This window comes from Sabulicella flocculans (assembly GCF_045449635.1).
Lineage (GTDB): Bacteria > Pseudomonadota > Alphaproteobacteria > Acetobacterales > Acetobacteraceae > Roseococcus.
This window is the reverse complement of record NZ_JBJJBR010000006.1, coordinates 1-55,810: the sequence shown is the minus strand read 5'-3', so window position 1 is coordinate 55,810 and position 55,810 is coordinate 1. Positions and strand designations below refer to the sequence as shown.

At 74.4% G+C, this 55,810-nt stretch carries 49 protein-coding genes and 1 riboswitch (1 of these 50 cut by a window edge); of the genes, 28 read left to right on the top strand and 21 right to left on the bottom strand.

Going from position 1 to position 55,810, the window contains the following annotated elements:
• From ACI6QG_RS08620 to ACI6QG_RS08605, 4 genes are all read left to right on the top strand, one after another.
• Positions 1-38 carry the end of an ABC1 kinase family protein gene (locus tag ACI6QG_RS08620; RefSeq protein ID WP_407024184.1) on the top strand. 1,312 nt of this gene lie to the left of the window's left edge, so only the last 38 of its 1,350 coding nucleotides appear in the window; the start codon falls outside the window, past its left edge; it ends in the stop codon at positions 36-38.
• Positions 39-109: 71 nt separating this feature from the next.
• Entirely contained in the window at positions 110-1,252 is a 1,143-nt protein-coding gene (locus tag ACI6QG_RS08615; RefSeq protein ID WP_407024183.1) for a Re/Si-specific NAD(P)(+) transhydrogenase subunit alpha, read from the top strand.
• 11 nt (positions 1,253-1,263) lie between these two features.
• Positions 1,264-1,662: a proton-translocating transhydrogenase family protein gene (locus ACI6QG_RS08610; protein WP_407024182.1), complete on the top strand. Its 399-nt coding sequence runs from the start codon at positions 1,264-1,266 to the stop codon at positions 1,660-1,662.
• Between the two features lie 5 nt (positions 1,663-1,667).
• Positions 1,668-3,071, top strand: a complete 1,404-nt coding sequence (locus ACI6QG_RS08605; protein ID WP_407024181.1) for an NAD(P)(+) transhydrogenase (Re/Si-specific) subunit beta — start codon at positions 1,668-1,670, stop codon at positions 3,069-3,071.
• A gap of 22 nt (positions 3,072-3,093) precedes the next feature.
• Here the strand turns inward: ACI6QG_RS08605 and ACI6QG_RS08600 are convergent, their stop codons facing one another.
• The 3 genes from ACI6QG_RS08600 to dnaG all read right to left on the bottom strand — a co-directional run bounded on the left by ACI6QG_RS08600 (position 3,094) and on the right by dnaG (position 7,425).
• A complete protein-coding gene (locus ACI6QG_RS08600; RefSeq protein ID WP_407024180.1) occupies positions 3,094-3,666 on the bottom strand; it encodes a GNAT family N-acetyltransferase in 573 nt (190 codons plus the stop codon).
• Positions 3,667-3,668: 2 nt separating this feature from the next.
• Complete coding sequence (gene rpoD, locus ACI6QG_RS08595) at positions 3,669-5,591, bottom strand: RNA polymerase sigma factor RpoD (protein WP_407024179.1); 1,923 nt, start codon at positions 5,589-5,591, stop codon at positions 3,669-3,671.
• A gap of 64 nt (positions 5,592-5,655) precedes the next feature.
• On the bottom strand, positions 5,656-7,425 hold the full coding sequence (dnaG, locus tag ACI6QG_RS08590; protein WP_407024178.1) for a DNA primase: 1,770 nt from the start codon (positions 7,423-7,425) through the stop codon (positions 5,656-5,658).
• 52 nt (positions 7,426-7,477) lie between these two features.
• On the opposite strand from dnaG, the gene ACI6QG_RS08585 reads away from it, so the two are divergent.
• Positions 7,478-7,687: a DUF3126 family protein gene (locus tag ACI6QG_RS08585; protein WP_407024177.1), complete on the top strand. Its 210-nt coding sequence runs from the start codon at positions 7,478-7,480 to the stop codon at positions 7,685-7,687.
• Between the two features lie 6 nt (positions 7,688-7,693).
• Here ACI6QG_RS08585 and ACI6QG_RS08580 read toward each other — a convergent pair whose 3' ends face one another.
• Positions 7,694-8,146, bottom strand: a complete 453-nt coding sequence (locus ACI6QG_RS08580) for a GatB/YqeY domain-containing protein (protein WP_407024176.1) — start codon at positions 8,144-8,146, stop codon at positions 7,694-7,696.
• A 79-nt stretch (positions 8,147-8,225) separates the two neighbouring features.
• Between ACI6QG_RS08580 and carA the strand changes: the two genes are divergently transcribed.
• From carA to ACI6QG_RS08540, 8 genes are all read left to right on the top strand, one after another.
• Complete coding sequence (gene carA / locus ACI6QG_RS08575) at positions 8,226-9,584, top strand: glutamine-hydrolyzing carbamoyl-phosphate synthase small subunit (RefSeq protein WP_407024175.1); 1,359 nt, start codon at positions 8,226-8,228, stop codon at positions 9,582-9,584.
• Positions 9,581-10,330, top strand: a complete 750-nt coding sequence (locus ACI6QG_RS08570) for an SDR family NAD(P)-dependent oxidoreductase (protein WP_407024174.1) — start codon at positions 9,581-9,583, stop codon at positions 10,328-10,330. The genes carA and ACI6QG_RS08570 overlap by 4 nt, the downstream gene beginning before the upstream one ends.
• Position 10,331: 1 nt before the next feature.
• Positions 10,332-10,967 carry a LysE family translocator gene (locus ACI6QG_RS08565; RefSeq protein ID WP_407024173.1) on the top strand — a complete coding sequence of 212 codons (636 nt, stop codon included), beginning with the start codon at positions 10,332-10,334 and terminating at the stop codon, positions 10,965-10,967.
• Positions 10,964-11,200 carry a hypothetical protein gene (locus tag ACI6QG_RS08560; protein ID WP_407024172.1) on the top strand — a complete coding sequence of 79 codons (237 nt, stop codon included), beginning with the start codon at positions 10,964-10,966 and terminating at the stop codon, positions 11,198-11,200. Before ACI6QG_RS08565 ends, ACI6QG_RS08560 begins: the two co-directional genes overlap by 4 nt.
• Positions 11,197-11,454, top strand: a complete 258-nt coding sequence (locus ACI6QG_RS08555) for a hypothetical protein (RefSeq protein WP_407024171.1) — start codon at positions 11,197-11,199, stop codon at positions 11,452-11,454. The genes ACI6QG_RS08560 and ACI6QG_RS08555 overlap by 4 nt, the downstream gene beginning before the upstream one ends.
• 6 nt (positions 11,455-11,460) lie before the next feature.
• On the top strand, positions 11,461-14,721 hold the full coding sequence (gene carB / locus ACI6QG_RS08550) for a carbamoyl-phosphate synthase large subunit (RefSeq protein ID WP_407024170.1): 3,261 nt from the start codon (positions 11,461-11,463) through the stop codon (positions 14,719-14,721).
• Between the two features lie 100 nt (positions 14,722-14,821).
• On the top strand, positions 14,822-15,295 hold the full coding sequence (greA, locus tag ACI6QG_RS08545; RefSeq protein WP_407024169.1) for a transcription elongation factor GreA: 474 nt from the start codon (positions 14,822-14,824) through the stop codon (positions 15,293-15,295).
• A 122-nt stretch (positions 15,296-15,417) separates the two neighbouring features.
• Positions 15,418-16,620, top strand: coding sequence for a threonine ammonia-lyase (locus ACI6QG_RS08540; RefSeq protein WP_407024168.1), 1,203 nt, complete (start codon positions 15,418-15,420; stop codon positions 16,618-16,620).
• Between the two features lie 271 nt (positions 16,621-16,891).
• Here ACI6QG_RS08540 and ACI6QG_RS08535 read toward each other — a convergent pair whose 3' ends face one another.
• On the bottom strand, positions 16,892-18,070 hold the full coding sequence (locus ACI6QG_RS08535; protein WP_407024167.1) for an MFS transporter: 1,179 nt from the start codon (positions 18,068-18,070) through the stop codon (positions 16,892-16,894).
• A complete protein-coding gene (locus tag ACI6QG_RS08530; protein WP_407024166.1) occupies positions 18,067-18,744 on the bottom strand; it encodes an alpha/beta fold hydrolase in 678 nt (225 codons plus the stop codon). The genes ACI6QG_RS08535 and ACI6QG_RS08530 overlap by 4 nt, the downstream gene beginning before the upstream one ends.
• Positions 18,745-18,949: 205 nt before the next feature.
• Here ACI6QG_RS08530 and ACI6QG_RS08525 point away from each other — a divergent pair, with 205 nt between their 5' ends.
• Genes ACI6QG_RS08525 through ACI6QG_RS08515 form a run of 3 tightly spaced genes read left to right on the top strand, consistent with a single transcriptional unit; the run spans position 18,950 to position 22,375 of the window.
• Positions 18,950-20,452: a winged helix-turn-helix domain-containing protein gene (locus ACI6QG_RS08525; RefSeq protein ID WP_407024165.1), complete on the top strand. Its 1,503-nt coding sequence runs from the start codon at positions 18,950-18,952 to the stop codon at positions 20,450-20,452.
• Positions 20,453-20,477: 25 nt separating this feature from the next.
• A complete protein-coding gene (locus tag ACI6QG_RS08520) occupies positions 20,478-21,326 on the top strand; it encodes a phosphatase PAP2 family protein (RefSeq protein ID WP_407024164.1) in 849 nt (282 codons plus the stop codon).
• On the top strand, positions 21,323-22,375 hold the full coding sequence (locus ACI6QG_RS08515; protein ID WP_407024163.1) for a hypothetical protein: 1,053 nt from the start codon (positions 21,323-21,325) through the stop codon (positions 22,373-22,375). The genes ACI6QG_RS08520 and ACI6QG_RS08515 overlap by 4 nt, the downstream gene beginning before the upstream one ends.
• Before the next feature lie 17 nt (positions 22,376-22,392).
• Here ACI6QG_RS08515 and ACI6QG_RS08510 read toward each other — a convergent pair whose 3' ends face one another.
• Positions 22,393-22,890, bottom strand: coding sequence for an Lrp/AsnC family transcriptional regulator (locus ACI6QG_RS08510; protein ID WP_407024162.1), 498 nt, complete (start codon positions 22,888-22,890; stop codon positions 22,393-22,395).
• 62 nt (positions 22,891-22,952) lie between these two features.
• Between ACI6QG_RS08510 and trxB the strand changes: the two genes are divergently transcribed.
• The 4 genes from trxB (at position 22,953) to ACI6QG_RS08490 (ending at position 29,050) form a co-directional block, all read left to right on the top strand.
• Complete coding sequence (gene trxB, locus ACI6QG_RS08505; RefSeq protein ID WP_491630723.1) at positions 22,953-24,002, top strand: thioredoxin-disulfide reductase; 1,050 nt, start codon at positions 22,953-22,955, stop codon at positions 24,000-24,002.
• A complete protein-coding gene (locus ACI6QG_RS08500; protein WP_407024278.1) occupies positions 24,002-24,895 on the top strand; it encodes a LysR family transcriptional regulator in 894 nt (297 codons plus the stop codon). Before trxB ends, ACI6QG_RS08500 begins: the two co-directional genes overlap by 1 nt.
• Positions 24,896-25,086: 191 nt before the next feature.
• Positions 25,087-25,289: riboswitch (cobalamin riboswitch) on the top strand.
• Between the two features lie 127 nt (positions 25,290-25,416).
• Complete coding sequence (locus tag ACI6QG_RS08495; RefSeq protein WP_407024160.1) at positions 25,417-27,354, top strand: TonB-dependent receptor plug domain-containing protein; 1,938 nt, start codon at positions 25,417-25,419, stop codon at positions 27,352-27,354.
• Between the two features lie 175 nt (positions 27,355-27,529).
• Positions 27,530-29,050 (top strand): ABC transporter substrate-binding protein, encoded by a 1,521-nt coding sequence (locus ACI6QG_RS08490; RefSeq protein WP_407024159.1) that lies wholly within the window; start codon positions 27,530-27,532, stop codon positions 29,048-29,050.
• 45 nt (positions 29,051-29,095) lie between these two features.
• Here ACI6QG_RS08490 and ACI6QG_RS08485 read toward each other — a convergent pair whose 3' ends face one another.
• The 3 genes from ACI6QG_RS08485 to ACI6QG_RS08475 are packed head-to-tail and all read right to left on the bottom strand — an operon-like array spanning position 29,096 to position 30,851.
• Positions 29,096-30,160, bottom strand: coding sequence for a linear amide C-N hydrolase (locus tag ACI6QG_RS08485; protein ID WP_407024158.1), 1,065 nt, complete (start codon positions 30,158-30,160; stop codon positions 29,096-29,098).
• A 38-nt stretch (positions 30,161-30,198) separates the two neighbouring features.
• Positions 30,199-30,477 (bottom strand): YMGG-like glycine zipper-containing protein, encoded by a 279-nt coding sequence (locus ACI6QG_RS08480; protein WP_407024157.1) that lies wholly within the window; start codon positions 30,475-30,477, stop codon positions 30,199-30,201.
• A 14-nt stretch (positions 30,478-30,491) separates the two neighbouring features.
• Positions 30,492-30,851 (bottom strand): Rap1a/Tai family immunity protein, encoded by a 360-nt coding sequence (locus tag ACI6QG_RS08475; protein WP_407024156.1) that lies wholly within the window; start codon positions 30,849-30,851, stop codon positions 30,492-30,494.
• A 127-nt stretch (positions 30,852-30,978) separates the two neighbouring features.
• On the opposite strand from ACI6QG_RS08475, the gene ACI6QG_RS08470 reads away from it, so the two are divergent.
• Positions 30,979-31,701 (top strand): Crp/Fnr family transcriptional regulator, encoded by a 723-nt coding sequence (locus ACI6QG_RS08470; protein ID WP_407024155.1) that lies wholly within the window; start codon positions 30,979-30,981, stop codon positions 31,699-31,701.
• 13 nt (positions 31,702-31,714) lie between these two features.
• Here ACI6QG_RS08470 and ACI6QG_RS08465 read toward each other — a convergent pair whose 3' ends face one another.
• A complete protein-coding gene (locus ACI6QG_RS08465) occupies positions 31,715-33,298 on the bottom strand; it encodes a 2-isopropylmalate synthase (protein ID WP_407024154.1) in 1,584 nt (527 codons plus the stop codon).
• A gap of 276 nt (positions 33,299-33,574) precedes the next feature.
• On the opposite strand from ACI6QG_RS08465, the gene ACI6QG_RS08460 reads away from it, so the two are divergent.
• Complete coding sequence (locus ACI6QG_RS08460) at positions 33,575-34,549, top strand: Bug family tripartite tricarboxylate transporter substrate binding protein (RefSeq protein WP_407024153.1); 975 nt, start codon at positions 33,575-33,577, stop codon at positions 34,547-34,549.
• Positions 34,546-35,532, top strand: coding sequence for a hydroxyacid dehydrogenase (locus ACI6QG_RS08455; RefSeq protein WP_407024152.1), 987 nt, complete (start codon positions 34,546-34,548; stop codon positions 35,530-35,532). Before ACI6QG_RS08460 ends, ACI6QG_RS08455 begins: the two co-directional genes overlap by 4 nt.
• Here ACI6QG_RS08455 and ACI6QG_RS08450 read toward each other — a convergent pair.
• From ACI6QG_RS08450 to gnd, 3 genes are all read right to left on the bottom strand, one after another.
• Positions 35,518-35,862, bottom strand: coding sequence for a hypothetical protein (locus tag ACI6QG_RS08450; RefSeq protein WP_407024151.1), 345 nt, complete (start codon positions 35,860-35,862; stop codon positions 35,518-35,520). The two genes, ACI6QG_RS08455 and ACI6QG_RS08450, sit on opposite strands and share 15 nt — an antisense overlap.
• Entirely contained in the window at positions 35,859-36,371 is a 513-nt protein-coding gene (locus tag ACI6QG_RS08445; protein ID WP_491630722.1) for a gluconokinase, read from the bottom strand. The genes ACI6QG_RS08450 and ACI6QG_RS08445 overlap by 4 nt, the downstream gene beginning before the upstream one ends.
• A gap of 167 nt (positions 36,372-36,538) precedes the next feature.
• Positions 36,539-37,498: a phosphogluconate dehydrogenase (NAD(+)-dependent, decarboxylating) gene (gene gnd, locus ACI6QG_RS08440; protein WP_407024149.1), complete on the bottom strand. Its 960-nt coding sequence runs from the start codon at positions 37,496-37,498 to the stop codon at positions 36,539-36,541.
• 63 nt (positions 37,499-37,561) lie between these two features.
• Between gnd and ACI6QG_RS08435 the strand changes: the two genes are divergently transcribed.
• From ACI6QG_RS08435 to mdoH, 3 genes are all read left to right on the top strand, one after another.
• Positions 37,562-38,779 (top strand): pyridoxal phosphate-dependent decarboxylase family protein, encoded by a 1,218-nt coding sequence (locus ACI6QG_RS08435; protein ID WP_407024148.1) that lies wholly within the window; start codon positions 37,562-37,564, stop codon positions 38,777-38,779.
• A gap of 79 nt (positions 38,780-38,858) precedes the next feature.
• On the top strand, positions 38,859-40,172 hold the full coding sequence (locus ACI6QG_RS08430) for a glucan biosynthesis protein (protein ID WP_407024147.1): 1,314 nt from the start codon (positions 38,859-38,861) through the stop codon (positions 40,170-40,172).
• Complete coding sequence (gene mdoH, locus ACI6QG_RS08425; RefSeq protein ID WP_407024146.1) at positions 40,169-41,962, top strand: glucans biosynthesis glucosyltransferase MdoH; 1,794 nt, start codon at positions 40,169-40,171, stop codon at positions 41,960-41,962. Before ACI6QG_RS08430 ends, mdoH begins: the two co-directional genes overlap by 4 nt.
• On the opposite strand, the gene ACI6QG_RS08420 is transcribed toward mdoH, so the two are convergent.
• The 6 genes from ACI6QG_RS08420 to ACI6QG_RS08395 form a co-directional block, all read right to left on the bottom strand.
• A complete protein-coding gene (locus ACI6QG_RS08420; RefSeq protein WP_407024145.1) occupies positions 41,943-42,866 on the bottom strand; it encodes an SMP-30/gluconolactonase/LRE family protein in 924 nt (307 codons plus the stop codon). The genes mdoH and ACI6QG_RS08420 overlap by 20 nt on opposite strands.
• 58 nt (positions 42,867-42,924) lie before the next feature.
• Complete coding sequence (locus tag ACI6QG_RS08415; protein ID WP_407024144.1) at positions 42,925-43,869, bottom strand: alginate O-acetyltransferase AlgX-related protein; 945 nt, start codon at positions 43,867-43,869, stop codon at positions 42,925-42,927.
• A gap of 19 nt (positions 43,870-43,888) precedes the next feature.
• Positions 43,889-44,386 carry a cellulose biosynthesis protein BcsD gene (gene bcsD / locus ACI6QG_RS08410; protein ID WP_407024143.1) on the bottom strand — a complete coding sequence of 166 codons (498 nt, stop codon included), beginning with the start codon at positions 44,384-44,386 and terminating at the stop codon, positions 43,889-43,891.
• Positions 44,387-44,390: 4 nt separating this feature from the next.
• A complete protein-coding gene (locus tag ACI6QG_RS08405; RefSeq protein WP_407024142.1) occupies positions 44,391-48,116 on the bottom strand; it encodes a cellulose synthase subunit BcsC-related outer membrane protein in 3,726 nt (1,241 codons plus the stop codon).
• Positions 48,117-48,526: 410 nt separating this feature from the next.
• Complete coding sequence (locus ACI6QG_RS08400) at positions 48,527-49,201, bottom strand: ABC transporter permease (protein WP_407024141.1); 675 nt, start codon at positions 49,199-49,201, stop codon at positions 48,527-48,529.
• A gap of 3 nt (positions 49,202-49,204) precedes the next feature.
• Positions 49,205-50,191 carry an alginate O-acetyltransferase AlgX-related protein gene (locus ACI6QG_RS08395; RefSeq protein ID WP_407024140.1) on the bottom strand — a complete coding sequence of 329 codons (987 nt, stop codon included), beginning with the start codon at positions 50,189-50,191 and terminating at the stop codon, positions 49,205-49,207.
• 127 nt (positions 50,192-50,318) lie between these two features.
• Between ACI6QG_RS08395 and ACI6QG_RS08390 the strand changes: the two genes are divergently transcribed.
• Together ACI6QG_RS08390 and ACI6QG_RS08385 are read left to right on the top strand one after the other, a co-directional pair.
• Positions 50,319-51,737 (top strand): MBOAT family O-acyltransferase, encoded by a 1,419-nt coding sequence (locus ACI6QG_RS08390; RefSeq protein ID WP_407024139.1) that lies wholly within the window; start codon positions 50,319-50,321, stop codon positions 51,735-51,737.
• A gap of 13 nt (positions 51,738-51,750) precedes the next feature.
• Positions 51,751-52,893, top strand: a complete 1,143-nt coding sequence (locus ACI6QG_RS08385) for an alginate O-acetyltransferase AlgX-related protein (protein WP_407024138.1) — start codon at positions 51,751-51,753, stop codon at positions 52,891-52,893.
• Positions 52,894-53,466: 573 nt separating this feature from the next.
• Here the strand turns inward: ACI6QG_RS08385 and bcsB are convergent.
• On the bottom strand, positions 53,467-55,810 hold a 2,344-nt coding region (bcsB, locus tag ACI6QG_RS08380; protein ID WP_407024137.1), incomplete at its 5' end, for a cellulose biosynthesis cyclic di-GMP-binding regulatory protein BcsB.

Here is a 55,810-nt window from a genome sequence, read left to right as displayed (position 1 = left end):
CAGCCGCCCTGGCCGCGGCGGGGGTCCCGCCGGGCTGAGGCCCAATCCCCCCATTGCGCCTTCCTCTGCCCCGTGCCTATGCAGGCGGGGTTGAGAAGAGGGTGCCCTCATGCGTCTTGCCGTCCTGAAGGAACGCCGCGCCGGGGAATCGCGCGTGGCCGCCACGCCGGAGACGGTGAAGAAGCTGAAATCCCTGGGCCTGGACGTGGCGGTCGAGGCCGGGGCCGGCCTCGCCTCCGGCTTCCCGGATGCCGACTACGCCGCCGCCGGGGCCGAGGTGACGGCGGACGCCGCCGGCGCACTCAACGGCGCGGGCATCGTCTTCAAGGTCCGCGCGCCGCTGGGCACCGGCGAGGGCGCGGTGGACGAGCTGTCCCTCATCCCGCGCGGGGCGCTGCTGCTGGCGACCATGGGCGCCGACGCCCATGCCGTGCAGACCCTGGCGAACCTGGGCATCGATGCCGCCGCCATGGAGCTGCTGCCGCGCATCACCCGCGCGCAGAGCATGGACGTGCTGTCCTCCCAGGCCAACCTCGCCGGCTACCGCGCCGTCATCGAGGGCGCGGCCGCCTTCGACCGCGGCTTCCCCATGCTGATGACCGCCGCCGGCACCGTGCCGGCCGCCAACGTCTTCGTGATGGGCGCGGGCGTGGCGGGCCTGCAGGCCATCGCCACCGGGCGCCGGCTGGGCGGGCGGGTTTCCGCCACCGACGTGCGGCCGGCGGCGAAGGAGGAGATCAAGTCGCTCGGCGCCGCCTTCGTCGGCTACGAGGATGAGGAAAGCAAGGCGGCGCAGACCAGCGGCGGCTACGCCAAGCAGCTCTCCGCCGAGTTCTACGCCAAGCAGGCGGAGGTGATCGCCGCGCACATCGCCAAGCAGGACGTGGTGGTGTGCACCGCGCTGGTGCAGGGCCGCAAGGCGCCCACGCTGGTGACCAAGGCGATGGTCGCCTCCATGAAGCCCGGCAGCGTGATCGTGGACATCGCCGCCGATGCCGGCGGCAATTGCGAGGAAACCCGCCCGGGCGAGCTGCACGTCACGGCGAACGGCGTGAAGGTGCTGGGCTGGACCAACTGGCCCGGCCGCATCCCCGCCGCCGCCTCGGCGCTCTATGCCCGCAACCTGCTGACCCTGCTCTCCACCTTCTGGGACAAGGACGCCCAGGCGCCGAAGCTGCCGGCGGAGGACGAGATCGTGCAGGGCGTCATGCTCACCCGCGGCGGCGCCGTGGTCCACAAGAACTTCGTCTGAGGGGCACCGAGATGAACCCGAACGTGATCGCGGTGGAGGCGCAGGCGCTGGCCGACCGCGCCGCCGCCCTGGCGCTCCAGGCCCGCAGCATGGCGGACACGGTGGCCCCCGTCGCCGCCGCCGCCGAGCCCTTCCTGCTGCTGCTGACCGTGTTCCTGCTGGCCTGCTTCGTCGGCTACTACGTGGTGTGGCAGGTCACGCCGGCGCTGCATTCGCCGCTGATGGGCGTCACCAACGCCATCTCCTCCGTCATCGTGGTGGGCGCCATCCTGGCCACCGGCACGGCGGAGAGCGGGCTGGCGCGCTTCTTCGGCTTCGTCGCCATCATCCTCGCCTCGGTGAACATCTTCGGCGGCTTCCTGGTCACGCGGCGGATGCTGGCGATGTTCCAGTCCAAGAAGAAGGGCTGAGCGCCATGCAGACCCTGACCACCCTGGCCTACCTCGTCGCCTCCGTCCTGTTCATCCTGGCGCTGCGCGGGCTGTCGCACCCCACCACCTCGCGCCAGGGCAACCTGTACGGCATGGTGGGCATGGGCATCGCCATCCTCGCCACCCTGTTCAAGCCGGGCATGGACATGGGGGGCATCGCCCTCATCGTCGCCGGGCTGGCCATCGGCGGCGCCATCGGCGCGTACCTGGCCAACAAGGTGCAGATGACGTCGCTGCCGCAGCTGGTGGCGGCCTTCCACAGCCTCGTCGGCATGGCCGCGGTGTTCGTGGCGGCGGCGGCCTTCTACAGCCCCGAAAGCTTCGGCATCGGCGTGCGCGGCAACATCAAGGCGGCCTCGCTGGTCGAGATGTCGCTGGGCTTGGCCATCGGCGCCATCACCTTCTCCGGCTCCGTCATCGCCTTCGCCAAGCTGGACGGGCGGATGTCGGGCGCGCCCATCATCTTCAAGGGCCAGCACATGCTCAACGCGGCGCTGGGCGCGCTGCTGCTGCTGCTGGTGCTGGTCTTCGTCTCCACCGGCTCGCCGCTGCTGTTCTGGGTGATCGCGCTGCTGGCCTTCGCGCTGGGCTTCCTGCTCATCATCCCCATCGGCGGGGCGGACATGCCGGTGGTGGTGTCCATGCTGAACAGCTACTCGGGCTGGGCGGCGGCGGGCATCGGCTTCACCATCGGCAACCTGCTGCTGATCGTCACCGGCGCGCTGGTCGGCGCCTCGGGCGCCATCCTCTCCTACATCATGTGCAAGGGGATGAACCGCTCGATCATCAACGTGCTGCTGGGCGGCTTCGGCTCCGACACCGGCGTCGCCGCCGCGGCGGGCGGCGGGGCGGACCGTGCCCCGGTGAAGGCCGGTTCGCCGGAGGACGCGGCCTTCATCATGAAGAACGCTTCCAAGATCATCGTCGTGCCCGGCTACGGCATGGCGGTGGCCCAGGCGCAGCAGGTGGTGCGCGAGATGGCCGACCTGCTGAAGAAGGAGGGCGCCGAGGTCTCCTACGCCATCCACCCCGTGGCGGGGCGCATGCCCGGCCACATGAACGTGCTGCTGGCCGAGGCCAACGTGCCCTATGACGAGGTGCACGAGCTGGAGGAGATCAACCCCGAATTCGCCGAGGCCGACGTGGCCTACGTGATCGGGGCCAACGACGTGACCAACCCGGCGGCCAAGACCGACAAGTCCAGCGCCATCTACGGCATGCCGATCCTGGATGTGGAGCGCGCCAAGACGGTGTTCTTCGTCAAGCGCGGCATGGCCTCGGGCTATGCCGGCGTGGAGAACGAGCTGTTCTTCCGTCCCAACACCATGATGCTGTTCGGCGACGCCAAGAAGGTGACGCAGGAGATCGTGCAGGCGCTCCAGCGCTGAGGGGCGCCGGGCCGGTTGCGCCCTACAGGCGCAGCCGGTCGGGGATGGGCAGGCCCAGCCGGTCGGGCACCGGCCATTCCTCGCGCACCGTGCGCAGGCGGCGGAAGCCGGCGCGCTCGTAGTTGGGCAGGGCGCGCGGGTGGTCGGCGGTGCAGGTGTTCACCGTCAGCGCCGCGCAGCCCTCCGCCCAGGCGGCGGCGATGGCGTGGTGCAGCAGCGCCATGCCCAGCCCCTGGCCGATGGCGCCGGGCAGCAACCCGAAATAGGCCAGGTTGGTGGCACCGCGGTTGCGCCGGTCCAGCTCGTAGAAGCCCAGAGCCTGCCCGGCCGCGTCGCGGGCGACGTGGACGCTGATGCGCGGGTCGGCCAGCACCTCGTCCAGCTGGGCGTCGCTCAGGGTGCGGCGCAGCCACCAGACGTAGTCCTGCCCCACCCCGTCATAAAGGCGGCGGTACTGCGCCACGCTGGCCCGCGGCCGCAGCCGCTCCACCGTCACGCCCGGCGGCAGCGGCGGCGGCGGCGCGGCGGGCCGGCGATCCATCCGCAGGAAGGTGACCTCCACCGCGATGCGCGTCACCGGCTCCACCGCGAACATCCTCAATGCTCCAGGAAGGACCGCAGCTTGCGCGAGCGCGAGGGGTGCTTGAGCTTGCGCAGCGCCTTCGCCTCGATCTGGCGGATGCGCTCGCGCGTCACGTTGAACTGCTGGCCGACCTCCTCCAGCGTGTGGTCGGTGTTCATGCCGATGCCGAAGCGCATGCGCAGCACGCGCTCCTCGCGCGGCGTCAGGCTGCCCAGCACCCGCGTGGTGGCCTCGCGCAGGTTGGCCTGGATGGCGGCGTCCAGCGGGATGACGGCGTTCTTGTCCTCGATGAAGTCGCCCAGGTGGCTGTCCTCCTCGTCGCCGATCGGCGTCTCCAGGGAGATCGGCTCCTTGGCGATCTTGAGGACCTTGCGCACCTTCTCCAGCGGCATGCCCAGCTTCTCGGCCAGCTCCTCCGGCTGCGGCTCGCGGCCGATCTCATGGAGCATCTGGCGCGAGGTGCGGACCAGCTTGTTGATCGTCTCGATCATGTGGACCGGGATGCGGATGGTCCGCGCCTGGTCGGCGATGGAGCGGGTGATGGCCTGGCGGATCCACCACGTCGCGTAGGTGGAGAACTTGTAGCCGCGGCGGTACTCGAACTTGTCCACCGCCTTCATCAGCCCGATGTTGCCCTCCTGGATCAGGTCCAGGAACTGCAGGCCGCGGTTGGTGTACTTCTTGGCGATGGAGATCACGAGGCGCAGGTTGGCCTCGATCATCTCCCGCTTGGCGCGGTTCATGTCGCGCTCGCCATCCGCCACCGTGCGGTAGACGCGGCGGAACTCGCCCACCGGCAGGCCGGAATCGGTGGCCACCTGCGCGATCTCGGCGCGGATCTCCTCCAGCGGCTCGCGCGAGCGCGCGGCGAAGGCCTGCCAGTACTTGCTCTTGATCTTGGCGGCGCGGTCCAGGAAGCCCGGGTCCAGCTCGCTGCCGATCCACATCGGCAGGAAGTCCTCGCGCTTGACCTTGTGCGCCATCGCCAGGCGCATCACCTGCCCGTCCAGCGACGTCAGCCGCTTGTTGAGGCCCTTGAGCTGCTCGACCAGCTCCTCGATGCGGTTGTTGTGCAGGTGCACCTTCTGCACCAGCGCCACCAGCTCGCCGCGCGCCTTCTCGTAGGTCTTCTCCGAGCGCCCGGCCAGCTCCCCGCCCGAGGTGTAGGCGTCCATGCGCTTGGCCGACAGCTTCTGCAGCTTGCCGTAGCCCTCGCGGATGGCGTCGAAGGCGGCCAGCGCCTCGGGCTTCAGCTTCTCCTCCAGGGCGGAGAGCGACAGGCCGACGCCCTCGCCTTCATCGCCCTCCTCGAACTCCTCCGGCTCGGCGGGGGCGCCGTCGGGGTTGTCGGCGTTGTTGGTGGCCTCCAGGTCGATCACGTCGCGCAGCAGCATGCGCGGCGGCTCGGCCTTCAGCGCGTCGTGCCAGGCCAGGATGGCCTTGAAGGTCAGCGGGCTCTCGCACAGCCCGCCGATCATCATGTCGCGCCCGGCCTCGATGCGCTTGGCGATGGCGATCTCGCCCTCGCGCGAGAGCAGCTCGACGCTGCCCATCTCGCGCAGGTACATGCGCACGGGGTCGTCGGTGCGGCCGAGGTTCTCCTCGTCCACGTTGCCGCCGGACTCCTCGTCGCCCTCCTTCTCCTCGCCCTCGCCCTCGGCCTTCGCGGGCTTGCCCTCGGCCTCGGCGTCCTCCTCGGCCTCGACGACGTTGATGCCGGCCTCGCTCAGCGCGGCCAGCGTGTCCTCCATGAACTCGGTGGTGGTCTGGCCCTCGGGCAGGGCCGCGTTCACCTCGTCGAAGGTGACGTAGCCGCGCTCCTTGCCGCGGGCGATCAGCTTCTTCACCGCCGCGGAGGTCACGTCCAGCAGGACGCCCTCCACCGCCTCCTCGCGGGCCTCGGCCGTGTCGGTGCCGTTCGCCGTCTTCGTCGCCATGCGCTGCCTGCTCCGTCTCAACCAACCGCGGGGGAAAAAGGCCCCCCATATATAGGGTGGCGATTCAACCCCCCTCGCCGTCCCCGTCCGCCTCGCCCCGGCGCAGCGCGTCCAGCGCCGCCGCCAGGCGGATCAGCCGGGTCTGCGCGCCGGCATCCGCCGTCTCGGTCAGCGCCGCCGCCGCCGATTGCAGGTCCGCCACCAGTTCCGCCTCCCCGCGCAGGAAGCCGAAGATCTGCCAGAACGCCTCCAGCGCCTCCGCCGGCGTCGCCTCGGCGCGGGCGCCGGGCGGCAGGTCGGGGCGACGCAGGAAGTCCGTGATGATCCCGGATTCCGCGAGGTGGGCGATGAGGTCCGCCGAGTCAAGGCGCGGCGCGGTGGGCAGCCATGCCAGCACCGCGTCCCGGGCCGCGCGCAGGGGGCCTTCGGGGTAGTCCAGCAGGGCCAGCGGCTCCTCCACCTCGGGTAGCAGGTGGGGGTGGGCGGCGCAGATGCCCAGCAGGATGGCGGCGCGCGCGTCCCGCGCCGCCCCGGCATCGGGCACCGGGCGGGCGTGGCGCGGCGCCGCCTTGCGGTCCGGCCGCTTGGAGGCGGCGAAGAAGCGGTCCAGCAGGGCGCGGCGGTACTCCGCGGCCAGCGCCTTGTCGGGGATGGCGTTGGCCGCCGCCACCAGCCGGTTGCGCAGCAGGGCCCGGCCCTCCGGCTTGTCCGGCAGGGTGCCGCCGGCCAGCAGGCCGAACAGCGCCTCGCTCATCGGCCGGGCGGCGTCCAGCACGGCCTGCATGGCGCGCGGCCCGCCGCGGCGGATCAGCGAATCCGGGTCCTCCTTCGCCGGCAGGGTGGCGAAGCGCAGCGACTTCTCCGGGCTCAGCAGCGGCAGCGCCACCTCCGCCGCGCGGCCCGCCGCCCGTGCGCCCGCCGTGTCGCCGTCGAAGCACAGCACCGGCTCGGCCGAGACGCGCCACAGCTCGGCCATCTGCTCGGCGGTCAGCGCGGTGCCCAGGGGGGCCACCGCCCCGCCGAAGCCGGCCTGGTGCAGGGCGATGACGTCCATGTAGCCCTCGGCCACCACCAGCGGCGCCCCGCGGAAGCAGGCCTCCCGCGCCAGATCCAGCGCGTAGAGGTTGCGCCGCTTGGAGAACACGGCGGTCTCCGGCCCGTTGACGTATTTGGGCTGCCCGTCGCCCAGGATGCGCCCGCCGAAGGACACCAGCCGCCCTCGCCGGTCGCGGATGGGGAACATGACGCGGTTGAAGAACAGGTCGGTCAGCCGGCCCTCGCGGTCCTGCATCAGCCCGGCCTCGACCAGCTGGCGGGGCTCGATGCCCTCCTCGCGCAGCTCGGCCAGCAGGGCGCCGCGGCCCTCGCCGCTCCAGCCCAGGCCGAAACGGGCGATGGTCTCCTCCCCCAGCCCGCGGCCCTTGAGGTAGGCCAGCGCCTCCGCCCCGGCGGCGGTGCGCAGGCGGCGGGCGTAGCTGGCCTGCGCGGCCTCCAGCACGCCGTGGATGTCCCTGGCGCGCTGCTCGCGCGCGCGGGCCTCCGGGGTGGGCTTGGGCACCTCCAGCCCGGCCTCGGCGGCCAGGCGCTCCACCGCCTCCATGAAGGAGGCGCCCTCGGCGCGCATCAGGAAGGCGAAGGCATCCCCGTGCGCGCCGCAGCCGAAGCAGTGGAAATGCTCGTCATAGACATAGAAGGAGGGGGACTTCTCGTTGTGGAAGGGGCAGCAGCCCTTCCACTGCCGCCCGGCCTTGGCCAGCCGCGTGCGCCGCCCGATCAGCCCCGGCAGGGGGGTGCGCAGGCGCAATTCGTCGAGGAAGGCAGGGGGAAGGGCCATGCGGAAGCGCGCGAGGGTAGAGCATGGAACGCCGCCGCGCTAAAGCGCCCCGATGAAGCCCAACGAGATCGCCGCCGTCCAGGCCCACCTCCGCAAGCTGCTCGGCAGCCAGCGCCTCCACATCCGCGCCGCGCAGACGCGCAACGGCCCGGTGGAGCTGCTGGTGGACGGCGAGACCATCGGCACCGTGGACCGCGACGAGGAGGAGGGCGAGGTGGCCTACCACGTCACCATCTCCGTCCTCGCCGAGGACCTGGGCTGAGGGGCGTCAGCCCCCCAGCGCCGCCTTCACCAGCGGGCCGGCCTTGGCCATGTCCAGGCTGGCCGCGTGCCTGGCGCGCAGGGCGGCCATCACCTTGCCCATCTCCTTCACGCCGGTCGCGCCCGTTTCCGCCACCGCCGCCTGCACGGCGGCCTGCATCGCCGCCTCGTCCATCTGCTGCGGCAGGAAGGATTCGATGACGGCGATCTCCGCCTCCTCCTTCTCGGCCAGTTCGGGGCGGTTGCCCTGGCGGTACAGCTCCACCGACTCCCGGCGGGACTTGGCCATGCCGCGCAGAAGGGCGACGATGGCGGCTTCGTCCAGCGGCGGGCCGGGGCGGGCGGCGATGTCGGCGTCCTTTAGCTTGGCCTGCACCATGCGCAGGGTCGCCACCTTGGGCGCCTGCTTGCCCAGCATCGCCGCCTTGAGTTCCGCCGTGAAGCGTTCGCGCAGTTCCATGCCTGTCTCCTGGGAAGAAAATTCCCAGCCTTCCTGATTCAACTCGACCTGGGAAATCGCTTCCCATATACAGGGTGCCATGCGCACCGTGGACGACATCCTCCAGCGCCTCGGCGGGGCCGAGGCCGCCGCCGCCGCCTGCGGCGTGGGCACCGAGGCCATCCGCAAGTGGCGCCAATCCGGCGCCGTCCCCGCCAAGCACTGGCCCGCCATCCTGGCGGCCACCGGCCTGTCCCTGGCAGACTTGGCCCCTTCCAAGCAAGACCCCGAGGAACCCGCCATGCCCGATGCCGCGCCCGAAGGCGCCACCGCCGCCCTGGTGCTGGACGACGGCACGGTGCTCTGGGGCCTGGGCTTCGGCGCCCATGGCACCGCCGTGGCGGAGATCTGCTTCAACACCGGCCTGACCGGCTACCAGGAGACGCTGACCGACCCGTCCTATGCCGGGCAGGTCATCTGCTTCACCTTCCCGCACATCGGCAATGTCGGCACCAACCCCGAGGACATGGAGGCCACCACCCCGGTCGCCCGCGGCCTGGTGGTGAAGCAGGACGTCACCGAGCCCTCCAGCTACCGCGCCACCCGCCACCTGCACGAATGGCTGCTGAGCCACGGCATCCCCGGCATCGGCGGGGTGGACACCCGAGCGCTGACCGCGCGCATCCGCGACGGCGGCGCGCCCAACGGCGTGCTGCACTTCCCCGCCGATGGCCGCTTCGACATCCCTTCCCTGCTGGCCCAGGCCAAGGCCTGGCCCGGGCTGCAAGGCATGGACCTGGCGAAGGAGGTCACCGCGCGGCAGGCCTATTCCTGGAACGAGACGCGCTGGGCCTGGGGCGCGGGCTTCGGCAGGCAGGAGGCGCCGACCAGGAAGGTCGTCGCGGTGGACTACGGCGCCAAGCGCAACATCCTGCGCTGCCTGGCCGATGCCGGCTGCGAGGTGACGGTGCTGCCCGCCACCGCCACGGCGGAGGACATCCTGCGCCACCAGCCCGACGGCGTCTTCCTGAGCAACGGCCCCGGCGACCCGGCGGCCACGGGGGCCTATGCCGTGCCCGCCATCCAGGGCGTGCTGGAGCAGAAGGTCCCGGTGTTCGGCATCTGCCTGGGCCACCAGCTGCTGGCCCTGGCGCTGGGCGCCAAGACCTACAAGCTGGAGCGCGGGCACCGCGGCGCCAACCAGCCGGTGCAGGACCTGCAGACCGGCAAGGTGGAGATCACCAGCCAGAACCACGGCTTCGCGGTGGACGAGGCCTCGCTGCCGCCGACGGTGAAGGTCACGCACCGCTCGCTGTTCGACGGCACCAACGAGGGCATCGCCGCGACCGACCGCCCGGCCTTCTCCGTGCAGTACCACCCGGAGGCCTCGCCGGGGCCGTCCGATTCCCACTACCTTTTCCATCGCTTCGTGAAGCTGATGGAGGACGCCAAGGGATGATGTGGGACCTGTCGGGGCGCGTGGCGCTGGTCACCGGGGGCAATGGCGGCATCGGGCTGGGCATGGCCCGGGCGCTGGCCGCCAACGGCGCCGCCGTGGCGGTGACGGGCCGCAGCGCCGCCAAGAACGCCCAGGCCGCCGCCACCCTGCCCGAGGCGCTGGTGATAGAGGCCGACCTGACCGGCCCCGGCGCCGCCGAGGCGGTGCTGGCCCAGGTGACGGCGCGCTTCGGCCGCCTGGACATCCTGGTCAACAACGCCGGCACCAACATCCGCAAGCGGCCGGAGGAGGTGTCGGACGAGGACTGGCACCGCGTGCTGGACATCAACCTGCATTCGCTGATGCGCCTGACCCGCGCCGCGCACCCGCTGCTGAAGGCGCAGGGCGTCGGGCGCGTCATCAACGTGGCGTCCATCATGGCGCTGTTCGGGCTGCCCTTCTCGCCGGCCTATGCGGCGTCGAAGGGCGCGGTGGTGCAGTACACCAAGGTGCTGGCCACCGCCTGGGCGCAGGATGGCATCACCGCCAACGCCGTGCTGCCCGGCTGGATCGAGACCGAGCTGACCGACCGCGCGCGCGAGCACCAGCCCGGGCTGTACGAGCGCCAGATCGCCCGCACCCCCCTCGGCCGCTGGGGCAAGCCGGAGGACCTGGGCGGCATCGCCGCCTTCCTGGCCAGCGACGCCGCCGCCTTCGTGACCGGCGCCGCCATCCCGGTGGATGGCGGCTTCGCGGCGATGGGGTGACATGCCCAGCACGGAGACATTGCTGGTCTTCGCCGCCCTCTCGCTCGGCCTCGCGGCCACGCCGGGGCCGAACATGCTCTACCTCGTCTCCCGCGCGCTGGCGCAGGGGACGCGGGCGGGCATGGTGTCGCTCGCCGGCTGCCAGGCGGGGTCGCTCGCCATCATGCTCTGCGCCGCGGGCGGGCTGACGGCGGCGCTGTTCGCCGTGCCCTTCGCCTGGGATGCGCTGCGCATCGGCGGCGCGCTCTACCTGCTGTGGATGGCGTGGCAATGCGTGCGCCCCGGCGGGCAGCCCTTGTTCGCGCCGCGGCCGATGCCGGCGGAATCCGATGCGCGGCTGTTTTCCGTGGGCTTCGCCACGGCGGCGCTGAACCCCAAGGTGGCGCTGTTCTACGTCGCGGTCTTCCCGCCCTTCCTCGACCCCGCGCGGGGCGACGTGTTCTCCCAGGCGGTGGTGCTGGGCTGCGTGCAGATCGCCGTCTGCACCCTGTTCGACGGCGTGCTGGTGAAGGGGGCGGCGGCCACCGCGCGCTTCCTGTCCACCCGCCCGGCTTTCCTGGCCCTGCAACGCTGGGTGCTGGGCGCGGCGCTGGCGCTGCTGGCGGCCAGGCTGGCGACGCAGGGGCGCGCCGCATGACGCCGCTGCTGCTGCTGCCGCCGCTGGCCTTCGCCGCGCTGCTGCTCACCATCGCGCTGCAACGCGCGCTCCCCTCGCGCGAGGCGGCGATGGGCCTGTCCATGCTGCTGCTCGGGCTGCTGCTCCACGCCACCACGGCGCTGGACCGCTGGTGGGTGGTGGGCCTCGTCGCCGCCGCGCAGGCCATGGCGGCGGGCGTCGTCGCGCTGCGGGTGCGGAGGTTCGGGCGTTGAACCTCGCCGTGCCCCTGCTGGCGCTGGCCTATAACGGGCTGGTGCTGTTCTGGCTGGCCCACGCGCTGCGCAAGATCTACACCGCGCGCCGCGCCGCCTGGTCGGCCTTCCTCATCTCGGTCGCCGTGCATTCCGCCACCATGCTGTTCCTGGACGCGGAGAACCGGCTGACCGCGCTCATCTTCTGGGCCGTGCCGCACATGCTGCTGCTGCCCCTCCTCCTCTACAGCGCCCAGCGCGCCAACCGGGACTGACACGCCATGCCCAAGCGCACCGACATCCAGAGCATCCTCATCATCGGCGCCGGCCCCATCGTCATCGGCCAGGCCTGCGAGTTCGACTATTCCGGCGCCCAGGCCTGCAAGGCGCTGCGGGCCGAGGGCTACCGCGTCATCCTGGTCAACTCCAACCCGGCGACGATCATGACCGACCCGGGCCTGGCGGACGCCACCTACATCGAGCCGATCACGCCCGAGGTGGTGGAGAAGATCATCGCCAAGGAGAAGCCGGACGCCCTGCTGCCCACCATGGGCGGGCAGACCGCGCTGAACACCGCGCTGAAGCTGGACGCCATGGGCGTGCTGGCCAGGCACGGCTGCGAGCTGATCGGCGCCAAGGCCGAGGTCATCGACAAGGCGGAGGACCGCCAGAAGTTCCGCGACGCGATGACCAAGATCGGCATCGAGAGCCCGCGCTCGGGCATCGCGCACACCATGGAGGAGGCGCGCGAGGCGCTGGCCATGGTCGGCCTGCCCTGCGTCATCCGCCCCTCCTTCACGCTGGGCGGCACCGGCGGCGGCATCGCCTACAACAAGGAGGAGTTCGAGCAGATCGTCGCCGCCGGCCTCGACGCCTCCATGACCTCCGAGGTGCTGATCGAGGAAAGCGTGCTGGGCTGGAAGGAGTTCGAGATGGAGGTGGTCCGCGACCGCGCGGACAACTGCATCATCGTCTGCTCCATCGAGAACCTGGACGCCATGGGCGTGCACACCGGCGACAGCGTGACGGTGGCCCCGGCGCTGACGCTGACCGACCGCGAATACCAGCGCATGCGCGACGCCTCCATCGCCTGCCTGCGCGAGATCGGCGTGGACACCGGCGGCTCCAACGTGCAGTTCGGCATCAACCCCGCCGATGGGCGCATGGTGGTGATCGAGATGAACCCGCGCGTCAGCCGCAGCAGCGCGCTCGCGTCCAAGGCCACCGGCTTCCCCATCGCCAAGATCGCCGCGAAGCTGGCCGTGGGCTACACGCTGGACGAGCTGGGGAACGACATCACCAAGGTCACGCCCGCCTCCTTCGAGCCGACCATCGACTACGTGGTGGTGAAGATTCCCCGCTTCACCTTCGAGAAGTTCCCCGGCACCCCGGCGACGCTCACCACCTCCATGAAGTCGGTGGGCGAGAGCATGGCCATCGGCCGCTCCTTCGCCGAAGCCTTGCAGAAGGGGCTGCGCTCGCTGGAAACCGGCCTGTCCGGGCTGGATGAGCAGGCGCCGCCGGGCGATGGCTCGCGCGAGGCCTTCATGGCGTCGCTGGCCACGCCGCGCCCCGACCGCGTGCTGACGGTGGCGCAGGCGCTGCGCGCCGGGCTGTCGGTGGACGACATCCACGCCGCCTGCAAGTTCGACCCCTGGTTCATCCGCGAGGTGGAGCGCATCGTGAAGGCCGAGGCGCAGGTGAAGGCCAAGGGCCTGCCCACCACCGCCCCGGCCCTGCGCAACCTCAAGGCGCTGGGCTTCAGCGACCGCCAGCTGGCGCGCCTCACCGGCCGGACGGAGGGCGAGGTCTTCGCCGCGCGCGACCGGCTGGGCGTGCAGCCGGTGTTCAAGCGCATCGACACCTGCGCCGCCGAGTTCGCCTCCGACACCCCCTACATGTACTCCACCTACGAGGGCGGCTTCGGCACGCCCGAGTGTGAATCGCGCCCCACCGCCGCGAAGAAGGTGGTCATCCTCGGCGGCGGGCCGAACCGCATCGGCCAGGGCATCGAGTTCGACTACTGCTGCGTCCACGCCTGCTACGCGCTCAGCGAGAAGCACGGGGGACCGGCGGGCATCGAGACCATCATGGTCAACTGCAACCCCGAGACCGTCAGCACCGACTACGACACCGCCGACCGCCTGTACTTCGAGCCGCTGACGCCCGAGGACGTCATCGCCCTGATCCGCAAGGAGCAGCAGAATGGCGAGGTCATCGGCTGCATCGTGCAGTATGGCGGGCAGACGCCGCTCAAGCTCTCCCAGGCGCTGGACAAGGCGGGCATCCCCATCCTGGGCACCTCCGCCGAGGCCATCGACATCGCCGAGGACCGCGAGCGCTTCCAGCAGCTGCTGCACGGCATCGGCCTGAAGCAGCCGCGCAACGGCATCGCGCGCGACCTGGAGGAGGCGCTGAAGGTGGCCGAGGAGATCGGCTACCCGGTCGTCGTCCGCCCCTCCTATGTGCTGGGCGGCCGCGCCATGGAGATCGCGCGCGATGCCGAGCAGCTGCGCCGCTTCGGCGCCGAGGCGGTGAAGGTGAGCGGCGACAACCCCATCCTGATCGACCAGTACCTCAGCGACGCCATCGAGGTGGACGTGGACTGCATCGCCGACCGCGCCGGCAACGTCTACGTCGCCGGCGTGATGGAGCACATCGAGGAAGCCGGCATCCATTCCGGCGACAGCGCGTGCTCCCTGCCGCCCTACTCGCTGGCGCCGACGGTGGTGACGGAGATCAAGCTGCAGACCGACGCCATGGCCCGCGCGCTGAAGGTGCAGGGGCTGATGAACGTGCAGTTCGCCGTGAAGGACCGCGAGATCTTCGTCCTCGAGGTGAACCCGCGCGCGTCGCGCACCGTGCCCTTCGTGGCGAAGGCGACGGGCGTGCCGGTGGCCAAGATCGGCGCCCGCGTGATGGCCGGCGCGCTGCTGAGCGAGTTCAACCTGGACGACGACGCGGTGAACCGCCACGTCGCGGTGAAGGAGGCGGTGTTCCCCTTCAACCGCTTCCCCGGCGTGGACGTGCTGCTGGGCCCGGAGATGAAGAGCACCGGCGAGGTGATGGGCCTCGACACCTCCTTCGAGCGCGCCTTCCTCAAGTCCCAGATGGGCGCGGGGGTGAAGCTGCCGACGGAGGGCGCGGCCTTCATCTCGGTGCGCGAGGGCGACAAGGGCGCCGCGGTGGGCATCGCCCGGCGGCTGAGCGAGCTGGGCTTCCGCATCCTCGCCACGCGGGGCACGGCGGCGAAGCTGAAGGCGGCGGGGCTGGAGGCGGCGGTGCTGAACAAGGTGCTGGAAGGCCGCCCGCACTGCGCGGACGCCATCAAGTCGGGCGAGATCCAGCTGGTGATCAACACCTCCGGTGGCGGGCAGAGCGTGTCGGACAGCTTCGACATCCGCCGCTCGGCCCTGACGCAGGGGGTGCCGCACTACACCACCATGGCCGGGGCGCGGGCGGCGGTGGGGGCCATCGCGGCGCTGCGCGCGCAAACCCTTGATGTGGCGCCGCTCCAATCCTACTCTCCCGCCTTGTTCTGACAGCGGGCGGGGGCGGCCACGTCCCCGCCCCCCTCCCCACCGCCGGCGTGTGTTCAGCGGGCCGTCCGCCCGGCGGGAAAGATGCGCGAAGGACCGAGCCTTGCAGAAGTTCCCGATGACCGCCGAGGGCCTGGCCAGGCTGGAAGAGGAGTTGCGGCACCTCAAGGGCGAGGAGCGCCCGGCCATCATCGCCGCCATCGCCGAGGCGCGCGCCCATGGCGACCTGTCGGAGAACGCCGAGTACCACGCGGCGCGCGAGCGGCAATCCTTCATCGAGGGCCGCATCGGCGAGCTGGAATCCGTGATCCCCTCCGTCGAGGTGGTGGACGTCTCCAAGTTCAGCGGCGACGAGGTGCGCTTCGGCGCCCGCGTCACCATCCTGGACGAGGAGACGGAGAAGGAGCAGACCTACCGCATCGTCGGCCAGCACGAGGCCGACATGAAGACGCACTCCATCTCCCTCACCTCACCGCTGGCCAGGGCGCTGATGAACAAGAAGGTGGGCCAGACGGTGGAGGTGCCGGCGCCGGGCGGCGCGCGCTCGGTGGAGATCACCAAGGTCTCCTTCACCTGAACACCCCCAGGGTCTGGAGCGCGATCCAGCCTTTGCTGAGAGGACGATTCACCGCCTTGATGATTCCATCAAGGCGGATCGTGCTCTAGGAACCCCTCCATCCGAGGAAGGGGTTGCACACCATGCCGGTCACGCTGGCGGACATCCAGGCGGCCGCCGGCCGCATCGCCGGGCGCGTGCTGCGCACCCCGCTGATCGAGAGCCCCGCCGTCTCGCGCGCGGCGGGCGCCACCGTGCTGCTGAAGCTCGACAACCTGCAGGCCACGGGCGCCTTCAAGGAGCGCGGCGCGGCCAACCGCCTGGCCTTGCTGTCGGCCCGCGAGCGCGAGGCCGGCGTCATCGCCATGTCGGCCGGCAACCATGCCCAGGCGGTGGCGCGGCACGCCACGCTGATGGGGGTGGCGGCCACCATCGTCATGCCGCGCTTCACCCCCGCCACCAAGGTGCTGCGCACGGAGGGCTTCGGCGCCCGCGTGGTGCTGCACGGCGCCACGCTGGCCGAGGCCGCCGCCCATGCCCACGCCCTGGCGCGCGAAGGCGGCCTGACCTTCATCCACCCCTATGACGACCCCGGCGTGCTGGCCGGCCAGGGCACCATGGCGCTGGAGATCCTGGAGGAAGCCGGCGCGCTGGACGCGCTGATCCTGCCCACCGGCGGCGGCGGGCTGGTGGCCGGCTGCGCCGTCGCCGCCGCCGCGCTGCGCCCCGGCCTGCCGGTGTTCGGCGTGGAGGTCGAGGGCTATCCGGCCATGGCGCAGCGCCTGGCCGGCCGCCCGGTGGCCGTCGGCGGTCCCACCATCGCCGAGGGCATCGCCGTGCGCGACGTGGGCGAACTGCCCTTCGCCCTGCTGGGGCGACTGGGGGTGGAGGTGCTGGTGGTGGCCGAGCGCGCGGTGGAGCAGGCCATCGCCCTGCTGGCCGAGGGCGCGAAGGTGGTGAGCGAGGGCGCCGGCGCGGCGGGCCTGGCGGCGGTGCTGACCTTCCCCGAGCGCTTCGCCGGGAAGCGGGTGGCGACGCCCGTCTGCGGCGGCAACATCGACCCGCGCATCCTGTCCAACGTGCTGCTGCGCAACCTGCTGCGCGACGGCCGCCTGCTGCGCCTGCACCTGGACATCCCCGACCGGCCCGGCGTGCTGGCCGACATCGCCACCCGCGTGGCTGATGCCGGCGGCAACGTGATCGAGGTCAGCCACCAGCGGCTTTTCGCCGCGCCCTCCGTGCAGACGGCGGAGCTGGAGCTGATGATCGAGGTGCGCGACCGCACCCAGGCCGACGCCATCGTCGCGGCGCTGGAGGCGGGGGACTACGTCGTGCGGCGCGGCTGAAGGCCGGGGCGCCGCACGCAATCGGCGGATGCGGCGCGGCTAAAGGCCGGGGCGCCGCGCGCAATCGGCGGATGCGGCGCGGCTGAAGGCCGGGGCGCCGCACGCAATCGGCAGATGCGGCGCGGTTGAAAGCCGGGGCGCCGCGCGCAATCGGCGGATGCGGCGCGGCTGAAAGCCGGGGCGCCGCGCGCCGGACACGGATGCGGCGCGGCGGACAGGGGGCCGCCACGCGCCCCGCGGACGGCTGCGGCACGGCGCCGGGCACCCGCGGTCACCGCGCCCGGCTGGGCGCCGCCACCGCCGCCAGCAGCGCCGCCCCGGCCAGGCCGCAGCCCGCCGCCAGCGCCGTGGCCGCCGCCATGCCGGGCCAGCCGGCGAAGCCCAGCGCCACCAGCGGCGGCGCCGCCAGCATGGCGATGCCCCGGCTGGCGAAGGTCAGCCCCATCACCCGCCCCAGCCCCGCCAGGCCGAAGCGGTCGGCCAGGAAGGCCGGCAGCAGCGCCACGAAGCCGCCCTGCGCCGCGCCGAAGGCCAGGGCGAAGACGGCCAGCCGCGTCCAGTCCTCCGCCGCCGCCCAGAAGGGCAGGGACAGGGCGCTGCACGCGCAGCAGGCCAGGAAGACGCCTGCCCGCCCCAGCCGGTCGGCCAGCGGCCCCAGCAGGAAGCGGCCCAGCAGCGTGCCCAGCCCCACCACGCCCAGCAGCTCCACCGCCGCGGCCATCGGCACCCCGCGGTCCAGCGCGGTGCCCACCAGCAGCGCGTGCGGCACCGAAACCGGCACCGACACCAGCAGCACGCCGGCGAAGCAAGGCAGCAGGCCGCGCGGCAAGGCGCCGGGCGGCGCTGCCGCGGCCCTGGCCGGCGCCGGGCCGTGCCACGGCCGCAGCAGCGACGCCCCCAGCAGCCCCAGCGGCAGCGCCGCCAGCGCCGCCAGCAGCAGCGCGCCCTCCCACGGCAAGGGCAGCGCGGCGAGCTGCGGGGCGGCCGCCGTGCCCACCCCCGCCCCGCTGACCGCGAGTCCCGAGGCCAAGCCGCGCCGCTGGGTGAAGCCGCGCTGCACCGCCACCATGGCCGGGATGTAGGCGCAGCCCGCCCCCAGCCCCACCAGCAGCCCGTAGCCCAGGAACAGCCCGGGCAGGCCCGGCCACAGCGCCGCCAGCGCCAGCCCCGCCGCCACCAGCGACGCCCCCGCCCCGGTCAGCCGCCGCACGTCCATGCGGTCGGCCAGCGGGCCGCTCAGGGCACTGACCAGGAAGCAGCTGCCGCCGTTGATGGCGTACACCGCCTCCACCACCCCGCGCGGCAGGCCCAGCCCGGCGGCGACCGGCCCGGCGAAGGCGCCGGTGGAATAGATGGCGCCGAAGCCGACCAGGGTCAGCAGGAAGGCCCCCGCCACGCTGCCCCAATCCTCCGTCGCGCGCAGCGGCAGGGCCTGCACGGCCGCGGTCACGGCAGCTCCGCCAGCTGGACCACCAGCCAGTCCGCCACGGCGGTGGCGACGCGCTCCGTCAGGCCGGGGTCGGGGGCGGCGCGCAGGCGCGGGCCGCCCTCGGGGTCGGGCAGCAGCACGCCGCCCATCGGCCAGAAGTCGCCCGGCACGTCCCAGCCATGGCCGGCGCCCAGCAGGAAGCGCTGCTCCACCCAGGAGGCGGCGCAGCGCGGCGCGTCATGCGGGCGCAGCGCCAGGGCGGGGCCGGAGGCGCCGGCCAGCGCGGCGCAGCCCGGATACATCGCCACCCCCGGCAGCCCGGCCGACAGCGCCGGCCCCGCCCCCGCGCCCCAGCCCACCAGCCCGGCCGGGCGGTGCCCGTGCGCCACCGCCCAGGCCAGGGCGGCGCGCACCGTGGCGGCATCGGGGGCGTGCTCCTCGTCCAGCCCCAGGGTGAGCACGGCGAAGCCACGCAGCGCCAGCGCGTCGGCATAGGGCGCGGCGCGGCCGTCCTCGCCGGCGGCATCGGGCAGCAGCAGCACCAGCGGCGCGCCGGGCGCGGCGGAGGCCAGCAGGGCCACGCCGCCCGCCGCGGGCAGGTGCAGCAGCTCGTCGGCGCGGGCAGCGGCGGTCGGGAACTGGGCGGCCGCGGCCACACCGCCCAGCAGCAGCACGGCTTGCAGATGGTTGCGCATCGTCGTCGCTCCTGTCCTGCACCCCATGCCCAGGCTTTCACTGCGGGCGCCTGGGCGTCCCGAAGCGGAGGCGAAGTTTTTCCGAAAGCCGCGAATGGCCCGCGCGGGGGCGCACGGGCCGTGCATGATGCGGCGCACCCATGGTAGATTCACCGTTCGACAATCCTGGATGGGCCGGCCGGGCATGGCGTCGGGGAGCCTCGCGGTGACGATCGGCGGCTGCGTGCTGGACCCCGGCCGCGGCCTGCTGAGCCATGGCGGCCGCGACGTGCCCCTGCGCCCCAAGACCCGCGCGCTGCTGCTGCTGCTGCTGGAGGAGGCGGGCCGCCCGGTGACGCGCGACGCCATCCTGGACGCCATCTGGGGCGGGCTGCACGTGACGGATGACAGCATCACCCAATGCGTGGTGGAGCTGCGCCGCGCCCTGGGCCCGGAGGCCTGGCGCCTGAAGACCCTGCCGCGCCGCGGCTACCTGCTGGAAGCGCCGCCCCCGGCGCCGGCCCTGCCGCGCGGCGTGCCGGTGGTGGCGGTGCTGCCGCTGCGCCTGCCGGTGCCCGACCCCGCCCTGGCGCTGTTCGCCGAAGGGGTGGTGGACGGCGTGGTCGGCGCGCTGGCGGCCCGGCGGGAGCCGGTGGTGATCTCCGCCAACTCCACCCGCGCCCTGGGCGGCGCGGAGGCGGACCTGCCGTCCATCGGCCGCCGGCTGGGGGCGGGCTGGATCGTGTCGGGCCAGCTGCGGCCGCACCCGGGCGGGCTGCGCCTGTCGCTGGAGCTGGCCGAGGCCGCGACCGCCGCCGTGGCCTGGCGCCGCAACTGGGACCTGCCGGCGGGGCCCGGCCTGGAACTGGAGGAGGAGGTGGCCGGCGTCATCGCCCACGGCCTGGCCCCGCGGGTGGAGGAGGCGGAGCTGCGCCGGCTGCGCGCCCGCCCCGCCCCGGGCGACCCCGCCGCCTATCACCTGCTGCTGGAGGCGCGCGCCCTGGTGTTCCGGCTGGAGCACGAGGCCTTCGAGGCCGGCGGCGCGCTGCTGCGGCGCGCGGTGGCGCTGGATCCCGGCTTCCCGCCCGCCCACGCCGCCCTGGCCGACTGGCACAGCCTGCGCCTGGGCCAGAGCTGGAGCGACGACCCCGCCGCCGACCTGGCCGGGCTGGAGGAAGCGGCGGCGGCCGCCCTGGCGCTGGATTCCGCCAACCCGCGCGCCCTGGCCCTGGCCGGGCACAACCGCGCCATGCTGCGCCGCGCCCACGAGAAGGCGCTGCCCCTGTTCGAGCGCGCGCTGGAGGCCGCCCCCAACGACCCCGAGGCCTGGATGTGGTCCGTGCCCACCCATTCCTGGCTGGGCCGCCACGGGGAGGCGCTGCACCGCGCCCGCCGCGCCCTGGCCCTGTCGCCCGAGGACCCGCTGGCCTTCCGCGCCCACCACTTCATGGCCATCGCCCACTACGAGGCCGGGGAGCTGGAGGAGGCCGCGGAATGGGGCCTGTCCTCGCGCCGGGCGCATGGGCGCTACGCCTCCAACCTGCGGCTGACCGCCGCCGCCCTGGCCGGGCTGGGCCGGGAATCAGCGGCGCGGGAGGTGGCGCGGGAGGCGATGGCGGTGGATGGCGGCTTCCGCGTCGGCGCGGCCATCGCCCGCCACGCGGGGCGGAACCCGGCGGCGCGCGAGGCGCTGGCGCGGCGCTGGCTGGCGGCGGGCCTGCCGCCATGACGGCGCGAAAGGAGGGAGAGCGACGATGAGCGGGTTCCTGGCCGGCAACGGCGGCTACAACGGCGGCTACAACGGGGGGTACAATGGCGGCTACAACGGCGGCTATGCCGGGCTGGCGCGGCTGGCCGACGGCGCCACGCTGACGCCCGCCCCCGACAAGCTGCCCGCCCTCTCCCCCCAGCCCTTCCCCACCGCCGCCTGGGCGCCGGAGCTGCGCGCCCAGGTGGTGCTGGCCGGCCTGTCGGGCGAGTGGCGCGACCTGGCCTGCCCCGACCCGCCGGCCGATGCCGCGACGCTGCGCGGGGAGCTGCGCCACCTGATGGACCTGGCCAGCAAGCTCCGCGCCACCCGGCTGGGCGAGATCCTGGCGCAGTCGGTGGCGCTGGACGGGCCGTTCCTGAACCTGCTGGCCGCCGACCCGGCGGCGCGCCCGGCCACCTGCGCGCTGGTCGCCACCGGCATCGTGGTCGGGCAGGCGGCGGGCATGCACTGGAAATGGCACCACCAGCGGCCGCGCCCCGCGCACCTCTACCCGGCGCTGATGCCGGTGCTGCCCACCCCGCCGCATGCCTCCTTCCCGTCCAACCACGCCTTGCAGGCCCGGCTCTGCGCCCGGCTGCTGCAGGGCGCGCTGGGGCTGGAGGACGACCACCCCTTCGTCACCCACGCCCTGCTGGACCTGGCGGACCGCATCGCCGAGAACCGGGAAATCGCCGGCCTGCACTTCCCCTCCGACAGCGATTGCGGCCGCACCCTGGCCGACGCCCTGGCGCCGCTGGTGGTGGCCTCGGCCGCCGGCGAGGCGCTGCTGGAGCAGGCGAAGGCCGAATGGGCCGGGATGGCCTTCGACGCCGTCCCGCTCGCCACCCCGTGAGCACGCGCGGCTTCCTGGAGGACGCCGCGCCGCGGCTGGGCCTGCGCCAGGAGGAGCGCGACTGGGTGATGGACGCCGGGCTGGAGGACTATGACGCCCTCTACTCCCTGCTGGCCATCAGCCCTTCCGTGCGCAAGCGGCGCGGCGTGCGGCGGGAGGATCTGCTGCGGACGCTGGAAGGGCTGGTGAGCCCGGAACTGCTGGACCTGCCCACCGCCCCCGCCCAGGCGCTGGACGAGGCGCCGCCGCCCCCCGCGGGCGGCGCCGCGCCGGCGGACTGGCCCGGCCGCGCCCCGCTGCGCGACCCCCCGGCCTTCGACCACCTGGGCGCGCTGGCCCGCGCCGGCTGGCCGGTGCGCGACCAGGGGAACGAGCCGGATTGCGTGCCCTTCGCCGTGGCGGCGATGCTGGAATTCCGGCTGGGCCCGCCGCCGCCGCGGCTGTCGCCGCTGTCGCTGGTGGCGGCGCTGCGGGCGCTGGGCCGGCCGCTGGGCGCCGGCGGCACCAAGCTGCTGGCGGCGCGCGCGGCGCTGCACCAGCCCGGCATCCTGCGCCACGCCGAATGGCCCGACACCATGCCCCGCGCGGCCGACCCGCCCCCGGCGCTGTGGCAGGGGGCGCTGCGCGCCGACGCCCCCGCCTGGGACCCGGGCGGGAACGCGCCGCGCTTCCCCTTCGTGGCCGCGGCGCTGCACGCCGCCGCGCGGGCCGCCCCCTGCGCCATCACCTGCGCCGTGTGGCGCGACCCCGAGGCGCCGCCGGGGCAGGACACCTGGCGCAGCCCGCAGGGCTGGGCCTTCGGCAAGGTGCTGCCACGCGACCCCGACTTCGTGCCGGCCGGCGGGCACGCCGCCTGCGTGCTGGGCTTCCGCCCCGACGCGAACGAGGCGGCCGGCGGGCACTTCCTGCTGCGCAATTCCTGGAGCACCGCCTGGGGCATGCGCGCCCGCCCCTCCAACGACCCGGCCATGCCGCCCGCCCCCGGCTACGGCACCCTGGCCGCGCGCATCGTCGAGGACGAGCTGTACGAGATCATGCAGGCGCCCTGATGCGCGGCGCCGCGGCCTCAGCCCACCGGCACGCCCGCGGCGAACTTGCCGGTGCGGATGGTCTGCAGCGTCTGCACCCGCAGCACGTGGGGCGAGGCGGTGAGGCGCGCGGTCAGCTCGTTCTCGTGCGCGGTGTCGCGCGCCACCAGCCGCAGCAGGAAGTCGCCGCCGCCGCGGATCATGTGGCACTCCCGCACCTCGGGCCAGGCGGTGGCCTCGGCCTCGAAGGCGTCCAGCACCGCCTGCTTCTGCGATTCCAGCCCGACCACGGCGAAGAAGGTCACCTCGAAGCCCAGCGCCGCCGGCTCGATGTCGGCGTGGTAGCCGCGCAGCACCCCCGCCTCCTCCAGCCGGCGCACCCGGCGCAGGCAGGGCGGCGCCGAGAGGCCGACGCGCTGCGCCAGCTCCACGTTGGTGATGCGCCCGTCCGCCTGCAGCTCCGCCAGGATCCGCATGTCAATCGCGTCCAGGTCGCCCCGGGCGCGGGCGGCAGGTTCCTTGCTGCTGTCAGGCATGCCGCGCAATATCATTGCGGAGTTGGCAAATGGCAAGGTCCGGGGTTGTTCCGCATGGCTGGATGGGCAGATATGCACGCAACGCGAGACAACGCCCGGATTCAGCCGTGCCCGACCCACACCCGACCCGCCTCCTCATCATCGGGGCCGGCCCCGCCGGCTACACGGCCGCCATCTACGCGGCGCGCGCCGGGCTGCGGCCGGTGCTGGTGGCCGGGATGCAGCCCGGCGGCCAGCTGACCATCACCACCGACGTGGAGAACTACCCCGGCTTCGCCGAGGCGGTGCAGGGCCCCTGGCTGATGGAGCAGATGCGCGCCCAGGCCGAGCACGTGGGCACCCGCATCGTGCACGACCTCGTCACCCGCGTGGAATTCGATGGGGAGCCCTTCCTGGCCCATTGCGACTCCGGCGACGCGTACGCGGCCGAGGCGGTGGTCATCGCCACCGGCGCCCAGGCCAAGTGGCTGGGCATCCCGGGCGAGAAGGAGCTGTCCGGCTTCGGCGTCTCCGCCTGCGCCACCTGCGACGGCTTCTTCTTCCGCGGCAAGGACGTGGCGGTGATCGGCGGCGGCAACTCGGCGGTGGAGGAGGCGCTGTACCTGTCCAACCTGGCGCGCCACGTCACCGTGGTGCACCGGCGCGACAGCTTCCGGGCGGAGAAGATCCTCCAGCAGCGCCTGTTCGCCCGCCCCAACGTCACCGTGCTGTGGAACCAGGTGACGGAGGCCATGCTGGGCACCGAGGCGCCCCGCCCGGTGGCCCGCGCCCTGGCCCTGCGCGACGCCCTGACCGGCGAGCGGCGGGAGCTGCCGGTGGACGGCGTCTTCGTCGCCATCGGCCACGCGCCGGCCACCGCGGTGTTCGCCGGCCAGCTGGCGATGGACGCGGGCGGCTACATCGCGGTGGAGGCCGGCTCCACCCGCACCTCCGTGCCCGGGGTCTTCGCCGCGGGCGACGTGGCGGACAAGGTGTACCGCCAGGCGGTGACCGCCGCCGGCACCGGCTGCATGGCCGCGCTGGACGCCGAGAAGTGGCTGGCGCACCGCGCCGCCGGCGCCCCCAGCCCCGCCAGCTACGGCACCGAGACCAGCAAGGAGAGGGCCGCGTGATGCCGCTCGACTGGGACAAGCTGCGCGTCTTCCACGCCGTGGCGGAAGCGGGCTCCTTCACCCATGCCGGCGAGACGCTGGCGCTGTCGCAATCCGCCGTCTCGCGCCAGATCCAGGCGCTGGAGGAGGCGCTGAGCGTGCCGCTGTTCCACCGGCACGCCCGCGGCCTGATCCTCACGGAGGCGGGCGAGACGCTGAACCGCACCGTGCGGGAGGTCTTCGCCAAGCTGGCGATGACCGAGGCCCTGCTGACCGAGGGGCGCGAGCGCCCGGCCGGCCGGCTGAAGGTGACCACCACCACCGGCTTCGGCTCCTCCTGGCTGGCGCCGCGCCTCCATCGCTTCCTGGAGATGTTCCCGGAGATCAACGTCTCGGTGATCCTGGACGACGCCGACCTGGACTTGGCGATGCGCGAGGCCGACGTGGCCATCCGCATGCACCCGCCGCGCCAGCCGGACCTGATCCAGCGCCACGTCGCCACCTTCGGCTGGCGCATCGTCGGCCACCAGGACTACCTGAAGCGCGCCGGCATCCCGCAGCGGCCGGAGGAGCTGGACGCCCACCGCCTGATCGTCTGGGGCGACTACCGCCCGCCGGTGGAGGAGATCAACTGGCTGGCCGAGGTGGGGCGCAAGCCCGGCCAGGGCCGCCGCGGCACGCTGGAATGCAACTCGCTGTCCGGCATGCTGGGGGCGGTGAAGTCCGGCCTCGGCCTGGCCGCCATGCCCGACTACATGGGCCCCGAGCTGGAAGGGCTGCTCACCGTGCTGCCCGAGCTGAAGGCGCCCAAGATCAACGCCTACTTCGTGTATCCGGAGGAGATGCGCGCCTCCAAGCGCGTCTCGGTGTTCCGCGACTTCCTGGTGCAGGAGCTGGCCGGGCAGCAGGCGTAGCCATCATGCGCGCCCGGCATGGGTGATGCGAAGGATTGCGCCTTCTGCATGACGGCCGGGACATTATGTTGCGGGGCATCGGCGCTTCGGCGCCGGCGGGGCCTTCGGGTCCCACGTCTCCCAGACGTGAAGCCTCCCTGTATGACTTGGCCGCCGCCCCCTGGGTTGGCGGCCTTTCTTTTTGCCGGTAACCCTTCCGCCCATGCGACGGTGCCCCGAGGAGGGGTGAAACGGGAAGGCGCGACGGCGGGGAACACCCGCCCAATCCGCCGCTGCCCCCGCAACTGTAGGCGGCGAGCCGCCGGCCAGATGCCATTGCGCCCGCGCGGCGTGAGAAGGCGGCCGGTGGCAGCGACCCGCGAGCCAGGAGACCGGCCGGCGCAGAGTTGTCTTCGCGCGTGCCGGGCGGGGTGCACCGGCGCCACGGACCCATGGGGTCCGGTTGCGGACATGACGCCAGCCGCCACGGGCCGCCCATCCGCCCGGGGCTCGACGTCACGCGCAGCCCGGAGGATCCCCCGATGCGCCCTGTCCTGCTCGCCACCGCCGCCATCCTGGCCGGCGGCCCTGCCTTCGCGCAGACCGCCATTCCCGACACCGTCGTCACCGCCACCCGCGCGCCCACGGCGCTGGAGCGCGTGCCGGCCGGCATCACCGTCATCACGCGCGCCGAGATCGAGGAGCGCGGCCTCGCCACGCTGGCCGAGGCCCTGCAGATCGTGCCCGGGCTGCGGCTGGCGCAGGCCGGCGGGCCCGGCCAGCAGGCCAGCGTCTTCCTGCGCGGCAATTCCTCGCGCTCCACGCTGGTGCTGCTGGACGGCGTGCCGCTGAACGACCCTTCCGAGCCCAACGGCGCCTTCAACTTCGGCAACGAGATGCTGTTCGACGTGGAGCGCATCGAGGTGCTGCGCGGCCCGGCCTCCTCGCTCTACGGCGCCTCGGCGATCGGCGGCGTGGTGAACCTGGTGACGCGCCGCGCCGCGCCCGACCGCGCCTTCCAGCCCTATGGCGAACTGGCCGGCGGCACCCAGCGCACGCTGCGCGCCGGCGCCGGCGCCACCGGCACGGTCGGGCGCTTCGACTACCTGTGGAGCGCCAATTCGCTGTCCACAAAGGGCTTCAACGCCACCGCCGACCGCTTCACCCGCAGCTTGAATGAGCGCGACGGGCTGCGCGCCGCCGCCGCCACCGCCCGCCTCGGCTGGGCCCCGACGGAGGGGATGCGCGTCGAAGGGCTGGTCCGTTGGCGGGAGAACCGCGCCGGGCTGGACTCCGTGCCGCGCGACGACCCCAACTTCACCGGCGAGGACCGCCGCTGGCAGGGCCAGCTGCGCGGCGAGGCCACGCTGCTCGGCGGCGCCTGGACCACCGGCCTGCGGCTGGCCTTCACCAGCGACCGCCGCTGGTACCAGAACCTGCCCGACCAGCTTTCCGCCGCCGCCGGCACCGACCGCTACCGTGGCGAGCGCACCACGCTGGACTGGGGCAATGCCGTGCGCCTGCCCGGCTTCGGCGCCCTCAGCGACGGCCAGGCCACCTTCGGCATCACGCATTTCCATGAGGAGGCGCGCAGCCTGGCCGGCAGCCTGCCCTTCCAGACCCGGGTGGACGCCAGGCAGGACGGCACCGCCGGCCACGCCGCCGTGCAGTACCGCGTGTGGCACCGGCTGGATCTCTCGGCCGGCGGGCGGCACGACAGCATCGGCCGCTTCGACGACACCACCTGGCGGCTGGGCGCCGTGCTGCACTGGCCAGAGGTGAACATGCGGCTGCGCGCGGCGGGCGGCAGCGGCTTCAACGCGCCCTCGCTGTACCAGCGCTTCGGCGCCATCGGCACCAGCTTCCGCGGCAACCCCGGGCTGAAGCCCGAGCGCAGCCTGGGCTACGAGCTGGGCGCGGAGCTGGACGTGCCAGGCTTCGGCCGCGCCGACTTCGCCACGCTGGGCGCCACCTTCTTCCAGAGCCGGGTGGAGGACCTGGTCAACTTCAACGCCGGCTTCAACACGCTGGTGAACGTGGACCGCGCGGCGATCAAGGGCGCGGAGCTGGCGCTGGCGCTGCGCCCGGCCGCCTGGCTGTCCACCCAGGCCGCCTGGACCATCACCGACGCGCGCGACGACGTGACCGGCCGCCCGCTGCCGCGCCGCCCCGAGCACGTGGTGACGCTGACCGCCCGCGCCGAACCGCTGCCCGGCCTGGTCCTCGCGCCGACGCTGCTGTTCACCGGCCGCAGCCCGGAGGGGGCCTTCGCCTCCTACAATGATGCCGGCACCAGCCGCGCCTCGCCGCGGGCGAACAAGGCGGGGGTGGTGCTGAACCTCACCGCTTCCTGGCGCATCACCCCCCAGGTCACCGCCTTCGCCGAGGGACGGAACCTGGGCGGCTCGAAGTGGGAGCCGGTCAACGGCTTCCAGGTGCCGGGGCGGTCGCTGTTGGTGGGGACGCGGTTCGCCTTCTGACGGCACGGCACTTGCAACCCACCCGGCATCCTCATGCCGGGTGGGACACCGAATGACCGCTGATTCCTTGAATCGCCGCGACTTGCTGGCCGCCTTGGGTGCCGCAGGAATGGCCAGTCTGCCGCTTTCCTACACCGACGGTCAGGCGTTTGCCCAGACTCAAGGCAGTGAGCGCGTGCTGCGCTACGGCATCTCCATGGCCGACATGCCGCAGACCACCGGCCAGCCCGACCGCGGCGCCGGCGCCTACCAATTCACCGGCCACACCCTGTACGACCCGCTGGTGGCCTGGGAGATGGACGTGGCCGACCGGCCCGGGAAGCTGGTTCCCGGCCTCGCCACCTCCTGGGAGGCCAATCCGGCGGACCGCACCAAGTGGGTGTTCCGCCTGCGCCCCGGCGTCCTCTTCCATGACGGCAGCGCCTTCAACGCCGACGCCGTGGTGTGGAACTTCGACAAGGTGCTGAACCCGCAGGCGCCGCATTTCGACAACCGCCAGGCCGCCCAGGTGCGGCCGCGCCTGCCCTCCGTCGCCTCCTGGCGCAAGCTGGACGAGATGACGGTGGAGGTGACCACCAAGGCGGTGGACAGCTTCTTCCCCTACCAGATGCTGTGGTTCCTGGTTTCCTCGCCCGCGCAGTATGAGCGGCTGGGGCGTTCGTGGGACCGCTTCGCGGTTGAGCCCAGCGGCACCGGCCCCTTCCGCCTGGCCCGCCTGGTCCCGCGCGAGCGCGCGGAGCTGGTGCGCAACACCGCCTATTGGAACCCCGCGCGCATGCCCAAGGTGGACCGCGTGGTGCTGGTGGTGGCGCCCGAGACCACCACGCGCACCAACGCGCTGATCGCCGGCCAACTCGACCTCATCGAGAGCCCGGCGCCCGACCTGGTGCCGCGGCTGCGCCAGTCCGGCGCGCGCGTCATGGAGAACGTGACGCCGCACGTGTGGAACTACCACCTCTCCTTGGTCGAGGGTTCGCCCTGGCGCGACATCCGGCTGCGCCGCGCCGCCAACCTCGCCATCAACCGCGACGAGGTGGTGGCGCTGCTCGGCGGCCTGGGCAAGCCGGCGGTCGGCGTGGTGGACCCGTCCTCGCCCTGGTTCGGCCGGCCCGAGTTCCAGATCCGCCACGACCCGGCGGAGGCGCGGCGCCTGCTGGCCGAGGCGGGGTTCTCCCCGCGCAACCCGCTGCGCACCCGCTTCATCGTGCCCTCGGGCGGGTCGGGGCAAATGCTCTCGATGCCGATGAACGAGTACGTGCAGGCCGCCTGGCGCGAGGTCGGCATCCAGGTGGATTTCCAGGTGGTGGAGCTGGAGGTGCTCTACACCTGCTGGCGCCAGGGCGCGCTGGGCGAGATCGCGCGCGCGGGCAACATCACCGCCAACAACGTGGCGTATCTCACGAGCGACCCGCTCTACGCCTTCATCCGCTTCTTCCACTCCAACCAGATCGCGCCGGTGGGGGTGAACTTCGCGCATTACCGCGACGCCGAGATGGACGCGATCCTGGACCGCGCGATGCAGAGCTTCGACGTGGCCGAGCAGGACGCGCTGATGCGCCGCGCGCACGAGAAGGCGGTGAACGAGGCGCTGTGGGTGTTCGTGGTGCACGACACCAACCCGCGCGCCCTGGGGCGCGGGGTGCGCGGCTACACCCAGGCGCAGCACTGGTTCCAGGACTTGACGACGCTGGCGTAGTCGAGGCGGGGTCCTGGCGGGGTGCAGGGGTGGCGCCCCTGCCCTTCACTCGTTCGACGGCAGCGGCCTGAACATCGCGGCCGGCGCGAAGCGGTTGCTGACATCGCCGGTCAGGTCGTAGTTCCCGGCGATGGCCAGCTTCCGCACCCCCGCGGCCGGGGCGTGGTCGAACTGGCCGAAGTTCATCCAGAACACGTTGGCGCTGTAGACGCCGTCGAAATACATCGTGCGCTGCTCCAGGCTGATGACGCTGCGCCAGATGGTGGTGGAGATGTTGGGCCGCGCCGGGTCGGCCACGCCGAAGGGCGCGGAGACGTTGCGCATCACGCTCATGATGGCCGCCACCGCTTCGCGCTGCGAGCGCGGGGTGGGCAGGTGGGTGACGTAGTAGGCGGCGCGGACGAAGCGGTCGGCGGCCTCATGCGTGCCCGGCAGGGGGTCGGTGCCGCCGAAGCCCTGGAAGCGGCGCAGGTTCTCCAGTTGCTTGTCGTAGGTGGGCTGGTTGGTCATCACCACGTAGCGGCGGTCATGGTAGACGCTGATGCGCCCGTTCACGCATTCCAGGATGGCGCTGCCGCCGCTGCGGTCGTTGAGCGCGAGGTGGATGGTGCCGGGCTTGCCGCTGTTGGGCTCCACCGCCATGCGGATCTGGAACGGCTCGGCGCGGGTGCGCTCCACCGCCTCGGCGACGGTGGCGCAGGTGTCGAGGTACCAGGTCAGCCACTGGCCGATGCTCAGCCCGGGCTTGGCGGGGTCGCGCGGGCCGGTCGAGGCCTCGGGCAGGTAGAGCAGGTGCCCGGCCAGCCCGGCCTCGTTCACGCCATCCACCATCGTGTTGTCATAGACGGTGAGGACGGTGCTGCCGTAGCGGCTGGTCCAGCGCAGCGGGTTCACCGCGGCGCCGCCGTCGCGCTCCATGCCGCGCGGCAGGATCCAGGCGTTGCTCTCCGTGTCCTCGAACCAGTCCATGTTGCGGCCGATGAAGACGCCCAGGCCGGGCCAGTTCCACAGCGCGCGCGAGCACGCCTGCGCCTGGCGCGGGGCGATGGCCAGCAGGGGCAGCGCGGCGCCGGCGCCCAGCGCCAGGCGGCGGCCGATGGGGAAGGTCATGGTGCAGTCTCCGGTTGGGTGATGGGGGTGGTGGGGTGCTACCAGCCGCGGCGGCCGTGGCGGTGGCCGCGCCAATAGGCCTCGCGCCGCTCCTCGCGCGCGCGGCCGGCGGCGTAGCCGCCCAGCGCGCCCACCCCGGCGCCGATGGCCGCCCCCCAGCCGGCATCGCCGGAGATCGAGCCGATGGCCGCCCCGCCCAGGCCGCCGATGACGGCCCCCGTGGCGGCGCCGCGGCCGGAATCGCTGTAGGGCGCGGCGCAGCCGCCGCCCGCGAGGACGAGCGCCAGCAGGCCGGCGCGGAGGGTGCGGTGGGTCATGGGGTGCGTCCTTCTCACCGGCGGCCGCCGCGCGTGGCGCAAGGGTAGGTCTCGGCGGCGAAGCGCAGCAGCCCGTCCACCGCGGCTTCGGCGCCGCGCCGGGGTTCGGCGGCGGCCCAGGCGGCGAAGCGGGCCGCGACATCGGCCATGCGCGGCGCCTCGGGCGGCGGGCAGTAGAAGGGGCGGAAGGGGCCGTCGGCGCGGGTCAGCGCGCCATGCAGCTGCGCGACGGCGGCGAGCTGCCCGTGGCAGAAGCCGTGCGCCAGGTCACGCGCCGGATCGGCCTCGCCCGCGGCGCACAGCCGGGCCAGCGCCCCCGCCGTGCCGGCGCGGAAGTCATCGGCGCCCACCGGCGCCTGCGCGCGGGCGGGCATTGCCGCCAGGGCCCCAAACAGGCCCAATGCCAGGATTCGCCGCATGTCGCTTGCCCCTCGATGCCGTTTGGGCGCGCGTTAGCAGGGAGTTGCCAGGGCGATGTTGCGCGAAGTAGCAATCCCGCCGATGGCCCGACCGAATGCGCCCCGCGCCGCCGCCGCCCGGCTGGAGGCCGTGTTCGCCGCGCGCGGCTGGCTGTCGGAGCAGCCGCCGGCCTTCCGCGCGCTGCTGGTCGGCGCGGCGGTGCCGCTGGAGGCGGAGCCGGGGCAGTGCCTGGTCCGCATGGATGACGACTCCGCCGCGCTCTACGGCATCGTCTCGGGTGCCGTGGGCACGGAGGGCGGGCACCGGCGCCAGACCGCGCTGCTGGGCCACGTCATGCGCAGCGGCGACTGGTTCGGGCTGAAGGCCGCGGTGGCGGGCGGGAGGCAGGAGCTGACCTACCGCGTGCTGGAGCCGGCGCGGCTGCTCTGCGTGCCGCGCGCGCGGCTGGCGCCGCTGATGCGCGAGGACCCGGAGGTCGCCATCCGCGTCGCCCAGCTCGGCGAGTTCACCAGCCGGCTGGGCGCCTGGATCGCGCGCGACCTGCTGACGCCCGATGCCGGCCGGCGGCTCGCCTCGGTGCTGCTGCGGGTGCTCGGGCTGGGGGAGGTGACGCCGGACGACCCACAGGGCTTCTGGCTGACCCACCGCCAGCTCGGCGAGATGGCCAACCTGTCCCGCCACCATGTCGGGCGCAAGCTGGCCGCCTTCGAGGCGCAGGGCTGGATCGCCTGCGGCTACAACCGCATCCGCCTGCTCGACGCCGAGGGGCTGCGCGGCTTCGCCTATGGCGACGAAGCCGGCTGACGCCCCCCTTCCCTCACCCCGCCTTCAGCACCGCCGGCGGCGCCGTGCGCTCGCGCTTCACCAGCAGCTTGTTCAGCGCCGTGACGTAGGCGCGCGCCGAGGCGACGATGGTGCAGGTCTCCGCCGCCTGCCCGTCCACCAGCTTGCCGTTCTCCTCGAAGCGCACGGTCACGCGGGCCTGGGCGTCGGTGCCGCCGGTGATGCTCTGCACGGCGTAGAGCTTCAGCGCGATCTCGTGCGGCCAGGCGGCGCGGATGGCGTTGAAGGTGGCGTCCACCGCGCCGTCGCCGATGGCCATGCCGTCGTGGCGCACGCCGTCCACCTCCAGGCTGACGGTCGCCATCGGCTTGGTGCCGATGCCGGTGGAGACGTTCAGCCCCGCCAGGGTGATGCGGTCATCGGCGCGCAGCACCTCGTCATCCACCAGGGCGGCGATGTCCTCGTCGTAGACCACCTTCTTGCGGTCAGCGAGGTCCTTGAAGCGCTTGAAGGCGTCGTTCAGCTGGTTGTCGCCGACCTCGTAGCCCAGGGACTTCAGCCGGTCGCGGAAGGCGGCGCGGCCGCTGTGCTTGCCCAGCACCAGCGAGGTGCTGGTCCAGCCCACGCTCTCGGGCGTCATGATCTCGTAGGTGGAGCTGTCCTTCAGCATGCCGTCCTGGTGGATGCCGGATTCATGCGCGAAGGCGTTGCGGCCGACGATGGCCTTGTTGGGCTGCACGTCGAAGCCGGTGGTGGCGGCCAGCAGCTTGGAGATCTTCAGCAGCTTGGTGGTGACGATGTTGTTGGTGGTGGGGATGGCGTCGGCGCGGGTGCGCAGCGCCATCACCGCTTCCTCCAGGCTGGCATTGCCGGCGCGCTCGCCGATGCCGTTGATGGTGCACTCCACCTGCCGGGCGCCGGCGCGGATGGCGGCCAGGGTGTTGGCCACCGCCAGGCCGAGGTCGTTGTGGTTGTGGGTGGAGAAGATGACGCCATCGGCGCCCGGCACGCGCTCGCGCAGGGTGGTGAAGATGCGCGCCATGTCCTCCGGCACCGCGTAGCCCACGGTGTCGGGGATGTTGATGGTGGTGGCGCCGGCCTTGATGGCGGCCTCCACGCAGCGGCACAGGAACTCCATCTCCGTGCGCGTGCCGTCCTCGGCGGACCACTCCACGTCGTCGGTGGCGTTGCGCGCCATGGTGACGGAGGCGGTGACCAGGGCCAGCACCTCCTCGGGCTCCATGCGCAGCTTCACGCGCATGTGCAGCGGCGAGGTGGAGACGAAGGTGTGGATGCGCTTGCGCGCGGCCGGGCGGATGGCCTCGGCGGCGCGCTGGATGTCGGCGGGCGCGGTGCGGGCCAGGCCGCAGACCACCGGGCCGTCCTTGCTGAACCGCCTGGCGATGCTCTCGACGCTCTCGAAGTCGCCGGGCGAGGCAATGGGGAAGCCGGCCTCCATCACGTCCACGCCCAGCTCGGCCAGGGCCTCGGCCATGCGCAGCTTCTCGTTCAGGTTCATCGAGAAGCCGGGCGACTGCTCGCCGTCGCGCAGCGTGGTGTCGAAGATGATGATGCGGTCGTCGGCGATGCGGCCGAAGGAGGGGTGGGTGATGCTCATGGGTGCGCTCCGCGCCTTGATGGGTTTCCGCCGTCATCCCCCGGGTGGAGCAGGCCGCGCACGCGGCAGCGCGTCACGCCCGGGGGCGGAGAAGTCGAAGCGGAAGGAGGGCGAGCGCCAGCGCCCGGGGCAGCACCCCGGCGGACGGCACGGAATGTGCAGCGCGCTCGGCCATGCGGGGCAGACTAACGGCGGCGCCGCGGCGGCGCAAGCGGGCGATGGACAGGCCCGGCCGCCCCCGCCACCATCCCCCCAACGACACCCGGAGGAAACCCGATGCGCCGCGCCACCCTCGCGCTGCTGTGCCTGCTCGCCGCGGCCATCCACCCGGCCGCCGCCCAGGACTGGACGCCCGACCGCCCGGTGCGGATCATCGTCCCCTTCCCGCCCGGCGGCGCCACCGACCTGATCGCCCGCATCTTCGCCGAGCGCGCGAGCCGCGACCTGCCGCAGAAATGGGTGGTGGAGAACCGCTCGGGCGCCAACGGCAACATCGGCATGGCGGCGGTGGCGCAGTCGGCGCCGGATGGGCTGACGCTGGGCGCCTGCACCATCGGCAATTGCGCCATCAACCCCTCCATCTACGCGCGCATGCCCTTCGACATCGCCACGGATGTGGTGCCGGTCTTCTGGTCGGGCAGCGTGATGAACGCGCTGGTGGTGCGCGTCGACCACCCGGCGCGGGACTTCGCGCAGTTCGTGGAATGGGCGCGGCGCGAGGGGAACCGGGTCAACTTCTCCTCCTCCGGCTTCGGCGCCTCCAACCACCTGCTGGGCGAGTTCATGAACGGGCGCCTGGGCCTGTCCATGCAGCACGTGCCGTTCCGCGGCGGCGCGCCCGCCATGCAGGCGGTGATGCAGGGCGCCACGCAGATGTTCTTCGAGAACACGCCCACCCTGATCGGCGCCATCCGCGCCGGGCAGTTGCGCGCCCTGGCCGTCAGCGGCCGCGGGCGCGACCCCGCCCTGCCCGAGGTGCCGACGCTGACGGAAGCCGGCATGGCGGACAGCGTGATCGAGCCCTGGTTCGGCTACATGGCGCCGCGCGGCACGCCGCCGCACATCGTCGCCCGCCTCAACGCCCTGCTGAACGAGGCGAACAACGACCCCGAGGTGCAGCGCCGCCTGCGCGACCTGGGCGCGCGGCCCGAGGGCGGCCCGCCGGAACGCTTCGCCGGGCACGTGCGCTCCGAGGTCGCGCGCTGGCGCCAGGTGGTGGAGCAGAACCGCATCGAGAGAATCAGCGAATGAGCCATCACGTCCTGCTCTGCCGCGACCTGCACCCGGCCGGGCGCGCGCTGCTGGAAGCCCGCGCCGACATCACCCTGACCACCCTGCACGACCCGCCGCCGCCGCAGTTCCACGCCGCGCTGAAGGATGCCGACGCCGTGCTGTGCTGGCTGGAGCGCATGGACCAGGCGGCGCTGGACGCCGCGCCGAAGCTGCGCGTCTGCGCCCGCTACGGCGTGGGGTTCGACAGCGTGGACGTGCCGGCCTGCACCGCGCGCGGCGTGGCGGTGATGGTCGCCAACGGCTCCAACGACCTCAGCGTGGCCGAGCACGCGATGATGCTGATGCTCGCCATCGCCCGCCGCGCGGTGCAGTTCGACGCGCGCGTGAAGTCCGGCGGCTGGTGGCCGGAGGATCTGGGCAAGGGCGGGAAGCTGGCGATGGCGGACCTCGCCGGGCGCAGCGTGCTGGTGGTGGGCTACGGGCGCATCGGCACCCGCGTGGCGCGGCTGTGCCAGGCCTTCGGCATGCGCGTGCTGGTGCTGGACCCCGCCTATACCCCCGCGCGGCTGGCCGCCGACGGCATGGTGCCGGCGCGCGGCCTGCACGCCGCGCTGGCGGAATGCGACGTGGTGACGCTGCATTGCCCCCTGCGCCCCGAGACGCGCCACCTGCTGGACGCCGCCGCCTTCGCCGCCATGAAGCCCGGCACGGTGCTGGTGAACACCGCCCGCGGCCCGGTGGTGGACGAGGCCGCCCTGGCCGATGCGCTGCGCGCCGGGCGCGTCATGGGCTATGGCAGCGACGTGCTGGAGGTGGAGCCGCCGCCGCGCGACCACCCGCTGTTCGGCCTGCCCAACGTCATCCTCTCGCCCCACCTGGCTGCGAGCACGGAGGAAGGGCTGGCGCGGATGGCGCGCATCGCCGCGCAGAACATCCTGGACGTGCTGGACGGCCGGCCCGACCCGGCGATGATGGTGAACCCCGGCCTATTGGGGGCGTAGCCCGGCATCCTCCACCCGCAGCAGGGCGGCGCGGCAGGGGTCGAAGCCATCCAGGCGCAGCACCCGGCCGTCGCCCAGCGTGGCCTGCACCCGCAGCGGGCGCGGCGGGGCGGCCACCGTCGCCTCCGTGCCGGGCGGCAAGGTCTGGGTGGCGCCCAGCAGGTCGCCCCCCGGCGGCCAGGCGTCCAGCCGGCGCAGGGTGGCGCCGGACAGGTTGGCCACCTGGAACCGCCCGTCGCAGAGCGGGATGTCGAAGGCGAAGGGCTGCACCACCACCACGGGGGCGCAGCCGGCGAGGGCCGCCAGGGCGGCGAGGAGCAGCGGCTTCATGCCCCCGGCAACGCGCCGCGCGCCCATTCGGCGGCACGGGCGGCCAGCGCCGCGGGCGGCTGGGCCACGTCCAGCACCAGGGCGGCTTCCTCCGGCGCGGGCGGCTCCAGCGTGGCGTACTGGCTGGCCATCAGGCTGGGCGGCATGAAATGGCCCTCGCGCGCCGCCTGTCGGGCGGCGATGAGCGGCAATTCGCCATGCGGGTGGACGATGCGCAGCCCCGGCGCGTGGGCGCGCAGCCGGTCCCGGTAGGCGCGCTTCAGCGCCGAGCAGGCGACGACGCCGCCGCCCTGCCGCGCCGCCAGCCATTCGCCCAGCGCGTCCAGCCAGGGCCAGCGGTCGGCGTCGGTGAGCGCGATGCCGGCGGACATCTTCGCGATGTTGGCCGGCGGGTGGAAGGCGTCGGCATCGGCGAAGGGCAGGCCCAGCCGCTCCGCCAGCAGCGCGCCGAGGGTGGACTTGCCGGAGCCGGAGACGCCCATGACGAGCAGGTGGAGGGGTTCAGACACGGGCGGCATCCGGGCGGCGCGCGCGCGGCACCTGCGGGCGCGAGGACACGGTCAGCCGGCGCCCCGGCCGCGCACGGCGCAGCCCGCCGCCCACCCGCCCGCGCAGCCGTGGCGCGGCGCCAGCCAGGCGCGCGGAGCGCACGCCCCGCCCCTGGGGGCGCGAGACCTCAGGCATCCGGCGCCTTCGGCTCCAGGTGCCCGCCGAAGCCCTTGCGCATCGCGCTCAGCGCCTTGTCGGCGAAGTTCTCCACCCCGCGCGAGCGGAAGCGGGCGAACAGCGCCGCCGCCAGCACGGGTGCGGGCACGGCGTGCTCCACCGCCGCGTCCACCGTCCAGCGGCCCTCGCCGCTGTCGCTCACCACGCCGCCGTATTCCTTCAGCTCCGGGTCGGCCGCCAGGGCCTGGGCCGTGAGGTCCAGCAGCCAGGAGGAGACGACGGAGCCGCGCCGCCACGCCTCCGTCACCTCCGGCAGCGGCATCGCCGGGAAGGGGCCGCGGCGCAGCAGGTCCAACCCCTCGGCCACGGCCTGCATCATCCCGTACTCGATGCCGTTATGCACCATCTTGGCGTAGTGCCCGGCGCCCGAAGGCCCGCAATGCACGTAGCCCTGCGCCGCACGGCCATCGCCCGCCGCGCCCGGCGTGGGCGGCGCGGCGGCCTCGCCGGGGGCCAGGGCGCGCCACAGCGCGTCGTGGTCGCGCACCGCCGCGTCCTCGCCGCCGATCATCAGGCAATAGCCGCGCTGCAGGCCCCAGACGCCGCCGGAGGTGCCGACATCCAGGTAACGCAGCCCCTTCGCCGCGGCCTCGGCGGCGCGGCGCGCGCTGTCCTTGTACAGCGAGTTGCCGCCCTCGATGATCGTGTCGCCGGGTGCCAGCAGGGCATGAAGCTCGCGCAGCGCCGCCTCGGTGATCTCGCCGGCCGGCAGCATCACCCAGACGGTGCGCGGGGCGGGCAGCAGCGCCACCAGGGCGGGCAGCGAATCCGCGCCGCGCGCGCCCTCGGCCACCAGGGCGGCGACGGCGGCGGCGTCACGGTCGAAGCCGGCGCCGCCGATGCCTGCCGCCATGGCCCGGCGCAGCAGGTTCGCGCCCATCCGCCCCAGACCCACCATGCCCAGCATCATCGGTTGCCTCCCGCGCCTGTCGCGTGATGGTGTGGCGGAAACGCCGTTGGGAGGAAAGACCGCATGCCAATCCCCGAGCAGGGCGAATCCTGGCCCGCCCTCAGCGCCGCGCTGGACGCGGCGAAGGCGCGCGACGTCTCCTGGCGGCGCGGCCGCATGGCGGTGTTCTTCTACTGGCTGGACGAGGAAACCGAGCGCGTGGGCCAGGAGGCCTATCGGCGCTTCTGGACGGAGAACAACCTCGGCCAGCGCGCCTTCCCCTCGCTGGCGCGGCTGGAGGGCGAGGTGGTGGGGATGGGCCTGCACCTGCTGCGCGCGCCCGAGGGCGCCGGCGGCACCTTCACCTCCGGCGGCAGCGAGAGCATCTTCCTCGCCATGCTCGCGGCGCGGGAGAAGGCCGGCATCGCGGGCGGCAACGTCGTGCTGCCGGACACCGCCCACCTCACCTTCGACCGCGCCTGCTGGTACCTGGGCCTGGAGCCGCGCCGCGTGCCGGTGAATGCCGACCGCGTGGCCGACGTGCCGGCCATGGCGGCGGCGATGGATGCGCGCACCGTGGCGCTGGTCGCCTCCGCCCCCTGCTACCCGTTCGGCACGGTGGACCCGGTGGCGGAACTCGGCGCGCTGGCCCAGGCGCGCGGGACGTGGCTGCACGTGGATGCCTGCGTCGGCGGTTTCCTCAACCCCTTCCTCGACGGGCTGCCCGCCTGGGACTTCGCCGCTCATGCGGGCGTCACCAGCATCAGCGCCGACATCCACAAGCACGGCATGGCGCCCAAGGGCGCCTCGCTGCTGCTGGTGCGAGACGAGGCGCTGCGCCGCTTCCACCGCTTCGAAAGCCGCGCCTGGGCGCGCGGCCTCTACGCCGCCCACACCGCCCAGGGCACCCGGCCCGGCGGGGCGGTGGCCGGCGCCTGGGCGGTGATGCGCCACCTGGGGATGCAGGGCTACCGCCGCTGCGCCGCGCAGATCATGGCCGCGCGGGCGGAGATCGCCGCCGGCATCGCCGCCATCCCCGGGCTGGAGGCGCTGCCGGGCACCCACGCCATCCTGGTCTATCGCAGCCTGGACCCCGCCCTGCCCATCGCCGCCATCGCCGAGGGGCTGGAGCGGCGCGGCTGGCTGGTGTCCCGCCAGGCGGAGCCCGAGGGCATCCACCTGCACCTCAACCCCCTGCACGCCGAGGTCGCGGCCGACTACGTCCAGGCGCTGCACGATGCGGCGGCCGAGGCGCGCGGCGCCGCTGCCCCGGCGCGGCGGCAGGAGGCGCGCGCCTACTGACCCACCGCCCCTATGCTGCACCGCAACCCGGGCGCGCCACCCATCGTTGCGCCCCCATCGGAAGGTTGCGGAGGCAGGGGTGCGGCGCAGGCAGGCGATGCTGGCGGCGCTGGCGGGGGCGGTCATGCCCGGCGCCGGCGCGGCGGCCGAAGGGCTGGAGGCGATGGCGCAGGCCCTCGCCGCCCGCCCCTTCCAGCCGCCGCCGGATGACCTGCCGGCCGCGGCGCGCGGCTGGGACTACGACCAGTGGCGCCGCCACCCCTTCACCGGCACGCCCCGGCGCTCCGGCCCCTTCGCCGTGCATCCTTTCCCGCGCGGCTACCTGTTCCCCGATGCGGTGGCGCTGGAACTCGACGGCACCCCCTGGCAGCCCGGCGCCGAGTTCCAGGACGCCCCGCCCGGCCTGGGCTTCAGCGGCTTCCGCCTGGTGGGGGAGCTGAACACGCCGGGCCGGCCGGACGAGGTGGTCTCCTTTCTCGGCGCCTCCTATTTCCGCGCCCTGGGGCGGGGGCACGCCTATGGCGTCTCCGCCCGCGCGGTGTCGCTGGGGCTGGGCGGGGTAGAGGAATTCCCGGCCTTCCGCCTGTTCCGCCTCGCGGGGGACGGGGTGGGGGCGCTGCTGGACGGTCCCTCCCTGGCCGGGGCCTTCCGCATCACGGTGGCGCCCGGGGCGGAAACGGTGCTGGAGCTGCACGCCACCCTGTTCCCCCGGCACGACCTCCTTGCCCTGGGGGTGGCCCCCGCCTCCTCCATGTTCTGGTTCAACACGCCGCACGCGCGGGACCCCCGCCCGGCGGTCCATGACAGCGACACCCTGGCCTGGGAGGACGCGGCCGGCGAGCGCCGCGCCCGCCCGCTGGACAACCCCGCCGCCCCCCGCATCACCGACATCCCCCTGCCCTCGCCGCGCGGCTTCGGCCTGCTGCAACGGCGCCGCGGCCCCGCCGCCTTCGCCGACCCCGAGGCGCGCTACGGCGACCGCCCCTCCCTGTGGGTGGAGCCGCTGGGGGATTGGGGGCCGGGCCACCTGCGCCTGCTGGAGCTGCCGGCGCGCGACGAGTACCACGACACCATCGCCTGCGCCTGGCAGCCGGCGGCGCCCATCCCCGCCGGCCGCCCCTTCCGCGCCGCCTGGCGCCTGCGCTGGGCGGATGACGCCCCCGCCCGCCCCGGCCTGGCACGCCTGGCCTCGGCCCGGCGCGAGGCCCTGGGCACCGCGCTGCGCTTCGCCGGCCCCGCCCTGGCCGCCACCCGCCCCGAGGGCCACGGCATCCTGGCCTTCGAGGCCAGCGAGGCGGAGGCGCGGCTGCTGCTCGCCCCCGGCGGGCAGGCGCGGCTGCGGCGGGCCGACGGCACCGCCGCTTCCGAAACCGCCATCGGGCTGCCCGCATGAACGCCATCCGCCCCCGCCGCGACACGCCGCCCCCCGCCCCGCTGCCCATGCCGGCGCAGCGCTTCGACCGCGGGCAACTGGCGCCGCACCCCGGCGTGGCGGGCGTGGCGCGGCGCCGCGCCCTGGTGCTGGCCGCCGCCCTGGCGCTGACCGCGCTGGCCGCGGGGCTGCTGGCCGCGGGGCTGGGCGGCGATGGCTGGCAATGGCCGGACCTGCTGGCCATGCCGGTGTTCCTGCTGCTGTTCGCCCGGCTGGCGCTGTCCGCCGCCTCCACCGTGGCGGGCTGGCTGCACCGCCCGGCCCAGCCGCCCGCCCCCGGCCCCCTGCGCAGCCGCACCGCCCTGCTGCTGCCCCTGCACAACGAGGACACGGCGATGGTCTTCGCCACCGCCGATGCGACGCGCGAGGCGCTGGCCCAGGCGGGGCTCGCTGCCCATTTCGACCTGTTCCTGCTGAGCGACAGCACCGACCCCGCCTGTCAGGTGCGCGAGGCCGAGGCCGCCGAGCGGCTGCGCGCCCGGCACCCGGAGGGCGTGTTCTACCGCCGCCGCCTGGAGAATTCCGGCAAGAAGGCCGGCAACGTGGCCGACTGGGTGCGCCGCCACGGCGCCGCCTACGAGCACTTCGTCATCCTCGACGCCGACAGCGTGATGGAGCCCGCCACCCTGCACGCCCTGGCGGCGATGATGGAGGCCGACCGGCGCGCCGGGCTGGTCCAGACCCTGCCGCTGCTGGCGGGCGGGCGCAGCCGCTTCGCGCGCATGCAGCAATGGGCGGCGCGCGCGCATGGCCCGGCCATCGCCCGCGGCCTGGTCGCCTGGCATGGCGAGGCCGGGAACTACTGGGGCCACAACGCCATCATCCGCACGGAGGCCTTCGCCGCGGCGGCCGGCCTGCCCGAGCTGCCCGGCCGCCGCCCCTTCGGCGGCCCGGTGATGAGCCACGACTTCGTGGAGGCCGCGCTGCTGCGCCGCGCCGGTTGGGGGGTGCACATGGCGCCGGGCCTCGGCGGCTCCTGGGAAGCCGGGCCGCCGACCCTGGCGGCCGCCGCGGCGCGGGACCGCCGGTGGTGCCAGGGCAACATCCAGCACGCGGCGCTGCTGGCCGCGCCGGGGCTGCACCCGCTGTCGCGCCTGCACCTGCTGGACGGGATGCTGGCCTACCTCGCCTCGCCGCTGTGGCTGGCGCTGCTGGCGCTGGGCGCCGTCCAGGCGGTGATGGGGCTGGCGCAGCCCGGCGCGGCGCTGCTGGCGCTGACCTTCGCGCTGCTGCTGCTGCCCAAGCTGCCCGGGCTGCGCCTGTCCGCGCGCGGGGCGGCGCTGGAGCTGGCCTTCACCACCGCCCTGGCCCCGCTGGGCATGGTGACGCAGAGCCGGCAGGTGTGGGACATCCTGCGCGGCAGGGATTCCGGTTGGGCCGCCCAGGGGCGCGAGGGCGCGGTGCCCCCCTGGCGCACGGCGCTGCGCCAGCACGGCGCGCACATGGCGCTGAGCGCCCTGCTGCTGCTGCCCGCCCTGGCGGCGCCCGCCGCCCTGCCCTGGCTGCTGCCGGTGGCCCTGCCGCTGCTGGCCTCGCCCGCCCTGGCCCGCTTCATGGCGCGCCCCTGCCGGCTGGCCGGCTTCCGCACGCCGGAGGAAGCGGCGCCCGCCCCGCTGCTGCGCCGCGCCGCCACGCTGCGCCAGGCCTGGATGCTGGAGCTGGGCCTGGCGCCCGCCCTGCCGCCGCGCCCGGCCGCCTGGCCGGTGCTGGAAGCCGCCCTGGCCGCCCCGCCTATGCGAATGGCAGCCTGAGCCCGGCCTCGCGCCAGGGCATGCGCAGCAGCCGGCCGGTGGTGGACAGCGTCACCCAGGCGGTGCGCATCCCCGGCCCGCCGAAGCAGATGTTGGTCGGCATGCGCTCGGGCATCCGCACCACGTCCAGGATCTCCCCGCTTGGCGAGACGGTGGTGACCTCCCCGCTCACCAGCGTCGCCACGACGATGTTGCCCTCCGCCGTCACCGCCAGGCTGTCCAGCCGGCGGAAGCCGGGGAACTGGCACAGCAGGTTGCCGCCATGCGGCGAGGGCCAGGGCGACTTGTGCAGCAGCCCGGGGCCCAGGATGTCGAAGGCCCACAGCCGCCCGGTCTCCGTTTCCGCGACGTAGAGCTTCTCACCGTCGGGCGAAAGGCCGATGCCGTTGGCGCCGCCCGGAACCGGAAACGCCGCCTCCACGATGCGCGAGCCGTCCAGCGCCGCCCAGTACACCCCGCCATGGTCGCGGTCGCGCCCGCGCACCTTGCCCAGGTCGCTGAACCAGAAGCCACCCTTGCCGTCCAGCTGCAGGTCGTTGGGCCCGCGCAGGGCATGGTTGCCGCAGCGGTGGTACAGGGTGCGGACCGTGCCGTCGGCGGCGATGGCCTCGATGCGCCCGCCGGAATAATCGGCCGCCTGGCCGGTGGGCCGCAGCATCCCCGGCTCCTCGTGCCAGGAGAAGCCGCCGTTGTTGCACAGGATGAAGGAGCCGTCCGGCCCCGCCGCCAGCCCGTTGGGCGCGCCGCCCACGGTGGCGATGGTGGTGACGGCGCCGTCGGGCGCCACCCGCGCCACGCGCCCGCCCGCCACCTCGACCAGCGCCACCGCGCCGTCCGGCAGCGCCACCGGCCCCTCGGGGAAGCGCAGCCCCTCCGCGACGATCTCCGCGCCTTCCGGCAGCATCCCCTGGCCCTCCCACGTCTCGCCCGCGGGCCAGCATGCGCCGGCGCGCCGCCGGTGGCTACGGGGCCAGCGCCTGGCGCACGCCGGCCAGGAAGGCCTCCGGCGCCATGGCGGTCTCCGGGTACACGGCGCGGCTCTCCGGGCCGAACATCAGCCCGGATTCGGGCTGGCACAGCAGCAGCAGCCGCGGCCGCTCCTGCCGGAAGCCCTCGCCGCGCAGGTAGGTCAGCAGGATGTCGAAGGGCCCGCGCGTCTGCACCCGCCAGTGCAGCGACACCGGCCGCCCCAGCCGGGCCGACAGCTCGGCGTGGAAGTTCAGCTCCGGCGCCACCAGGGAGGAGCCGACCACCGCCACCTCGGCCGGCGCCGCGTCCAGCAGGGCGGAGGGGCGGGCGCGCTGCGGCGGGCGGATGCGGTAGGGCTCGGGCGGGAAGGCGGCGCGGCGTGCCGGCGGCAGCAGCTGCGCGAGGTCGAGCTGGGTGCGCAGCCGCGTCTCCTCCGGGCCCAGCGCGAGGCCGAGCGCGCGGGCCGGCGGCAGCGGCGCCGCCGCGGGCAGCAGCCGCGCCACCTCCGCCGCGGCCAGGGCGGCGGCCTCGGGCCGCCAGTGGCTGTCGGCGCGGAAGAACAGCTCCTCCCCCGGCTGCGCCTGCCGCGCCGCGGCGAAGGCGGCGTCGAGGTCGGGCAGCAGGGGAAAGGCGGGGCGCAGCTCCTCCAGCATGGCGGCGTGGCGGCGCGCGCCCTCCGGCGTGAAGGACAGGCCGGGCGGCAGGCTGTCGCGGTGCACCCGCGCCTTGGCCGGCACCAGCAGGAAGCCGGGGCGGATGCCGGCCGCGGCCAGCAGCGCCGCCACCTGCCGGAACAGGGCGGCCACGCGCGGCATGCCGCGCAGCTCCATGCGGTCCGGGCGCTCCCACGGGGCGAACAACCAGCCGCCGGGGCCTTCCAGCGGGCCGTTGGTCCCGCCCTGCGCCAGGGCCGGGGCCGGCAGCGCAGCGAGCAGCATCAGGCGCCGCCGCACGGCGTCAGCCCGTGGCCAGCACCGTGCAGCCCACCTCGTGCGACAGGCGGCGCAGGCGCGGGGCGGGCGCCAGCTGCGCCTGGCCGGCCAGCCAGGCCTCGTGCAGCCCTTCCAGCACGGCGGCCACCCAGGCGCCCTGGGGGTCCTCCGCCGTCGGGATGCAGGGGGCGGCGCGGTGGCGCACCACCAGCACGCCGCGGCCGAGCTCCAGGAAGAAGGCAGCGTGGCCCCAGTCCATCGCCGCCAGGGCGTCGTTCACCCGGCGCTCCAGCTCCTCCAGCGTGGCGCAGGGCGGCAGGGGGGCGGCGGCGGCCAGGCGGGCGCCGGCGGCGCGCAGGGTCTCGGCGCGGGCCTCGGCCCCGCCGGGCAGCGCCTCCAGCAGGGCGCCCAGCAGCACGCGCCACGGCGCGGGCACGGCGCGGCGCGCCAGCCAGGCCAGGTCGGCGGCGGTGTCGGGCGGGGGCAGGGCGGGCGGCGGCGCCGCGGTGGGAAGCAGGGTCATGCGGTCACCAGATAGGCCGGCTGCCGCCCAAAGGCAGGGTCACCGGCTCCGGCCGCCCCTGGTTCACCGCCCCGGGGAAGGGGAAGCTGCCATAGGGCGAGCTGCGCGGGCTTTCCCGCAGCAGGGGGGAGGTGTCGCGCGCCGCCGGGTCCAGGCGGTAGCGCAGGTAGACCATGCCCGAGACGTCCTCGTAGTCGCCCACGCGCATGAAGCGCCCGGCGGCGCCCACGCGCCATTGCGGCGCCAGCGCGTATTCGGCGTTCAGGAACAGGCTGCCGGTGGGCCCGGAGGCGCGCTGCGAGGCGAAGCTGGCCGGCGGCACCGAGGGGTCCGCCGCCGCCAGGGATTCCGCCTGGGCCTGCAGGCCCGGGTCGTTGGGGAACAGCGGCGCCGAGCGGCTGTAGTACCACTGCCAGCCCACCGAGCCGACGGCGCGCAGCGTCCAGTCGCCCAGCTGCTTGCGCCAGTCGGCCTGCAGGCTGGCGGCGTTGGAGCGCTGCGGGCTGAAGTAGCCGCCATGGCCCAGGGTGAAGAAGGCGAGGTTGCGGTCGAAGGCCGAATGCCGCAGGTCCACCCCGACGGACAGCGTCTCCCGCGGGGTGTTCCACAGCTGGTGGAAGGCGCCGCCGAACACCTCGTACATGCTGTTGTCGCGCACGCCCCGGCCACCCAGGGCATAGGCGCCGCCGCCGGCGTAGAGACCGGTGCGCGGGGTCAGCGACACCTCCAGCTGGCCGCGGCCGCCCGCGCGGGTCACCGCGCCCCAGCTCTGCCCCGACAGCGGGTCGCGCAGCGAGGCGTAGGAGAGCAGGCTGTCGGTCACCGGCCGGTTCTCGCCCAGCAGGCGCAGGTTGGCGCGCGCGTGCAGCGGCACCACCACCTCCACCCCGCCCACCACGTTGGTGCGGCGGAAGCCCAGCGGCGTGGTGCCGATGTCGGCGCGCACCCATTGCCCGGTGTAGCCCACCGAGAGCGGCGCGCCCGCCTGCTGGCGGTCCGGCGCGCCCAGGGGGCGGCCATTGGCCAGGGCGTTGGTGCCGAACTGCCGCCCGCTGGCGCTGGCGCTGCCCAGGTTGCCCTGGAACATGGTGACGGAGCCGGTGGCGAGGCTCACCCGCCCCTGCAGCCCGGGAACCGGCGCCGAGACCTCCACCGGCGTCGCCAGGGTGGTGGCGCGCGACAGCCCGGCCTCGCCCGAGCGCGCGTTCACCTGCACCCCGGCCTGGATCCAGGCCGCCGCCTCGTCGCGGGCGCGCGCCATCTCGCGCAGCATCTGGGCGGTCTGCGGGTCGGCCATGTCGGGCAGCGGCCGCAGCCCGGCCCGCGCGGGCGAGAGGTATTCGGCCGCCAGCGCCGCCTGCTGCGCCTCGCCGCCCACGCGCAGCTGCTCCAGGCGCATGCGGGTGGCGGCCTCCAGCGCGCGCAGCTCGCGCACCGGGTTGCGGCGCGCCCGCGCCACGCGGGATTCCGCCAGCAGCAGCTGGGGCGAGGCGACGTCGAAGCGCCGGCCCTCGGCCAGCAGCGCCTCGGCCACGCCGTACTCCTCCATCTCCACCGCCAGGTCCACGGCGGAGGCGCGGATGTCGGCGTCCAGCGGGTCGCGCGCCAGCAGCGCCTCGGCCACCTGCTTGGCCTCGGCGTAGCGGCGGGCGCGGGCGTAGGTGCGCATCAGCGCGGTGGACACGTTGGGCGAGGCGGCGGGGCCGCGCAGGTGCGGCGCCAGCTCCTCCCACGCGCCCGCCACGTCGCCCTGGGCGGTGCGGCGGTCGGCGCGGCCCACCGCCGCCTGCTCGCGCAGGAAGGTGGCCTGGCGGCGGTTCTCGGCCGACAGGCCGCCGGCACGCTCGGCGGTGTCCAGCAGCTGGGTGGATTCGGCGGTGGCCTGCGCCTCGGCCAGCGCGGCGGCGATCTCCACCCGGGCGTTGCCGTCCAGCCGCGGGTTGGCCAGCAGGGCGGCGCGCGCCGCCGCCACCGCGCCCTCGCGGTCGTTCAGCCGGCCGAAGGCGCGCGCGGCGTTGGCGCCGCTGGCGCCGGCGGGGTCGGGGCGGGCGGCCAGGGCCAGCAGCGCCTCGCGCGCGCCGGGGGCGCCCAGCCGGGCCTGGCCCTCCAGCTGGCGCACCTGCACCTCGGCGCGCAGCTGCGCCAGCAGGCGGGCCTGGTCGCTGGTGCGCACGCGGTCGGGGATGCGCGACAGGTGGCCCACCGCCTCGCCGAAGCGGTCCTCGTCGGCGGCCAGCAGCGCGGCCATGCCCAGCGCCTCGGCCTGGCCGCTGCGGGCCATCTGCTCCTCGATGGTGCGCGCGCCCGCGGCGTCGCCCGCCCGGCGCAGCCGCCGCGCCAGGTCCAGGCGCACGAAGACGTTGCCCGGGTCCAGCCCCAGCGCCTCCTGCAGCGCCTCGATGGCCGGGCCATCGCCGGCCATGCGGGTGGCGGCGTCGCGCAGCGCGAAGGCGCGGCGGACGTTGCCGCCCGGCGCCTCCGGCAGGCCGGCGCGGCGCTGCAATTCCTCCGCCTCGGCGAAGCGGTCCTGGTTCTGCAGGGCGAAGTACAGGCCCTGGGTGGCCTCGCGGTCGCCGGGGCGCAGGGCCAGCGCGGCGCGGAAGCGCGCCTCGGCGCCTGCGGCGTCGTCGCGGCGCAGCGCGGCCTGGCCCAGCACGATCTGGCCCTGGGCGGCGTCGTCGCCGCGCCCGCCGGCGGCGCGGCGCGCCAGCCGCTCGGCCTCGTCCAGCCGGCCGCGCTCCAGCGCGCGGCGCGCCAGGGTGGAGGCCGGCACGAAGGCCCGCGCGTCGAAGCCGCGCCCGCCCGGCAGCCGGACGTTGCGCGGCGCCTGGGAGCCGTCGTCGAGGAAGGCGGTGACGCGGCGGAACTCCTCCTCCAGGTCGGGCTGGATGCCGGTGGCCTCGGCGCGCAGGCGCATCGCCTCCTCGCGCCGGCCCTGGATGCCGCGGATCAGCGCCAGGCCCATGATGGACCACACGTCGCGCGGGTCCTCCTCCAGCAGGGCGCGCAGCCGGCGCTCGGCCTCGGCGTAGTTGCGGTCGGCGATCAGCGACCACGCGAAGGTGCGGTTCAGCGGCCGCACCACCTCCTCCGACCGGCGCAGCTTGGCCTGGAGCTCCTGGTCGCCCGGCGAGGTGCGCAGCAGCTCGCGCAGTTCCTCGATGACCTCCGGCCCGTCGCCCTCCCACAGCACGCCGTCGCGCAGCGCGGCGCGCGCGGCGGCGGAGACGGCGGGCTCGGACACCAGCTGGCGCAGCACCTGGATGCCCTCGGCCCGGCGCCACTCGCGGTAGGTCAGCATGCGCCCGTAGGCCAGGCGCAGCGCCAGGTCGCGCGGCGCGGCGTCGGAGGCGCGCTGCATCGCCGCCGCCGCCTCGTCCCACGCCGCGTCGCTTTGCTCGGAGTACAGCAGCCAGTACTCGGCCAGCAGGAAGGGCGGCGGCTGGTCGTTGCGGAACAGCGAGCGGTAGCGCGCCAGCGCCTGCTCGCGCTGGCCGGCGGCGGCCAGCCGGCGCGCCTCGCCCAGCGCGGCCGCGCCCTCGGCCGCCACCAGCACCGTCGCCTCCACCCGCGGGATGCGGGGGTCGTCGGGGGCCAGGGCCTTCAGGCGGTCGGCATAGGCGCGGGCCTGGCCGGCCTGGGCGCCGATGGCCGCGGCCTCCGCCGCCTGCACCAGCGCCTCCAGGTTGTTGGGGTCGGCCGACAGGATGCGCTCCAGCGCGGCCAGCACGCGGTCCTGCCGGTTCTGCGCCCGCCAGTAGGCGGCCTGCTGGAACAGCGCGGCGACGGAGCGCCCGGCGGGAAGGGCCGCGGAGGCTCCGGCCGGCGTTCCCGCCGGGGCACGAGGCGGCGCAGCCGCAGGAGAACCAGCCGGCGCGCCCGCAGGGAGGCCACCCGGCGCGCCCGCAGGAGGACCACCCGGCGTGCCCGCAGGAAGTCCGGCCGGCGTGCCCGCCGAGGCGGCAGGCGGCGGGGCAGGCGGCGGCTGCGCCACGGCGGCGCCGCCAGCCAGCGGCAGGGCCCCTGCCGACAGCAGGACCCGGAACATCGTCGCGTGCGCGGTGTTGATCGCGGCCACCCCTTAACCCCGCCCTTCCTTGCCCGGATTCCCCACGCGCCGGGAATACGTAGTTTCCGGCGCTACCGCCGCCAGGGCGTGGTGACGTCGCGCGCCAGCAGGCCGCGCAGCGCGCCGCCCTCGGGCAACAGGAACAGGCTGTGGCTCTGCCCGGCCTCCAGCCCTTCCAGGCGCAGCACCGGGGCGGTGCGGCCGCCGCAGCCCGCCGCCACCTCGGCGTTCACCGGGTTGACGCTGCGGTTGCGCGCCGCGCCGGGCGCCACGCCCTCGAACACCGCCGGGCCGTCCGGGTGCAGGCGCAGCCCGCCGCCCTCGCAGCCCGGCACGGCGTTGTAGAAGCCGATGCGCGCGCGGGCGCGGTTGAAGTTCATCTCCTCCGTCACCGGGGACATCACGGGCGCGCCGCCGGGGCCGGGCATCACCAGCACCGTCATGAAGCCGTCGGCCGGCGGCGTCAGCGCCGTGGTGGCGCTGCGCCCGCCGGCGCGCACCTCCACCGACAGCCGGCGCCCGGCCACGTTCTCCACCACCGCATAGGCGCCGACCCGGCGCGCCGACTCGGCCGGCAGGCGCTGGGCGGGGCCGAAGTCGGGCCGCACCTCCACCTCGCCCCCCGTCGCGTTGACGAAGCGCAGGTAGGCGGAGCCGCGCGGCGGCTCGGGGTCATAGACCTCGCGCTGGGCGGCGGCGGGCAGCGCCGGCAGCAGCGCGGCCAGCAGCAGGAGGGAGCGGCGCATCGATCAGACCCCCAGCGCCTGGCGCAGCCCGGTGGTGAAGGCGGCCGGCGCCATCGCGCTCTGCCCCCAGGAGCCGGAATTGGGCAGGTTCTCCGCGTCCATCTCCAGCAGCATCCACACCAGCACGCGCGGCTTCTGCCGGCGGAAGGCGTCGGAGCGCACGTGCTCCAGCAGGGTGAAGAACGGGCCGATGTTGTTGACGTTCCACGCCAGCCGCACCGGGCGCTCCAGCTGGTTCGACAGCACGTCGGGGAAGCCGAAGCGCGGCTGCACGAAGCTGTTGCCCACCACCGTCACGTCGCCGTCGTCCTCCGCCAGCAGAGCGGCGGCCGGGCGCTGCGCCGCGCCGCGCTGGCGGTACTCCTCCGGGATGAAGGCCGCGCGCTCGGCGGCCGGCAGGAAGCGCACCAGGTCGCCGCTGTTGTTGGTGGCGGCGACGGGGTTGCCCAGCGGCGTGCCGCCGCCGCGGTGCGCGGGCAGGCGGAAGCGCTCGCGGATGGCCTTGGCCATCTCGCGCGCCGCCAGCTCGGCGCCCGCGGGCGCCCAGTGGGTGTCGGTGCGGAAGAACAGCTGCTCCGGCGGGCGGGCGTTGGCGGCGGCTGCGCGGAACGGCGCGTCCAGGTCCGGCACCAGCGTGCCGGGGCGGCGCAACTCGGACTGCAGCAGGGCGTAGCGGCGGTCGGTTTCCGCGTTCACGCGCAGCGAATCGGGCAGGTGCTGGCGGTAGACGCGGCCCTTGGAGGGGATCAGGCCGATCGCCGTCTCCACGTTCGCCTGCTTCAGCAGCGCGACGGCCTGGTTCAGCACCTCAGTCACGCCGCGGATGCGCGCCCCGTCGGGCGCCTGGTTCACGCGGTCCCAGGCGGGGAACAGCCAGCGGTCCTTGCCGACCACAACCAGGGATTGGTTCTGCGCCGCCGCCGCGCCGCCGAGGAAGGGCAGCGCCAGCCCCGCCAGCATCGCGCCGCGCCGCGTGGCGCCCGAGGTCATTGAGGGTTTGCCCGCGTCTTGCATGTGCCGCCTCTTCCTGCGAAGGCGTCGGGTAGCAGAGGCGCGATGCATCCACAAGTTGCGGACGGGGGCGGCCGCAGGGGCTTCGCGAGGGTCGGAGGGGCCAGTGATCTTCGCGAGCTTCGAGTTCCTGTTTCTGTTCCTTCCCATCTTCTTCGCGATCTATTTCCTCACCCCGGCGCGGCACCGGAACTGGCCCATCCTCCTGCTTTCCTGGGCATTCTATGCGTGGTGGCGGGTGGACTTCCTGCTGCTGCTGGTGGGCGTCACGCTCGGCACCTTCCTGGTGGCCCAGGCGATGGACCGCGCCGGCAACAAGGACACCCCGGCGGGCGGGCGCTGGCTGGCCTTCGGCCTCGTCGCCAACCTGGGCGTGCTGGCCTACTTCAAGTACGCCAACTTCGGGGTGGACACCTTCAACGCGCTGATGCGCGCCATCGGCGGCAACGGCATCGGCTGGAGCGAGATCATCCTGCCGATCGGCCTGTCCTTCTACGTCCTCCAATCCGTGTCCTACCTGATCGACGTGTGGCGGCGCGACGTGCCGGTGAACCGCAACTTCGTGCACTACGCCGCCTACAAGGCCATCTTCTCCCAGCTCATCGCCGGCCCCATCGTCCGCTACGCCGAGATCGCCGACGACCTGCGCCACCGCACCCATTCGCTGGAGCTGTTCGGCCTGGGCGCGCGGCGCTTCATGATCGGCTTCTCCATGAAGGTGCTGGTGGCCGACACGGTGCAGCCGGTGGTGGACGCCGCCTTCGGCCTGCCGGTGCTGACCTTCGCCGATGGCTGGGCGGCGGCCATCGCCTACACGCTGCAGCTGTTCTTCGACTTCGCGGGCTATTCGCTGATGGCCATCGGCCTGGCGCTGATGTGCGGCTTCCGCTTCCCGGAGAACTTCAACCACCCCTACCTGGCGTCCTCCATCCAGGCCTTCTGGCAGCGCTGGCACATGACGCTGAGCCGCTTCCTGCGCGACTACCTCTACATCTCGCTCGGCGGCAACCGGCACGGGGTGGTGCGCACCTACGTGAACCTGCTGCTGACCATGGTGATCGGCGGCTTCTGGCACGGCGCCAACTGGACCTTCATCCTGTGGGGCGCCTGGCATGGCGGCCTGCTGGCGCTGCACCGCGCCTGGTCGGCCGGGCGGGACAGGATGCCCTGGCTGTGGGGCAACCTGCTGACCATGCTGGCGGTCATCATCGGCTGGGTGGTGTTCCGCGCCCACACGCTGGAGGAGGCGGTGCGCGTCTACGCCGGCATGCTGGGGCTGAACGGCTGGGCGCTGTCCGATGCGCTGCGCTGGCAGGTGACGCCCGACCAGTGGGCGGTGCTGGCGCTGGGCTGCCTCGCCGTCTACCTGCCGAAGCTGTGGGCCATGCGCCCGCCGGGGGTGCTGCCCGATGGCGGGGCCGCGGTGCGCGCCTTCTGGGTGGCCGCCCCGGCCCTGGCCTTCGCCGCGTCGCTGGTGCTGCTCTACTCGCGCGCCGCGGTGCCCTTCCTGTACTTCCAGTTCTGACGGAGCGGACGCGATGCGCAAGCCCCTCGCCGCCTGGACCTATGCCGGGCTCTTCCTGCTGCTCATGGGCTGGGGCTTCTGGCAGGGGCTGGGCGCCCTGCGCACGGAGGACGCCCAGCGCCGCCTGGGGGCGGTGCTGAACTGGCCCGCCTTCGTCGGCGGCCGCACCACCGCGGCGCTGAACCACGTGATGGCGCACGACCTGCCGGCCGACCCGTATTTCCGCATGGCCGGCGGCGCGCTGCGCTGGGCGCTGTTCGGCTCGGGCGGGCCGCAGGTGCGGGTGGGCTGCGGGGACTGGCTGTTCCTGCAGGAGGAGCTGCGCCCCTGGGCGGACGCCGCGGCCAACCAGCGCGCACGTCTGGAGGGCATCATCCGCGTCGCCCGGCAGCTGGAGGCCGAGGGCATCGCCGTCGTGCTGGCGGTGACGCCCGACAAGGCGCGGGTGGAGGCGGCGCAGCTGTGCGGCAACGCCTACGCCGCCGAGGCGCTGGGCCGCCACGCCGAGGCCGTGGCCGCCCTGCAGGGCGCCGGGCTGCGGCTGGTGGAGTGGCTGCCGCTGCTGGACCGCGCCCGCGCCGAGGGCCCGGTGTACTGGCGCACCGACACCCACTGGAACCACCGCGGCGCCGCCCTGGCTGCCGGCGCCCTGGCGCGCGCCGCGCAGGACGTGCCGCTGCGGCGCGAGGGCGGCATCACCACGGAGGTCGCCGCCACCGAGACGCCGCTGGCCGGCGACCTGCTGCGCCTGATGGGGCTGGACCGCGCCCCCGACTGGATGCGCCCGGCGCCCGACCGGCAGCGCGCCCGCACCACCCGCGTGCCGGAGGCCGGCGGCGGCCTGCTGGACGAGGCGCCGGCGCCCGAGGTGGTGCTGCTGGGCTCCTCCTACGCGCTGAACGGCAACTTCCACGGCGCGCTGCAGGAGGCGCTGGGGGCGCCGGTGCTGAATTTCGGCCGCGCCGGCGGCGGCGTCACCGGCGGCGCCCGCGACTGGTTCGCCAGCGCCACGGCGCGCGAGAGCCGCCCGAAGCTGGTGGTGTGGGAAATCCTGGAGCGCGGCCTGCCCCAGCCCATCACCGCCGAGGAGCGCGCCTTCCTGCAGGGCCGCCAGGCCGCGACCATGGCCGGGGCCGTCACGCTCCAGCCGCGCTGAGCGGCGGCCCACCGCAGCGGCGCTTCCGTCACCGCGGGTCACGCATCCACGCCGCCCCCCGCAGGCGGCGGGCACCCCCTGCCGCGTCACCTCCCTGGCGCACCGCCGGCCGCCGCCCGGTGCCGGGCCGGGAGACGCCGCTGCCTCAGGGCCGCCCGCGGCGGTGCAGATGGGGAAGGCGGCCGGGGCGTCACCGCAGGCGACTGGGACGCCAACATCGCGGTGCCGGCGCCCGCCCTGGCGTCTCATCCCGCCGGGACGGCGAACGGGCCTTCCTGTCCCCCATCGCCACCATGCAGAGGCCGCCCAACCCGCGGTCATCAAGCGCGCAGGCGACCGGCACGCGGCCCAGCGCGACCATGCGGAGGCCGCCCAGCCCGCGGGTCGCCTTCAGCCATGACAGGGAGACGGCCCAATTCCGGCGCTGCCTTCAGCGCCGCAAAACCAACGCCACGCAGGACGGGCCCGGGCCAGGATCCCGTCCCGCCGCGAGGGCGGGATGGCCCGGCCCCGGTACCACCCCCTGCCCCGCCGGTGTGGCGCGCCACGGGGGCACGCTCGGTGTGGCGCGCCTCAGTTCGGCGCGGTGCGCGCGCGCAGGCGGCGGTGCGCGCGGCGGCGCAGCAGCCAGTAGAGCGGCCCGGCGATGAGCAGCAGCGCCAGGAACATCGCCCCCAGCAGCGCCCACGGGTTGCCGCCCAGGTAGTATTGCGGCCACAGGTGCGGCGGCAGCGTGCCCACCGTGTAGGTGCCGCCCACCCGGAAGGCGTCCACCCGCCCGCCCGCCAGCAGGGAGAAGTCGCCCTGGATGCGCTGCAGCTGCTCGGGGTCGCGCATCGCGGCCAGCATCTGCTCCATGCCGGTGGCGGTGGAGCCGGTGAGCGCCACCACGGAGCGCCCGGAGCGCAACGGGCTCTCGAAGCCGATCAGCGCGCCCAGCGCCTCGCCCGGCTGGGCCAGCTGCGCCTGCACCCGGTCCAGCTCGGAGCGGCGCTCGCCGCCGAACAGGTTGCGGATGTTGCCGAAGCCGGTGTTGGTGGCCACCGTCAGGCGGTTGCCTTCCAGCTGGATCGGCCCGTCGCGCAGCAGCGTCGCCAGGGCGGGCTGCCGGCCCAGCGGCCCCACCACGATCAGGTCGCGGTCGGCCACCTCGCCCAGCCCCTCGGGCCGCACGATGGCGAGGTTGACCGGCGGGTAGCCGACGATGGCGGCGATTCGCCCCATCAGCGTCAGAAAGGTTTCCAGTTCCTGCGCCGTCGGGCGCTCGGGCAGCACGGCGGCGGCGCGCGCCAGGTCCGCCTGCACCGTGAACGGGAAGCCCGAGGAGATGAAGTGCGCCAGGTTGGGCAGCGTGGTGAAGCGGTAGGCGTCGGACAGGTCGATGACGCTGTCCGGGTCCACCGAGGCGCGCACGTCGCCCGGCACCGCCACGCAGTCGCCGCGGTGCAGCGGGCGCATGTCGAAGCGCAGCTGCATCTCGTTCTGGCCGAACAGCATGTAGGGCGGCAGGCCCACGCGCTCCTCGCCGCGCTCGGGCTGGGTGAAGCGCTGCCGCACCCAGTTCACCAGCCAGAAGTCGTCCGGCTGCGCCAGCGGCAGGGAGCGCAGGTAGATGTCGTTGATGGACACGTCGAGGCGCGACACCATCACGTCCGTGATCGGCCCCGGTGGCGAGCGGAACGCCACGTTGGAGGCGAGCGAGCGGTTGCGCCAGGTGTAGAGGTCGGGCGCGGTGCGGAACGGGATGTTGATGGGCGCCGGCACGTAGCCGAAGGCCTGCAGCTCGGAGGGGTCCACCAGCTCGCCGAAGCGCACCGGCCGCTCCGTGCGCACCCAGCGCGGGGCGTCGTAGGGCTGGCGCGCCGGGACGGCGCCGGGCTGCACCGTCGCCAGCTCGCCGGTCAGCGCCTCGCGGCCCACGCCCAGCACGGTGGCCGCCGTCACCGCCTCGGCGCCTGAGCGCCCGGCCACCACCAGCAGCAGCCCCCACTGGTCGTTGGGGTTGGGGATGATGGCCAGCGTCGGCCCTTCCAGCCGCGGCAGCGTCAGCCCCGGGATGGCGTCCACCCCGGTGGACACCACCACCGCGTTGCCGCGCGCCGGGATTTGCGAGGAAACCGGGAAGGAGGCGCCGCGGTAATCCGCCTGCACCGCGAACCAGCCCGACACGATCGCCGCGGCGCGCAGCGCCTCGTTGCCCGCGGGGTCGGCCAGGACCACCGGCAGGTTCAGCGGCTCGCGCAGCAGGCGCGGGTCGAAGAAGGGCTCGGGCAGGCGGGCCAGGTCGCGCACGATCGGCAGGCGCTCCAGCGTCAGCGCCAGGGTCGAGGTGTCGGAGACGGTGGACCACAGCAGGCCCGACAGCGGGTCGTTGCACTCGATGGCGTAGCGGCCGGTGAAGCGGAAGTTCAGCCGGTTGGCGTCGGCGAAGAAGACCGGGTTGATGGGGAATTCCAGCGGGCCGAAGGCGGGCCGCGCGCGGTCGGGCGTCACCACGCCCACGAACTGCTCGTTCAGCGTGATCGCCACCTGGGACAGCTCGGGGATCAGCGCCGGCGAGGTGGCGCCCTGCAGCGTCAGGCGCGCATCCGTCACCACCTCGTCGCCCCGCACGCCGAACAGGATGCCCTGCAGGTCGGTGGTGCCGCGCAGCTGCATCGGCCCGCGCAGGCCCAGCTGGCGCAGGGTTCGCGTCTCGACGCGCGAGGAGCCGGGGGCGCTGGGCGCGGCGTTGGGGTCGGTGGCGAACAGCGACGCCGGGCCGGGCGCCAGCAGCTCCCCCGCGCCGGGCGCGCGCGGCACGGCGCCCGCGCCGACCGCCGCGCCGATGGGGGCGGAGCCGGCGGTGCCCAGCGGCGACTGGCCGCGGGCGGAGGGGGCGGGCTGCGCGAAGGCCGCGGCGGCGCCCAGCAGCAGG

What these genes read in the sequence shown, in the direction of transcription:
- dnaG (WP_407024178.1), bottom strand. Translation starts at nt 7,425, where the DNA reads ATGGCCCTTCCCCCTGCCTTCCTCGACGAATTGCGCCTGCGCACCCCC.
- ACI6QG_RS08385 (WP_407024138.1), top strand. Translation starts at nt 51,751, where the DNA reads ATGCGCAAGCCCCTCGCCGCCTGGACCTATGCCGGGCTCTTCCTGCTG.
- ACI6QG_RS08495 (WP_407024160.1), top strand. Translation starts at nt 25,417, where the DNA reads ATGCGCCCTGTCCTGCTCGCCACCGCCGCCATCCTGGCCGGCGGCCCT.
- ACI6QG_RS08610 (WP_407024182.1), top strand. Translation starts at nt 1,264, where the DNA reads ATGAACCCGAACGTGATCGCGGTGGAGGCGCAGGCGCTGGCCGACCGC.
- ACI6QG_RS08510 (WP_407024162.1), bottom strand. Translation starts at nt 22,890, where the DNA reads ATGCCTGACAGCAGCAAGGAACCTGCCGCCCGCGCCCGGGGCGACCTG.
- ACI6QG_RS08580 (WP_407024176.1), bottom strand. Translation starts at nt 8,146, where the DNA reads ATGGAACTGCGCGAACGCTTCACGGCGGAACTCAAGGCGGCGATGCTG.
- trxB (WP_491630723.1), top strand. Translation starts at nt 22,953, where the DNA reads ATGGGCAGATATGCACGCAACGCGAGACAACGCCCGGATTCAGCCGTG.
- ACI6QG_RS08565 (WP_407024173.1), top strand. Translation starts at nt 10,332, where the DNA reads ATGCCCAGCACGGAGACATTGCTGGTCTTCGCCGCCCTCTCGCTCGGC.
- ACI6QG_RS08470 (WP_407024155.1), top strand. Translation starts at nt 30,979, where the DNA reads ATGGCCCGACCGAATGCGCCCCGCGCCGCCGCCGCCCGGCTGGAGGCC.
- bcsD (WP_407024143.1), bottom strand. Translation starts at nt 44,386, where the DNA reads ATGACCCTGCTTCCCACCGCGGCGCCGCCGCCCGCCCTGCCCCCGCCC.
- ACI6QG_RS08585 (WP_407024177.1), top strand. Translation starts at nt 7,478, where the DNA reads ATGAAGCCCAACGAGATCGCCGCCGTCCAGGCCCACCTCCGCAAGCTG.
- ACI6QG_RS08530 (WP_407024166.1), bottom strand. Translation starts at nt 18,744, where the DNA reads ATGCGCAACCATCTGCAAGCCGTGCTGCTGCTGGGCGGTGTGGCCGCG.
- carA (WP_407024175.1), top strand. Translation starts at nt 8,226, where the DNA reads ATGCGCACCGTGGACGACATCCTCCAGCGCCTCGGCGGGGCCGAGGCC.
- ACI6QG_RS08450 (WP_407024151.1), bottom strand. Translation starts at nt 35,862, where the DNA reads ATGAAGCCGCTGCTCCTCGCCGCCCTGGCGGCCCTCGCCGGCTGCGCC.
- ACI6QG_RS08485 (WP_407024158.1), bottom strand. Translation starts at nt 30,160, where the DNA reads ATGACCTTCCCCATCGGCCGCCGCCTGGCGCTGGGCGCCGGCGCCGCG.
- mdoH (WP_407024146.1), top strand. Translation starts at nt 40,169, where the DNA reads ATGAACGCCATCCGCCCCCGCCGCGACACGCCGCCCCCCGCCCCGCTG.
- ACI6QG_RS08480 (WP_407024157.1), bottom strand. Translation starts at nt 30,477, where the DNA reads ATGACCCACCGCACCCTCCGCGCCGGCCTGCTGGCGCTCGTCCTCGCG.
- ACI6QG_RS08605 (WP_407024181.1), top strand. Translation starts at nt 1,668, where the DNA reads ATGCAGACCCTGACCACCCTGGCCTACCTCGTCGCCTCCGTCCTGTTC.
- ACI6QG_RS08475 (WP_407024156.1), bottom strand. Translation starts at nt 30,851, where the DNA reads ATGCCCGCCCGCGCGCAGGCGCCGGTGGGCGCCGATGACTTCCGCGCC.
- ACI6QG_RS08455 (WP_407024152.1), top strand. Translation starts at nt 34,546, where the DNA reads ATGAGCCATCACGTCCTGCTCTGCCGCGACCTGCACCCGGCCGGGCGC.
- carB (WP_407024170.1), top strand. Translation starts at nt 11,461, where the DNA reads ATGCCCAAGCGCACCGACATCCAGAGCATCCTCATCATCGGCGCCGGC.
- ACI6QG_RS08560 (WP_407024172.1), top strand. Translation starts at nt 10,964, where the DNA reads ATGACGCCGCTGCTGCTGCTGCCGCCGCTGGCCTTCGCCGCGCTGCTG.
- ACI6QG_RS08460 (WP_407024153.1), top strand. Translation starts at nt 33,575, where the DNA reads ATGCGCCGCGCCACCCTCGCGCTGCTGTGCCTGCTCGCCGCGGCCATC.
- ACI6QG_RS08600 (WP_407024180.1), bottom strand. Translation starts at nt 3,666, where the DNA reads ATGTTCGCGGTGGAGCCGGTGACGCGCATCGCGGTGGAGGTCACCTTC.
- ACI6QG_RS08395 (WP_407024140.1), bottom strand. Translation starts at nt 50,191, where the DNA reads ATGACCTCGGGCGCCACGCGGCGCGGCGCGATGCTGGCGGGGCTGGCG.
- ACI6QG_RS08615 (WP_407024183.1), top strand. Translation starts at nt 110, where the DNA reads ATGCGTCTTGCCGTCCTGAAGGAACGCCGCGCCGGGGAATCGCGCGTG.
- ACI6QG_RS08420 (WP_407024145.1), bottom strand. Translation starts at nt 42,866, where the DNA reads ATGCTGCCGGAAGGCGCGGAGATCGTCGCGGAGGGGCTGCGCTTCCCC.
- ACI6QG_RS08570 (WP_407024174.1), top strand. Translation starts at nt 9,581, where the DNA reads ATGATGTGGGACCTGTCGGGGCGCGTGGCGCTGGTCACCGGGGGCAAT.
- ACI6QG_RS08400 (WP_407024141.1), bottom strand. Translation starts at nt 49,201, where the DNA reads ATGCGCCGCTCCCTCCTGCTGCTGGCCGCGCTGCTGCCGGCGCTGCCC.
- ACI6QG_RS08540 (WP_407024168.1), top strand. Translation starts at nt 15,418, where the DNA reads ATGCCGGTCACGCTGGCGGACATCCAGGCGGCCGCCGGCCGCATCGCC.
- ACI6QG_RS08415 (WP_407024144.1), bottom strand. Translation starts at nt 43,869, where the DNA reads ATGCTGCTCGCTGCGCTGCCGGCCCCGGCCCTGGCGCAGGGCGGGACC.
- ACI6QG_RS08500 (WP_407024278.1), top strand. Translation starts at nt 24,002, where the DNA reads ATGCCGCTCGACTGGGACAAGCTGCGCGTCTTCCACGCCGTGGCGGAA.
- ACI6QG_RS08435 (WP_407024148.1), top strand. Translation starts at nt 37,562, where the DNA reads ATGCCAATCCCCGAGCAGGGCGAATCCTGGCCCGCCCTCAGCGCCGCG.
- rpoD (WP_407024179.1), bottom strand. Translation starts at nt 5,591, where the DNA reads ATGGCGACGAAGACGGCGAACGGCACCGACACGGCCGAGGCCCGCGAG.
- ACI6QG_RS08465 (WP_407024154.1), bottom strand. Translation starts at nt 33,298, where the DNA reads ATGAGCATCACCCACCCCTCCTTCGGCCGCATCGCCGACGACCGCATC.
- ACI6QG_RS08520 (WP_407024164.1), top strand. Translation starts at nt 20,478, where the DNA reads ATGAGCGGGTTCCTGGCCGGCAACGGCGGCTACAACGGCGGCTACAAC.
- gnd (WP_407024149.1), bottom strand. Translation starts at nt 37,498, where the DNA reads ATGATGCTGGGCATGGTGGGTCTGGGGCGGATGGGCGCGAACCTGCTG.